Source organism: Paenibacillus hunanensis (assembly GCF_014645615.1).
GTDB classification, from domain to species: Bacteria; Bacillota; Bacilli; order Paenibacillales; family Paenibacillaceae; genus Saccharibacillus; species Saccharibacillus hunanensis.
The window spans coordinates 461,372-519,042 of sequence record NZ_BMMB01000003.1 but is presented as its reverse complement, the minus strand read 5'-3'; the positions used below and the strand labels follow the sequence as shown (position 1 = coordinate 519,042).

General features: G+C 46.3%; 50 protein-coding genes (1 of these 50 cut by a window edge). 38 read left to right on the top strand and 12 right to left on the bottom strand.

Going from position 1 to position 57,671, the window contains the following annotated elements:
* The 6 genes from IEX62_RS08435 to IEX62_RS08410 form a co-directional block, all read right to left on the bottom strand.
* On the bottom strand, nucleotides 1-293 hold the 5' portion of the coding sequence (locus tag IEX62_RS08435; RefSeq protein ID WP_188774982.1) for a cellulase family glycosylhydrolase. The gene continues 1,441 nt to the left of window position 1, outside the view; the window shows 293 of its 1,734 coding nt (coding positions 1-293); its start codon is at nucleotides 291-293; its stop codon lies beyond the left edge, outside the window.
* Between the two features lie 800 nt (nucleotides 294-1,093).
* Nucleotides 1,094-1,591, bottom strand: coding sequence for a GNAT family N-acetyltransferase (locus tag IEX62_RS08430; RefSeq protein ID WP_188774981.1), 498 nt, complete (start codon nucleotides 1,589-1,591; stop codon nucleotides 1,094-1,096).
* Between the two features lie 284 nt (nucleotides 1,592-1,875).
* A complete protein-coding gene (locus tag IEX62_RS08425; RefSeq protein ID WP_188774980.1) occupies nucleotides 1,876-2,862 on the bottom strand; it encodes a glycoside hydrolase family 5 protein in 987 nt (328 codons plus the stop codon).
* Nucleotides 2,863-3,322: 460 nt separating this feature from the next.
* Nucleotides 3,323-4,330 (bottom strand): substrate-binding domain-containing protein, encoded by a 1,008-nt coding sequence (locus IEX62_RS08420; protein WP_188774979.1) that lies wholly within the window; start codon nucleotides 4,328-4,330, stop codon nucleotides 3,323-3,325.
* 176 nt (nucleotides 4,331-4,506) lie between these two features.
* Nucleotides 4,507-5,700, bottom strand: a complete 1,194-nt coding sequence (locus IEX62_RS08415; protein ID WP_188774978.1) for a glycoside hydrolase family 130 protein — start codon at nucleotides 5,698-5,700, stop codon at nucleotides 4,507-4,509.
* A complete protein-coding gene (locus IEX62_RS08410) occupies nucleotides 5,697-6,812 on the bottom strand; it encodes an AGE family epimerase/isomerase (RefSeq protein ID WP_229685695.1) in 1,116 nt (371 codons plus the stop codon). The genes IEX62_RS08415 and IEX62_RS08410 overlap by 4 nt, the downstream gene beginning before the upstream one ends.
* A 292-nt stretch (nucleotides 6,813-7,104) precedes the next feature.
* Here IEX62_RS08410 and IEX62_RS08405 point away from each other — a divergent pair, with 292 nt between their 5' ends.
* The 8 genes from IEX62_RS08405 (at nucleotide 7,105) to IEX62_RS08370 (ending at nucleotide 15,078) form a co-directional block, all read left to right on the top strand.
* Entirely contained in the window at nucleotides 7,105-8,412 is a 1,308-nt protein-coding gene (locus IEX62_RS08405) for an ABC transporter substrate-binding protein (RefSeq protein WP_188774977.1), read from the top strand.
* A 104-nt stretch (nucleotides 8,413-8,516) separates the two neighbouring features.
* Nucleotides 8,517-9,395, top strand: coding sequence for a carbohydrate ABC transporter permease (locus IEX62_RS08400; protein ID WP_188774976.1), 879 nt, complete (start codon nucleotides 8,517-8,519; stop codon nucleotides 9,393-9,395).
* 3 nt (nucleotides 9,396-9,398) lie between these two features.
* The gene (locus tag IEX62_RS08395; RefSeq protein WP_188774975.1) at nucleotides 9,399-10,232 is read left to right on the top strand and encodes a carbohydrate ABC transporter permease; all 834 of its coding nucleotides are present in this window, start codon (nucleotides 9,399-9,401) and stop codon (nucleotides 10,230-10,232) included.
* 192 nt (nucleotides 10,233-10,424) lie between these two features.
* Nucleotides 10,425-11,459, top strand: coding sequence for a glycoside hydrolase family 130 protein (locus IEX62_RS08390; RefSeq protein WP_188774974.1), 1,035 nt, complete (start codon nucleotides 10,425-10,427; stop codon nucleotides 11,457-11,459).
* Between the two features lie 291 nt (nucleotides 11,460-11,750).
* Nucleotides 11,751-11,906: a hypothetical protein gene (locus IEX62_RS08385; RefSeq protein ID WP_188774973.1), complete on the top strand. Its 156-nt coding sequence runs from the start codon at nucleotides 11,751-11,753 to the stop codon at nucleotides 11,904-11,906.
* A 50-nt stretch (nucleotides 11,907-11,956) separates the two neighbouring features.
* Nucleotides 11,957-12,919, top strand: a complete 963-nt coding sequence (locus tag IEX62_RS08380; protein WP_188774972.1) for an acetylxylan esterase — start codon at nucleotides 11,957-11,959, stop codon at nucleotides 12,917-12,919.
* A gap of 487 nt (nucleotides 12,920-13,406) precedes the next feature.
* On the top strand, nucleotides 13,407-13,982 hold the full coding sequence (locus tag IEX62_RS08375; protein ID WP_188774971.1) for a DinB family protein: 576 nt from the start codon (nucleotides 13,407-13,409) through the stop codon (nucleotides 13,980-13,982).
* Nucleotides 13,983-14,451: 469 nt separating this feature from the next.
* A complete protein-coding gene (locus IEX62_RS08370; protein WP_188774970.1) occupies nucleotides 14,452-15,078 on the top strand; it encodes a YdcF family protein in 627 nt (208 codons plus the stop codon).
* A 112-nt stretch (nucleotides 15,079-15,190) separates the two neighbouring features.
* Here the strand turns inward: IEX62_RS08370 and IEX62_RS08365 are convergent, their stop codons facing one another.
* Nucleotides 15,191-15,778 (bottom strand): hypothetical protein, encoded by a 588-nt coding sequence (locus IEX62_RS08365; protein WP_188774969.1) that lies wholly within the window; start codon nucleotides 15,776-15,778, stop codon nucleotides 15,191-15,193.
* A gap of 618 nt (nucleotides 15,779-16,396) precedes the next feature.
* Here IEX62_RS08365 and IEX62_RS08360 point away from each other — a divergent pair.
* From IEX62_RS08360 to IEX62_RS08345, 4 genes are all read left to right on the top strand, one after another.
* Nucleotides 16,397-17,026: a hypothetical protein gene (locus tag IEX62_RS08360; protein WP_188774968.1), complete on the top strand. Its 630-nt coding sequence runs from the start codon at nucleotides 16,397-16,399 to the stop codon at nucleotides 17,024-17,026.
* A gap of 88 nt (nucleotides 17,027-17,114) precedes the next feature.
* On the top strand, nucleotides 17,115-17,855 hold the full coding sequence (locus IEX62_RS08355; RefSeq protein WP_188774967.1) for a spermidine synthase: 741 nt from the start codon (nucleotides 17,115-17,117) through the stop codon (nucleotides 17,853-17,855).
* Between the two features lie 138 nt (nucleotides 17,856-17,993).
* A complete protein-coding gene (locus tag IEX62_RS08350; RefSeq protein WP_188774966.1) occupies nucleotides 17,994-18,944 on the top strand; it encodes an AraC family transcriptional regulator in 951 nt (316 codons plus the stop codon).
* Nucleotides 18,945-19,100: 156 nt separating this feature from the next.
* On the top strand, nucleotides 19,101-20,063 hold the full coding sequence (locus tag IEX62_RS08345; protein WP_188774965.1) for an SDR family oxidoreductase: 963 nt from the start codon (nucleotides 19,101-19,103) through the stop codon (nucleotides 20,061-20,063).
* A gap of 136 nt (nucleotides 20,064-20,199) precedes the next feature.
* Here IEX62_RS08345 and metE read toward each other — a convergent pair whose 3' ends face one another.
* Nucleotides 20,200-22,488, bottom strand: coding sequence for a 5-methyltetrahydropteroyltriglutamate--homocysteine S-methyltransferase (gene metE / locus IEX62_RS08340; RefSeq protein ID WP_188774964.1), 2,289 nt, complete (start codon nucleotides 22,486-22,488; stop codon nucleotides 20,200-20,202).
* Nucleotides 22,489-22,951: 463 nt separating this feature from the next.
* Here metE and IEX62_RS08335 point away from each other — a divergent pair, with 463 nt between their 5' ends.
* The 4 genes from IEX62_RS08335 (at nucleotide 22,952) to IEX62_RS08320 (ending at nucleotide 27,445) form a co-directional block, all read left to right on the top strand.
* Entirely contained in the window at nucleotides 22,952-23,554 is a 603-nt protein-coding gene (locus tag IEX62_RS08335; RefSeq protein ID WP_188774963.1) for a hypothetical protein, read from the top strand.
* Between the two features lie 254 nt (nucleotides 23,555-23,808).
* On the top strand, nucleotides 23,809-24,702 hold the full coding sequence (locus IEX62_RS08330) for an NAD-dependent epimerase/dehydratase family protein (RefSeq protein WP_188774962.1): 894 nt from the start codon (nucleotides 23,809-23,811) through the stop codon (nucleotides 24,700-24,702).
* Nucleotides 24,703-24,905: 203 nt separating this feature from the next.
* Nucleotides 24,906-25,295 carry a hypothetical protein gene (locus IEX62_RS08325; protein ID WP_188774961.1) on the top strand — a complete coding sequence of 130 codons (390 nt, stop codon included), beginning with the start codon at nucleotides 24,906-24,908 and terminating at the stop codon, nucleotides 25,293-25,295.
* Between the two features lie 683 nt (nucleotides 25,296-25,978).
* Nucleotides 25,979-27,445, top strand: coding sequence for an aldehyde dehydrogenase family protein (locus IEX62_RS08320; RefSeq protein ID WP_188774960.1), 1,467 nt, complete (start codon nucleotides 25,979-25,981; stop codon nucleotides 27,443-27,445).
* A gap of 570 nt (nucleotides 27,446-28,015) precedes the next feature.
* Here IEX62_RS08320 and IEX62_RS08315 read toward each other — a convergent pair.
* A complete protein-coding gene (locus IEX62_RS08315) occupies nucleotides 28,016-28,369 on the bottom strand; it encodes a winged helix-turn-helix transcriptional regulator (protein WP_188774959.1) in 354 nt (117 codons plus the stop codon).
* A gap of 406 nt (nucleotides 28,370-28,775) precedes the next feature.
* Nucleotides 28,776-29,015: a hypothetical protein gene (locus IEX62_RS08310; protein ID WP_188774958.1), complete on the bottom strand. Its 240-nt coding sequence runs from the start codon at nucleotides 29,013-29,015 to the stop codon at nucleotides 28,776-28,778.
* Nucleotides 29,016-29,454: 439 nt separating this feature from the next.
* Here IEX62_RS08310 and IEX62_RS08305 point away from each other — a divergent pair, with 439 nt between their 5' ends.
* From IEX62_RS08305 to IEX62_RS08230, 16 genes are all read left to right on the top strand, one after another.
* Nucleotides 29,455-30,291: a hypothetical protein gene (locus tag IEX62_RS08305; protein WP_188774957.1), complete on the top strand. Its 837-nt coding sequence runs from the start codon at nucleotides 29,455-29,457 to the stop codon at nucleotides 30,289-30,291.
* A 214-nt stretch (nucleotides 30,292-30,505) separates the two neighbouring features.
* Nucleotides 30,506-31,312, top strand: coding sequence for an SDR family oxidoreductase (locus IEX62_RS08300; RefSeq protein ID WP_188774956.1), 807 nt, complete (start codon nucleotides 30,506-30,508; stop codon nucleotides 31,310-31,312).
* A gap of 333 nt (nucleotides 31,313-31,645) precedes the next feature.
* Nucleotides 31,646-32,017, top strand: coding sequence for a DnaJ family domain-containing protein (locus IEX62_RS08295; RefSeq protein ID WP_188774955.1), 372 nt, complete (start codon nucleotides 31,646-31,648; stop codon nucleotides 32,015-32,017).
* Nucleotides 32,018-32,133: 116 nt separating this feature from the next.
* Nucleotides 32,134-34,740 carry an ATP-dependent helicase HrpB gene (gene hrpB, locus IEX62_RS08290; protein WP_188774954.1) on the top strand — a complete coding sequence of 869 codons (2,607 nt, stop codon included), beginning with the start codon at nucleotides 32,134-32,136 and terminating at the stop codon, nucleotides 34,738-34,740.
* Nucleotides 34,741-34,948: 208 nt separating this feature from the next.
* On the top strand, nucleotides 34,949-35,128 hold the full coding sequence (locus IEX62_RS08285; RefSeq protein ID WP_188774953.1) for a hypothetical protein: 180 nt from the start codon (nucleotides 34,949-34,951) through the stop codon (nucleotides 35,126-35,128).
* A 312-nt stretch (nucleotides 35,129-35,440) separates the two neighbouring features.
* Nucleotides 35,441-35,680 carry a hypothetical protein gene (locus tag IEX62_RS08280; RefSeq protein ID WP_188774952.1) on the top strand — a complete coding sequence of 80 codons (240 nt, stop codon included), beginning with the start codon at nucleotides 35,441-35,443 and terminating at the stop codon, nucleotides 35,678-35,680.
* A gap of 51 nt (nucleotides 35,681-35,731) precedes the next feature.
* Nucleotides 35,732-36,883 (top strand): acyltransferase, encoded by a 1,152-nt coding sequence (locus tag IEX62_RS08275; protein WP_188774951.1) that lies wholly within the window; start codon nucleotides 35,732-35,734, stop codon nucleotides 36,881-36,883.
* 84 nt (nucleotides 36,884-36,967) lie between these two features.
* Complete coding sequence (locus IEX62_RS08270) at nucleotides 36,968-37,330, top strand: replication termination protein (protein ID WP_188774950.1); 363 nt, start codon at nucleotides 36,968-36,970, stop codon at nucleotides 37,328-37,330.
* A 194-nt stretch (nucleotides 37,331-37,524) separates the two neighbouring features.
* Nucleotides 37,525-38,532, top strand: a complete 1,008-nt coding sequence (locus IEX62_RS08265; protein WP_188774949.1) for a Gfo/Idh/MocA family protein — start codon at nucleotides 37,525-37,527, stop codon at nucleotides 38,530-38,532.
* Nucleotides 38,533-38,578: 46 nt separating this feature from the next.
* A complete protein-coding gene (locus IEX62_RS08260) occupies nucleotides 38,579-39,583 on the top strand; it encodes an aldose 1-epimerase (protein ID WP_188774948.1) in 1,005 nt (334 codons plus the stop codon).
* Nucleotides 39,584-40,234: 651 nt separating this feature from the next.
* The gene (locus tag IEX62_RS08255) at nucleotides 40,235-40,939 is read left to right on the top strand and encodes a metal ABC transporter ATP-binding protein (RefSeq protein WP_188774947.1); all 705 of its coding nucleotides are present in this window, start codon (nucleotides 40,235-40,237) and stop codon (nucleotides 40,937-40,939) included.
* On the top strand, nucleotides 40,885-41,805 hold the full coding sequence (locus IEX62_RS08250) for a metal ABC transporter permease (RefSeq protein ID WP_188774946.1): 921 nt from the start codon (nucleotides 40,885-40,887) through the stop codon (nucleotides 41,803-41,805). Before IEX62_RS08255 ends, IEX62_RS08250 begins: the two co-directional genes overlap by 55 nt.
* 69 nt (nucleotides 41,806-41,874) lie before the next feature.
* Nucleotides 41,875-42,912, top strand: a complete 1,038-nt coding sequence (locus IEX62_RS08245) for a metal ABC transporter substrate-binding protein (RefSeq protein WP_188774945.1) — start codon at nucleotides 41,875-41,877, stop codon at nucleotides 42,910-42,912.
* A 1,084-nt stretch (nucleotides 42,913-43,996) separates the two neighbouring features.
* Nucleotides 43,997-44,914: a TetR/AcrR family transcriptional regulator gene (locus tag IEX62_RS08240; protein WP_188774944.1), complete on the top strand. Its 918-nt coding sequence runs from the start codon at nucleotides 43,997-43,999 to the stop codon at nucleotides 44,912-44,914.
* Entirely contained in the window at nucleotides 44,907-46,412 is a 1,506-nt protein-coding gene (locus tag IEX62_RS08235) for an MDR family MFS transporter (RefSeq protein ID WP_188774943.1), read from the top strand. Before IEX62_RS08240 ends, IEX62_RS08235 begins: the two co-directional genes overlap by 8 nt.
* 165 nt (nucleotides 46,413-46,577) lie before the next feature.
* Entirely contained in the window at nucleotides 46,578-47,726 is a 1,149-nt protein-coding gene (locus IEX62_RS08230; RefSeq protein WP_188774942.1) for an NADH-dependent flavin oxidoreductase, read from the top strand.
* 295 nt (nucleotides 47,727-48,021) lie between these two features.
* On the opposite strand, the gene IEX62_RS08225 is transcribed toward IEX62_RS08230, so the two are convergent.
* Nucleotides 48,022-49,725 carry an alpha/beta fold hydrolase gene (locus IEX62_RS08225; RefSeq protein WP_229685680.1) on the bottom strand — a complete coding sequence of 568 codons (1,704 nt, stop codon included), beginning with the start codon at nucleotides 49,723-49,725 and terminating at the stop codon, nucleotides 48,022-48,024.
* Between the two features lie 294 nt (nucleotides 49,726-50,019).
* Here IEX62_RS08225 and IEX62_RS08220 point away from each other — a divergent pair, with 294 nt between their 5' ends.
* The 4 genes from IEX62_RS08220 to IEX62_RS08205 all read left to right on the top strand — a co-directional run bounded on the left by IEX62_RS08220 (nucleotide 50,020) and on the right by IEX62_RS08205 (nucleotide 54,727).
* Nucleotides 50,020-51,234: an MFS transporter gene (locus IEX62_RS08220; protein WP_188774941.1), complete on the top strand. Its 1,215-nt coding sequence runs from the start codon at nucleotides 50,020-50,022 to the stop codon at nucleotides 51,232-51,234.
* A 111-nt stretch (nucleotides 51,235-51,345) separates the two neighbouring features.
* Entirely contained in the window at nucleotides 51,346-51,792 is a 447-nt protein-coding gene (locus IEX62_RS08215; RefSeq protein ID WP_188774940.1) for a nuclear transport factor 2 family protein, read from the top strand.
* Nucleotides 51,793-52,637: 845 nt separating this feature from the next.
* Entirely contained in the window at nucleotides 52,638-54,233 is a 1,596-nt protein-coding gene (locus IEX62_RS08210) for a catalase (RefSeq protein ID WP_188774939.1), read from the top strand.
* A 338-nt stretch (nucleotides 54,234-54,571) separates the two neighbouring features.
* Nucleotides 54,572-54,727: a hypothetical protein gene (locus tag IEX62_RS08205; RefSeq protein WP_188774938.1), complete on the top strand. Its 156-nt coding sequence runs from the start codon at nucleotides 54,572-54,574 to the stop codon at nucleotides 54,725-54,727.
* A gap of 619 nt (nucleotides 54,728-55,346) precedes the next feature.
* On the opposite strand, the gene IEX62_RS08200 is transcribed toward IEX62_RS08205, so the two are convergent.
* Nucleotides 55,347-55,517, bottom strand: a complete 171-nt coding sequence (locus tag IEX62_RS08200; RefSeq protein WP_188774937.1) for a hypothetical protein — start codon at nucleotides 55,515-55,517, stop codon at nucleotides 55,347-55,349.
* Nucleotides 55,518-55,808: 291 nt separating this feature from the next.
* On the opposite strand from IEX62_RS08200, the gene IEX62_RS08195 reads away from it, so the two are divergent.
* Complete coding sequence (locus IEX62_RS08195; RefSeq protein ID WP_188775069.1) at nucleotides 55,809-56,747, top strand: ring-cleaving dioxygenase; 939 nt, start codon at nucleotides 55,809-55,811, stop codon at nucleotides 56,745-56,747.
* A gap of 198 nt (nucleotides 56,748-56,945) precedes the next feature.
* A complete protein-coding gene (locus tag IEX62_RS08190; RefSeq protein WP_188774936.1) occupies nucleotides 56,946-57,335 on the top strand; it encodes a DoxX family protein in 390 nt (129 codons plus the stop codon).
* The last annotated feature ends 336 nt before the right edge of the window (nucleotides 57,336-57,671 follow it).

Here is a 57,671-nt window from a genome sequence, read left to right as displayed (position 1 = left end):
CGAATACTTTTGTAGCCCTGCGCGGCGATTTGTTTGATCAGGGATTGCGTGACACGCGGATTGCCCCATGCCGTTTCATCTGCACCGACAGAGTCGAGTGAGTTCCCCAGATTCCAGCCCGGCTGCATTGCATCGACATAAGACTGCATGTTAGCCGCAGCAGCGACAGCAGTTTGCGGCTGATCCGTTTCTTCCACGCTCGCTGCGGAGGTGAAAGAAGCAGGAAGAAGAGAGAGTAACAGTGCGGTAGCCATAGTGAAGGAAAACCAAGCTTTGTACCTGCGTTTAGTCATCATATTCTCCTTTGGCATCGTTATTTTTAATATTGAAAGCGCTTTCTGATTTATAAAATATCATACTAATTATTTAAATAACACCTAAAAAATTACAGATAAATTCATGTGGAAATTAGTGATTTTCCATATAACATACAAATATATAATATATAGGAAATTTAATAAGGGGAATGATTTAGCAGAAATGAAGTAGGGATGAGTGAAAGGGTAGGAGATAATATGGAATGCGGAATTTTGCAGTTATGAAGGCGAGTGTGTGAGTGTATGAATGAAGTTGGATGAAGAGGGGGAAGTAGAGAAGAGAAGAGTAGAGTAAACAGATGAAGCAAGTTGAGAAGAAGTAAGTAGGGGAGACTATATAAATGATAAGAATTAGGAAGAGTAGGAGCGCTAAAAAGAGCTAAGAAGAACTACAAGAACTACAAGAACTACAAGAACTACAAGAACTACAAGAACTACAAGAACTACAAGAACTACAAGAACTACAAGAACTACAAGAACTACAAGAACTACAAGAACTACAAGGTCATTTTATACGGTAATATGTTCTGTTCCATTACACGTTCCAGCGCTTAACCATACTTGTTCACTATCCTGTATACAATCCAACACCGATATCGATTAAACGCTCAAATTGTATTTATGTACGACGGTATCGTGCCATGTGAAGCCGCATTCCTGCGCCCAGCAATACGGCATGTCACATTGGAGCTATGTCTACGATCTGTTTCAAGTCAACAATACTGTTCTTTTGGCTGCTTGCCATCATCTTGATAGGAATCTAAGACAAATGCAGATTAGAGAAACATTACCATAAGCTCCTCATCGTGATAAGCATCATCGATTTTAAGCGCACGCCAATCTTTGCCGTAGGCTTCAAAGCCGAGCGCCATGTATAGACGCTTTGCCGGCTCATTATGAGCCATCACGGACAGATAGATTTGCTCAATTCCGCCCAGCTCACGTGCTAGATCGATGGCCTGCTCAAGCAACCGACGACCGATGCCGGAGCCGCGATGCTCTGGACGTACATACATCGCTACGATGTTCGCTCGATGCTTGAGCTTGGATTTTTGCTCTGGAATGAGTGTGACTGTACCGATCAATAGCTCATCCAGCCATGCGCCAAGTGTGAATTTATCCTCTGCACTTAAACGCTTATGAAAGCGATCAATCGGCCATGCTGATTCTTCTTCATAGCTCGAAGCAAACGCTTCCGGGTATTGCTCCAGTGCTTCCAGTCGTAGCTTCCGATACGCCTCCGCATGACTGGCATCCAATAGATGGATATTCATTATAAACCTCCTTTGATCCGCAACAAAGATGGAATTCGTAAACCAATCTCTCTTATTATAGCCTGCCGATTCGGTGTTGTCTGCGTTGATTATGATCCATCATAACGAAATTCCAACACAAAGACAAAGAGCCACCGCTATTTTCAAGCGATGACTCTCGATTTGCGTCGATTTATATCGTAGCTACTGCTTTATAGGATCGATCTATTTTAAATGCTACAGCGTTCAGCAAGATCGATATATTTTGATACAACATCCCAGTTCAGCTTGATCAGGTTATCGATTTACTGGAAAATACCTGCTTTTTTGGAGGTGGCTTTGATACCGTTGGTGTCATTTACCACCGTATTACCAAACGTGGTCAGGCTACCATTTGGACCTGTCGCTAGATCGAGATAACTCAGATCACTATTGTTGCCGTACCAGGACCAGGCGAGCCAGCCTACTCCTTTTTGTTGTCCGTAACGCATGATCGCCAGCTCATCCACGTCTCCATTTGTGTGCTGTCCGCCAAATTCACCAATGATCAGTGGCAGACCTTTATTGAGTACGCCCTCCATGTTGGCTTTGACCATCGCATCGGTTCCACCTGCATACTCATACATATGGATCGAGAAAACCGTATTTTTTAACGAATCCGCTGCAAATACACTTTGTCCATAATCAACGATCGATTGTGGATATTGACCCCAGCCGGCTGCGTCAACAATCAGCGTATTTTTTATACCCGCATTACGGAGCTTTGGAATCGCCTGTTTGTAGCCATCTGCCCATGCGCTTCCATTCCATGTGCCATACCATTCGTTGGCAATATTGACGATAACGCGATCCTCTTTACCGATCAGCGCATCCTTGATGCTGATCCAGTAGTTGATTGCGGCATCGAGCGAAGCGTAATCGTCCTTGCCTGTTGCATCATGAACCTCCAGTACTGCGATCATTTTGTTCTGGTTGACGAGAGAGATGATATTTTTGACGGAGTTTACATCATCTCTGGTGTACTGCACGCCATTCGATAATACGATACGTACCGTGTTGGCGCCTGTTTTGGCAATTGCAGGGATCGCTGCATTCAGGTCATTTTTGAACCAGGTGTGGGAATGATTCACACCACGCATCACAAATGGCTTGCCTGTAGAGTCGTATAATTTGGTACCGCTTACATAAAAACCTGTAGCAGCTGAAGCTTGACCAGTCAGTCCAGCCCATCCATACATCGCTAACATAAACACTAAGGTCGACAGTATTCCCTTGCTTAATCGCTTTTTCATACATCAGCCTCCGGTTGTTGGTTTTATTTATTTTAACCTGCGGCAGCGCTGCATATGCATAGTGCAAACAGGCTGGCCAGCCATGCGCTTCGCAAGGCTAAAATCATGCTAGGGTGGTAAGAAAATTAAACTTTGAACGTGGACAATCAAAAATCCAGATTGCAAAATAGAATGAGTTCGAATTTAACCCATTTTATATAAATAAAAGAAATATTATACAGTAAAAAGCGTTGAAAAATATAGCGACTCCTCATCAAGCAGGCCGCGTTTTTAAGTTGAATGATCTTCATTTCTGGGCTTGTACAGCTTTGAGCTTTTATAATCTTTGTGCTTCTAGAATCTGTATGCTTTTAACGGATATACATGATGCTATTTTTCCATCCATTGAAACTGCACCTGCCGACTACGTTTGTAATCGGGAGGGCAGATGGTTTTTAAATAAAGATGTACGGTCTATAGCTTACAGTAATGATTGTACAGAGTTGCGATAGATGATTTTGCCTTGAACGAGTACGCGACCGAAACGGGTTTCGGGTGAGCGGATTTTTTTGATCATTGATTGGACAGCTGTAAATGCCATCTGGTGAATATCGACCTCTACGGTAGTCAGATGGGGCTCGGATAAAGTGGCATAGATATCATTATCGAACCCGACGACAGAGCAGTCTGCGGGTACGCTGTAGCCTTTAGCTTGCAGCTTTTGTAAGAGCAGGTGCGCAACCTGATCGCAGTTGCATACGAAGGCAGACGGCATCGGATCGGGCAACTCTAGCTCCAGAAAGGTGCCCTGCTCATCGCGGTCGCTTACAATCCACTGTGGCTTCAGCTCTAAACGATGCTCCAGTAACGATTTGTAGTAGCCGAGAAAGCGATCTTGAATACTACTAGTAGAGTACAGATTGCCGACATAAGCGATATCACGGTGTCCCTGACGAATCAGTGAATTGGTCAGCTCATAAGCACCGTAAAAGTTATCTGTGATGATCGCATCGATATCGGAATGCTCATCATAAAAGTCGAGAAACATTTTCGGCTGCTCAATCTGCTCGATAATCTCGATATATTCCTTGCTCACCTGACCGAGCATAATAAAGCCATCGACCTTTTGCTCATGATAGATACGAGGCAGATTAAGCTGAGCCTCGTCCTGACGACTTAAAATGTGCAGGATGCCATAATAATTATGCTGCTGGAGAGCGACTGCAATCTCCTGATACAAACGCAGGTAAAAGGTTTGTGTCGTATCGGTAAATCGCTCGGGGATGATAACGCCTACATTATACGTAAGCCCTTCACGCATCGATTTGGCAACCGAATTGATCCGGTAGCCCATCTCCCAGGCAGCAAGCTTGATCTTTTCTTTTAGCTCATCGCTCACGCCATCCTTATCGTTTAATGCCTTGGATACGGTAACACTACTAACTCCCATTTTCAGGGCAATATCGCGCATGGTGATATTTTTATTCATTTCTCATCTCCTGGGCTTGTCTAGGTTAACTGCCGTCCGCAGCCAGGCATACGTATCGCTTACTGGAATAGATCCAGAGCAGTGCGTATGCCGTTCAACGCTTGCGATAATAACAACAGTATAACGTTTCGCTATCTACTAATAAAGAGATGGCGACTTACGGTACGGCAAGCATCCTATTCAGCCGGAGCAAGAGTGGAGGCAAGTAGCTGCTCGTTACGCTCAATCAGCTCGCCCCGTTGCTTTGCACAATCAAGTGAACGCAGTGGATCAGCAGGCGTATGGAAGGCATAATCAACCAGTCGCTCAATCGTTGTCGTTGCCACATGAATCCGGGTATCACTGGATGCATAATAAATGAACACCTGACCCTGCTCGTTCACCACCGCACCATTGCAGAAAATGACATTCGACACATCGCCAACACGCTCGGCATCATAGGGAGCGATAAAATGTCCACCTGGCTTCGCGATAATCTCAGCTGGATTATCCAGACTCGTTACAAACACATACAGCACATAGCGCAAACCTGCGGCTGTATTACGCACCCCATGGGCGATATGAATCCAGCCGCGATCTGTTTTGATCGGAGCGGGGCCCTGACCATTTTTCGTTTCATAGACGGTATGATAACGGCGCTCATCAATGACCGTTTCATGATCGATAACTGGATTCGTAATATCCTCGCAGTAGCCGAACGCAATGCCGCCGCCAGAGCCGGTAGAGATGAAGCCATCCTGTGGACGAGTATAGAAGGCATATTGACCATTAACGAATTCAGGATGTAGCACGACATTGCGCTGCTGAGGGGAGGACGTCGTAATATTAGGCAGACGCTCCCATGTTTTCAGATCACGGGTACGTACCAGACCTGCCTGTGCAACTGCGCTCGACGTATCATGCGCTGGTGCTGTCGGATCTTTTTGCTCGGAGCAGTAGATGCCATAGATCCAGCCATCCTCATGCTTGACGAGTCGCATATCATACATATTCGTTTCATTTGGATCGATATCGTCCCAGACGAGCGGCTTGCCGACAAAGTGGAACCCATCGATTCCATTGTCACTCTCCGCCAGTGCAAAAAAGGATTTACGATCCAATCCTTCTGTACGCGAGACGAGAATATACTTCCCTTCATGATAAATCGCACCTGGATTCAGCGCTGCATTGACCCCAAGTCGCTCCAGAAATAACGGATTCGTCTCTTTATTCAAATCAAAGCGCCAGTGCACCGGCACATGATGGCGTGTGAGTACAGGATAACGATACCGCTCATAGATACCATTATAAAATGATGAATCCACTCCATTACTACGCTCGATCAGTTCCTTTTGTCTGGCTGCATAGACAGCATATTGCTCATGAATCATTGCTCATTCATCCTCTCTAGAAGTTCAATACAAAAGCGACTGTTATGATAAGGGCATTTCCACATGCCGGCAATCTCGCGTGTGCCGGGTTGCCCGTCATCTCCAACTGACCAGAACCACTCGCTACCCGGGCGTGAATCAATCATATAGTTACGAGTATAGCTCCATAGTCCAGCAACCTTTTCCAGAAAAGCGGGATCGCCGGTACGCTGATACGCATTGTAGAATCCAACCATCGCTTCGGCCTGTACCCACCAGATGCGTGTCGTGTCGATATGCTCCTGCTCTTGCTCGTTCATGAGTGAGCCATCCGCTTGAATAGCATATTCTGCTATGCGATTAGCCAGACCTATGACCATATCCACATAGGAGGGCTGCTCACCATCGATCACACACATCGCATCATCGATCAGCCAGCTTGCTTCAATATCATGTCCAAATGACGTGAGATCGATTAACGAATTCCAATTCCGATCGAAAAATACATTCAAACGGCGCTTCTGCTCATCATACATATGCTCTCGCAAAATAAGCAGCAGACGTTCCAATGCAGCCTTAACCTCGGCGTTCGGCCAGATTCGGTAAAGTGTCGTATAGGCTTCCAATACATGAATATGCGTATTCATCGTAATATCCGCGATCACGCCATTTTCACTGAGCATCTCATTTGGCTGCTCCTGCCAGAAGCGGTCAAATTCCTCCCGATACGCTCCGATAGTCGCATCATACCCCGTCGTTTCGATCAAATGAAACAAGGTGATCGCCTGCTCCCGTGCAGCTTCTACCGCAGTAGCACGATAGTATTCGCTGAGCGCATAAACCGCAAAAGCCTGATTGTATACATGCTTACGTGTATCCAGTGGCTGACCTGTATAATCGACCGACCAGTAGATTCCTTGATGCTGCTCATCCATCAGCGCTCCGGTTAAAAAGCGATACGCATGATGCGCATGCTCGGCAAGCTGTGGATCGCCAGTCACTCGATAAGCAGCTGCGAACGACCAGAGTAATCGCGCCGTAGCGATGCCACCCTTCGGATAGTCACGCCTATGCTCCAGCTCATAATTCACTTCTCCATAGTATCCACCATACTGCTCATCTCTGAGCTTCATCCAGAAGGGAAGGATATGCTCCAGCCATTCCTGCTTGATTTCAGCGCGTAGTTGCTCGGTTGATAGGATTGTCACTAGCACACCCTCATTCATAACTTTATCGTTTACTTTATAATCCAATATAATAACACTGTAAAAGGAATGTCAATTGAAAAATAAAGAAGCAGAACGAAAGGGATCATAAATAAAGATGCAAAATAGATATTGACTAGAAAGCGCTATCATTATAGAATCCATTTGTAACCTAATCGATTAGTTTAAATTAAGTAACAGCATAGGAAAGGGGATTAATATGAAAATGCGCAAATGGATAATCGGTGCAGTAGCCGCTGTTCTCGCCACTTCGCTCCTTAGCGGGTGCGGTAGCAGTAGCAGTAGCTCAGAAGCTGATAATGATCCAACTAAGATTGCTGGCGAGATTACAGTCATTACACAACGAACAGATATCGTAGATACGGTCTTTCAAGATTACGCCAAGGAATTTGAAAAGCTGTATCCGGATGTAAAGGTTAACTTTGAAGCATTATCGGATTACGAGGGTCAGATCAAAGTACGGATGAGCACGAAGGATTATGGAGATGTACTGCTCATTCCGACCAGTATCCCGATCAAGGACATTCCTGATTTCTTCGAGCCGCTCGGTTCCTACGATGAAATGAAGGAGAAATATACAGGCATTGAGGAACGGATGGTGGATAATCAGGTGTACGGCATCCCGGTGGCCATTACATATTCGGGAATCATTTATAACAAAGCCGTATTCAAGCAAGCAGGCATTACGACAATCCCGAAAACACCTCAGCAATTCATGACCGCCTTGCAGCAGGTGAAAGCCAAGACGCAGGCCGTGCCGCTCTATACAAATTATGCTTCTGGCTGGGCGCTGACTCAGTGGGAAGCCGATCTGACAACGGTAGCTGGCGATCCAGACTATGTGAATATTAAGCAGCCTGCGTCAAATGATAACTTTGTATCCGGTCAGCCGCATTATGATCTGTACAAAGTGATGTACGATGCTGCCAAAAATGGTCTGATCGAAAAAGACCCGACGACAACCGATTGGGAAACCTCCAAAGCCGACCTAGCAAACGGCAAGATTGCCACGATGGTGCTCGGCTCCTGGGCAATCGATCAGGTAAAAGGGCTGGCAACGAACAAGGATGACATCGGCTTTATGCCATTCCCAACCGATGCGTCCAAGGTGATTGTACCGCTCGCGGCTGACTATAATCTGGCGATTAATGTGAATAGTGAAAACAAAGCGGCTGCACGTGCATGGGTGGACTGGTTTACGAATAAGTCTAATTATGCGGTAGAGCAGGCGGGCAGCATCAGCCCGGCGAAAGGTGCAGCATTGCCTGCGATTTTGAAGGAGTACGAAAAGGATGGCGTTGAATTTAAAACGATCACGCCTGCCAAAGCTGGTGAAGAGGGACTTGTCGATAAGATCGATAAAGAAGGCGAAATCGGTCTGTGGCAGCCTGACTTCAAAAAGCGCATCATCGAAGCGGCAATCGGGAATACGAATGAATCGTACGATGACATTATGAAATCGCTGAATGAGGCATGGACAAAAGCCAGAGCAGCGGTTGCACAATAAAACGGCTACGAGCAGCGGAGCATGACGGAGAGGGCGTTCCGCCCTTTTCCGTTCTTTCCGTCTGCCTGTGCATGCACATGTGAGCCAGGCTGGAGGTCGTGAAGTTGAAATTTTCTAATCTTAGTTATGCAAACCAGCGCAAGTTTATTATCGTTGGTTTCTCGGCATTGCCGCTATTATTGCTAATTGTGTTCTCGTACTTGCCTGTAATCAATATGTTCAAATACAGCTTTACCGATTGGAATGGCTACAGCAAGCATATGGATTATATCGGCTTCAAAAATTACACCCGCATCTTCACCGAGCCAGAGTATTTTTCGGTATTTAAGGTGAGTCTGTACTATTTCTTTGCTACCTTTGTACAGATGGGCTTGGCGCTTTATTTTGCAACGATTCTTAGCTTTAGCGTTCGCTTCAAAAATCTATTCAAGGGTGTGCTGTTTTTCCCCTACATGCTGAATGGAGTCGCGATTGGCTTTATTTTCTTATTCTTTTTCCGTCCAGATGGTACGCTCGATACGCTGCTACACGCACTGGGCTTAGGTCAGTATGTACAGCTATGGCTGGGGAATCCGAATATTATTAACTATTCGCTTGCCGGAGCATCGGTATGGCGCTATATGGGCTTTAACTTTATCATTTTCCTCGGTGCGATCTCCTCGATTGACCGAGATGTGTATGAAGCGGCAGACATTGATGGAGCGAATCGCTGGCATCAGTTCCGTCATATTATTTTGCCAAGTATTCAAAAGATCGTGCAGCTGAATATCATTCTGGCAATCAGTGGTGCGATTAGTGCCTTTGATATTCCATACATTATGGTGGATGGCTCGAATGGCAGTGAAACCTTTGTTATTCAGACGATTAATCTGGCGTTCAAATACAGCAAGCTGGGACTGGCTTCGGCACTGGCAGTTGTGCTGCTATTTATCGTCATTCTCGTCACGCTTCTACAGCGCACCCTGATCAAGGAGGATCGTTAACTTATGCATACACTCAAATACTCAACGATGTCATTTCTCAAATACGCTTCCCTGATCCTCGGTGCGCTGGCTGCACTGCTGCCAATCATCGTCGTCTTTTTTGCTTCCTTCAAAACAAAGCAGGAATATGCGGCAACCAGCCCGCTAATGCCGCCAACCAACTGGTTCAACTTTAGCAATTACACGAAAGCCTTTGTCGATGGCAAAATGCTACTTGGCTTTGGCAATACCGCCTTTATTCTGGTGGTATCTATCGTTGGCGCGACCTTGCTCGGCTCGATGATTGCCTTTGTACTCAATCGTTTTAAATTCCGTGGCAGTAAGCTGATTATGGCGGCATTCCTGCTGGCAACGCTCATTCCAAGCGTAACGACACAGGTAGCGACATTTCAGATCGTCAATGCATTGGATCTGGTGAATACACGCTGGGCAGCGATTATTTTATATCTGGGAACGGATATTATCGCGGTCTATATTTTCTTGCAATTTCTTGATTCGATCTCCACTGCACTGGATGAATCCGCCATGCTAGATGGAGCATCGTATTTTACGATCTACTGGAAAATCATTCTACCTCTGCTCAAGCCAGCGATTGTAACAGTCATTATCGTGAAGGGCGTTAATATTTATAACGATTTCTATACGCCATTTCTGTACATGCCCAAATCCGGCTTACAGGTCATATCGACCGCGTTATTCAAGTTTAAAGGGCCGTATGGCTCGCAATGGGAGGTCATATGCGCTGGCATTATGATTGCGATAATTCCGACCTTGATCATTTTCTTGATTTTGCAAAAGTACATTTATAACGGCTTTACGAACGGTTCGGTCAAGTAATCGGCTGTTCCAACCTTGTTTGGACATATGGATAAGTGAGATCGACTGAAGTTGCTATAAGTAGACAAATGAGATCACCTGAAGCTGCTATTCGTTAACTTCAGCGCTACCAGCATAGGATTGAGATGACTCAACAATTATTCAACCGCTATACCAAACTCATCTTTTATAGAGACAGGAGAGAGCATCATAATGACTAATCTTACACAACGTATCCATATTATCGGTGAAGCACTACCTAATCTGCCGTGGCAAAACAAGCCGGAGGGCTATGAGTTCCCGGTCTGGCGCCATAGTGATAATCCAGTAATTAAACGCAATCCAGTCAAAGGGGTAGCCCGTATTTTCAACAGTGCGGTTGTGCCTTATGAGGGTCGATTTGTCGGTGTATTTCGCGCTGAGACGACGAATGGACGTCCGCATCTTCATCTCGGCTGGAGTGAGGATGGATTGAGCTGGCAGATTGAAGAAGAACGCATTAACTTTGTCGATGAGCAGGGCGAATCCTTTCAGCCAAATTATGCCTACGATCCGCGTGTCGTGCGTGTAGAGGATACGTACTATGTGATCTGGTGTACTGACTTTTACGGTGCTGCTATTGGCTTTGCCAGCACGAAGGACTTCCAAACGTTTACTCGTCTTGAAAATCCGTTCTTGCCGTTTAACCGCAATGGTGTGCTGTTTCCGCGCAAGATTAATGATAAATTCCTGATGCTATCGCGTCCGAGCGATAGCGGACATACTCCATTTGGCGATGTGTTTGTAAGCGAAAGCCCGGATCTGGTGCACTGGGGTAAGCACCGCCATGTGATGGCGAAGGGCGGCCAGGGCTGGTGGCAGGCTGTGAAAATCGGCGGCGGTCCGGCACCGATTGAGACGAGCGAAGGTTGGCTGATGTTCTATCACGGTGTAACGGGTACCTGCAATGGACTCGTCTATAGCATGGGCGCTGTTATTCTGGATCGTGATGAACCATCTCGCGTTAAATATCGTGCATCGACATTTGTACTCACGCCGGAAGAATGGTACGAGGAACGAGGCTTTGTAGCGAATGTTGTATTCCCATGCGCTACGCTACATGATGCAGGGACGGGTCGCATTGCTATTTACTATGGCGCCGCCGATACGTATGTGGGCGTAGCCTATACCACAGTAGAAGAGATCGTTCAGTATACGATCGATCATCATGAAGAGATTGGAGACGATAGCACGATCGGTAAGATGTGAGCGCTTGTCGTATAGCTAGTAGGAGTGAAGGGCGTACTTCCGTGAGTCATACGCCCTTCTTTTACGTTAATAGATGGATTTTTTTGTTATTTTTCGGGACTTGTTGGATTTTGCATTGACCTACGAGGACCAATAGACTATGTTCCTTTATAAGGAAATGTTTATTTCGGATTATAAAGAATCATGGCACTATATTATGAAAAAACAGCAGGGCATATAGAGCATAAACAATAATTAAAATTGTACGTAGGATGGTGTGAAACTTCATTTTGATAAAGGAGAAAACTACCGATGTTTAAAATAGTCGTGTATCCAATCATAATGATAGGGATATGGTTAGCATTACTGGGATCAAGTATTGAGAATCCGGCTCCTATTGAAAATATGCCTGAAACAGGCGGTGGTTTACCATTACCTTCAATCAGTTATGAAGGTAATTCATATTAATATAGTCAAACGATAACAGTTTTTCTTACTAGGATCGAGGAGGACGTAACATGTCAGATATGCCACTTGCACAAATGAAAGAGTATATGGGGAGCAGCCCCAAGCCTGCTGATTTTGATGAATACTGGAAACGTGCGCTGGAACAATTGGATCGTCAGCCACTCGATTATGAGCTGGTACGTGCAGACTTCCAATCCCCACTGGCAGAGTGCTTTCATCTGTACTTTACAGGAGTAGGCGGAGCACGAGTCCATGCCAAGTTTGTTCGCCCTACAGGTAGCTCAGCTGCTCAGCCAGGTCCCGGTCTGGCGATGTTCCATGGCTATACATGCGATAGTGGAGAGTGGTTCGATAAAGTTAATTACGCTGCACATGGCTTCACTGTGCTGGCACTGGACTGCCGCGGACAGGCAGGCCCTTCGCTCGATACGGTAACGGTTCAAGGTACAACTGTACGCGGTCATATCATTCGCGGTATCGACGACCCTGATCCAGATAAGCTGTATTATCGCAACGTATTTCTTGATACCGTCCAAACCGTACGTATTCTGATGAGCATGGACACCGTAGATGCAAACCGTATTGGCGTACATGGTGCTTCTCAGGGCGGCGCACTGGCTACTGCATGTGCGGCGTTAGAGCCACGCGTACGAATCGCCGTTCCCGTCTATCCATTCCTGTCCGATTACAAACGTGCATTCGAGGTGAGTCCAACTACATCTGCCTACGAAGAACTCGTCTATTACTTCCGCTTCTTCGATCCAAACCACCAGCGCGAGGACGAAATCTTCAATAAACTCGGCTACATCGACATCCAAAACCTAACTGATCGCATCCAGGCTGACGTGTTATGGGTAACTGCTCTAAGCGACATCATCTGCCCACCATCCACCCAATTCGCAGCCTATAACAAAATCAAATCAACCAAAGAACTACTTATCTACCACGAATACGGTCACGAATACCTCCCATACCTGGGCGATAAAACATTAAGCAAACTCATGACCCTATAACATCATATCATTCCCAACCTCAAAGGCAGTTCTACCACAGCTTCAATAAACCGCCCTCTGCCCGAATACACCCACGGCAGATCAGCGCACAATTGATGCTCCAGTAGAACTGCCTTTCTTGTGTCATTCCAACCTCCACCTACCCCAAGCAGTACTTAAAAAACGATCTTGACTATTATTACCTTCTCCACCTTCCCTAGAACGAATGCATAGGTTGCGAGCAACACGTAACGAAGGCAAGGAAATAAGGGGAAAGGACTCTTTTGGAGGGGCGGGAATCTTCATTCCTTCCCATTTCAAAAGATTCCCGCGGCTCCATCCGAGTCCGTCCCCTTATTCCTTGCCGGAGTGATTGCTGCGCCCCCACCCCATCTCGTTCGTCAACTATTAACATTCATGTAAACAATTATCACAAAATGGATATGGATTATTTACCAGAAGCTGGTGTACACTATGTTCATACTTTCATTTACAAGGAGGAAAGAATATGGAAAACGCCAAGTTTGGTTCGCTGTTTTTGGAAATTTCCGTCCAACGTATGTGTGAGCTATACCGCAATAAGTTTAGCGCAGCATTAGAGCAGTTGACCACCGAGCAGCTGTGGATTCAGCCCTATGACGGTGCCAATACAACAGGCGGAATTGTACTGCATGTGATCGAGCATATTCATCGTAATGTGCTTCGCCTGAACGAGCGTGAAAGTCTGTTACCTTCTGGCTTTTCCAACTACTTCCCGGATACGCATGAAACACCACAGATCATCATGCTACGATTGGACACAGAGCTAGCACTATGGCGAGAAACCGTCATGCGGCTGATGGAGAATCCAGGCATGATTCAAGACGATCATATGCACGATATTTATCATCTGGTGGAGCATACGAGCTACCATCTTGGTCAATTGCTGGATCGTACACGTGCTGCCACTGGAATTGAATTTGACTTTGCGCAAAATGGTCTGAATGAACGTAATCTGCGTAGCCAGATTGAGCATAATCGCCGCCGTCAGGAATTTATCGCACGCAAAAGTGCCATGGCGATTCTGCCAACCGAGGTTTTGTAAAGAAATATTCATTCAATAGAATGCGTAATCTATAGCAATCAGCGTCACCTCACTAACGAACAGCCGACCGCTAGCTGTTCATCACACTACGAATTATAGAAGGAATGATTATGGATATAACGGACGAGTCGAACCTACCCCTGTGTAATAGCCTTATTTTATAAAAGCCCTGGATTGCTCGAATTAGATTATGAGCAAGCTCGGGCTTTTATGTTGTTATACAGTTAGCTCTTGCTATACATACTATATTCAATGGATACATTATATGACTGAATATAGCAGCCATCCTGATATAATAGCTATTCTACCCACGATGCAGACTTATTTACTTTCGATTGCAATCAGGTCGTACATACTGGATAATAAAATAGGCTGTCATGCACCCGGTTGCGTACCATATATAGTTAACCGGGCGCTTGTCGATCCGATAGCCATAACCAATTCATGAATAAGAATGATGGAGAATAACATGTCTGAATCTAAACCAAACCAACGACGCTTATATACGAGACTCACGGTTCGCGTTGTACTCACTTTGATGATTGCCTATGTAGCCTTATTTGCCTTTTCCGCCTATACGATCTGGACATTTGGACAGAAAAATGAGGTGGCAACGACTGATGCAGCAATTGTGCTTGGTGCAGCTACCGAGCAGGATCAGCCTTCGCCTGTATTTCGCGAGCGCATCCGACATGCGATCTGGCTGTATGAGCAAGGGCTGGTAAGCAAGATTATTTTTACGGGTGGCACGGATGATCCAAGTCAGCCAACCGAAGCAGCTGTGGCACGTCAGTATGCGATAAGTCAGGGCGTAAAGGCAGACGATATTTTCACCGATACGACCTCACGCTGGACGACTGAGAATATACAGCACGCTGCACAGATTGCCGAGCAGCATCATTTGAAAACATTCACCATTGTGAGCGACCCGCTACATATGAAGCGTGCCAAGCTGATCGCCGAGACGGAAGGGCTCAAAGCTTATTCCTCGCCCACAACGACCTCGGTATACACGAGCCTGAGCACACAGATTCCATTTTTACTGCGAGAAACATGCTTATATACGGTGTATCTTGTAACGATTCCGTTCCGTTAAGGAGTATAGGCTAGTATTTATAACATCATCGATTGCAACCCAAAGCACCTGTTGTTTATCGCGACTATGAATCTTGAGGTTCTGCGATACATAGCAGGTGCTTTGTAATAGCTCACGGCTCCATGGTGTCACTATGCCATTCTAACAGTCGCTTAGCATTGTTATGATCGCTGGCTACAATCCAGACACCATTCTCATTTTGCATAATCAGCTTCCCACCCAGTGGAACCGATTCACCGCGTTTATTCAGATGAAAGTTAAATCGATAGGATAGATGGATTAACTGTTCACCACCGGAAATAGCACGTGAGCGGATCGTGATATCCTTTGGCGTGATCGAATCCTTTTCACGAATCGCTACATGAAGTGGTAATGCGAGCGTTTCATCCTTGATTGCGGATGTATAATAGTCGTTGCTGAGTAGTGGCTTGAGCTTTTGCTTGAGCGCGGCAAGCTGAGAATCATAGTCTTTGGTAGTATAGATTCCATCGATAGTGTACTGATTTTTTACATATTTGGCAGCAGCCTGCATCGCTCCCTGAAGTCTCTCTTCATCCGCCTGAGCATTGATCGCTTGCTCATTCTGCTTTGTTGTTATGGGACGACCGCTATCTTTGGCTGCCGATTCGGCCTCTGTACATCCGGCACTAATAAATGCCATACATAATAATAAGCACAAACCAGAAATCCATTGACGCATAAGCTTCTCCTCCTCAAACATGATCACGATAAGAGATCGACAGCTGATTGCCGATCCTGGAGACTGGATAACAACAATGTATATCGTTTGAATAGAGTATAGATTAGGAATCGTAGCTTTATTTATATAGAAGAAAAGTATCGGCTAGTTTATAGGCTGTATCGATCATACATCACCAGCGCGGCTGCATGTTATTTATGGGGTGCAGTACATTAGATGGAATGGTACACGGCAATGAATGGAGTGCTTGTGTAGTTTACATACCCGATTTATGGGCTTAGAAAAGGCAATTACAAAACGAATACTGAATTTTTACGAAATAATGCGCTTATAGGCTGGATGAAGATTATTTAAAGGTAAAATAAAATGCGATTTTAAGAGTGGCTATAGTGATGGTATATGATTGATAGAGGAGATAGGCAGGGTAATAGAGGCAGTAAACATACAGCGATATGAACTAATTCTGCTATGAGTGAGAATGAGCGCGTATAATTGGTTTACTTCGACACTAGTAACAGAACGAAGGTATAACAATAGATCACCGTATTACGTAGTTCAACCTCATCAGTTTTCAACTGCAATGCTACTCTATCACAGTTCAAGGGAGGACTATCATCGATGCGCTATCTTTTGCTGATCGTATGGCTTGCTTTTATCGGGTATGCGATATTTTTTACACCAGATACCGGAGGCTCTGATCCTTATTTACGCTCTTTAGTGACACTTCAATCCAAAGAGCCCTCCTTAATGGCGATGTTCTCATTACTGGGCTTATTTCCGCTAGCGTATGCCTGCCTGCTATTACGAAGTGATGATCGACGTGTGCCAGCATGGCCATTTGTGATTGGTTCCTTTGCGCTGGGCGCTTTTGCTCTATTGCCTTATTTTATATTAACCGCATCAGGTCGCTTGGCAGAGCATCGCCGAAGTGTGCGAACGGTTCCATCCATTCGCCGTAGCACGGAAGGTGCAGCCACCCATTGGATTCTACTACTTGTAACCGTAGCCGTAATCGCTTATGGATGGATTGGTGGTAATCGTGCTGCCTATGCGGAAGCATTCCAGACCTCCTCGTTCGTGCATACGATGACGATCGACTTTGTTGTGCTTACGCTACTATCCGTATATGCGATTAGCCGTGATGCACGAGTGAATCGTCAGCCAGCAGGTATCATGTGGCTGGGCTTGATTCCGGTGATCGGACTTCTATTCTATGTATGGCGTACAAGAGAGAAGGTAAGAGCGTAAAGGTGCAAAGAAATGAAAACAAGCCAATCCACACAAGAATACGATATAATGAAACACATCGTTACGTATAAAGGGAGAGACCAGGTCTGTGAAAATTCTGCATCGTCAACAGAGTGAATACGAGCAGATTGTCGTATATGAAACCGATCAGCTGTATGAGGAAAAGGGTCATTTTCGCGTGCTTCAATTTGCCAATGCGGATATACAGGGTGCGCTGGATCTTCATCAACCACAGCGGATCATATTTGAATATCCACGCGCTATTATTCATCTGCTGGAGCATAATGTGCATGAGCTCCAGCGATTATTTATTATCGGTCAGGGCATTGGCACACTGGGCAATTATTTTGCTGATCATGACGTGCAGATTGCCGAGCTTGATATAGCGGTGGCACGTCTAAGTGTGAAGTATTTTGGGTGTCAAGCTGAACCGATATTAATCGGTGATGGGCGCAGTATTCTATCCCAGCAGCCGCAGCGGCATTATGATGTGATTGTGCTGGACGCGTTCAGTCAGGCTGGAACGCCGCTGCATTTAGTTTCGCTGGAGTGTTTGCATATGATGCATAGCAAGCTACATGATGCGGGTTATCTAATTATGAATTTGATCGGACGCGGGCAAAATGATATGCGGATTCATGCGATTTATACAACATTATGCGAAGTGTTTGAGCATGTAGAATGCTTTCAATTGCCTGTAGAAAAGAATAGTGATGTGCGCAATATGATTATGATGGCGGGGCAAGCTCCGATTCGCTACCAGCTGCGGCAAATGGCAGGCTTTGCAGTGATGCAGCCGGATGTAGCCTATATTTTGTATGATGAGTAGAGCAATGACTCAAGACCGTAACTGCGTGTTGATAGCGGATTGTTATTTGGCTACTTGGTGTTGGACTCTATATCGTATCTATATACTGGTAGCCTGCCTGAATAATGAAAAAGAGGATCGTACACACGAGGAGGCTGCATGATGAATAGTGTAGATTCGCCATCCCATGCATCAAAGCTGGTGCTTGCCGAAGTCGCAGCGATTGCAGATCGCCTGAATCAGCTGGCTTTTCGTGAAGGAAGCTATGCGTCTGCGCTGGAGTGGTTGTATTTCAATCGATATTCGCAGGCAGAAGCCAACGAGCAATTGTATGCGATGAATTGGCCAATTGTTGGGATTGCTGTGCAGGGAAGCAAGCATATGCGTGTCGGTGAGCAGATATTTACATATGGTGGAGCACGACTTTTTGTAGCGCCCATATCGCTACCGATTACGTTTCAAACGATGCAGGCGAGTATAACCGAGCCTTTTCTTGGTATCGGTATCTATCTTGATCCGCAGCGAATCGCCGAACTGGTTCCCAATGTGTATCCGCAAGGCTTACCGCCGATGGACAAACGTGAGGCTGGCTATGTGATGGATGCAGATGCTGCTCTATTGAATGCCATAGGGCGTTTACTCGAATGCTTGAGTAATCCGAGTGATACGCAATTGCTGGCGCCGTTAGTTCGTGATGAGCTTTATATCCGATTGCTACGTAGCCCGGTGGGCGTGTATATAGCGGAAACGGTATTTGCGGATTCGGTCGTCCAGCGAATGACCCAGGCGATTGCCTGGCTTCGTGAGCATTATGATCAGCCATTCAAGGTACCTGAGCTAGCAAGTCGGATTCATTTGAGCGAATCCTCTTTTCGAGAACAATTTAAGGCAGTGACAGGCTTTAGTCCGCTGCAATATCAGAAAATGCTGCGTTTGCAGGAAGCACGGCGCTTGATGCTATCGGAAGGTATGGATGCAACCGGTGCCTGCCGCATGGTCGGCTATGTAAGCGATTCGCAGTTTAGTCGTGATTACAGTCGCTTATTTGGCGATGCACCGAGTCGCGATATCGCCCGTCTGAGAATAGGCAGCCGCCCGGTTGTCCGTTGAATCAGGCAAAATGATCGTCAGAACGTGTAAATATCCTCCTGCTTCTGCTTCTATACTATAAGAAACAGAGCCAGCCACTGTATGGAATATTCAGGTGGGAACTGCCTATAGCAGTGAAATGGCATAATAGAACAGAATGTATAGGAGGAATATCGTATGCGTGTACTTGTTACTGGAGCCAGCGGATTTATCGGTTCAGCTATTGTGCAGGAGTTGTTAGCGAACGGGCATGAAGTAAAGGGTCTTGTGCGCTCGTCAGAAGCCGCGGCAGCCTTGCGCCAGCAGGGAGTTGAAGCGATACAAGGCTCGATTGAAAATACCGCTGTTTTACGTGAGGCAGGACGGCAGGTGGATGGTGTGGTGCATACTGCGTTTTTCCATTCGTTCGCTCATGCAGGCTGGCGAGCGAAGCTACGTATTATGCTTGGCGGAAGCTTCAAGCATGCACCCGTACGGTTTATGAAGGCGGCGGTAGAGACCGATCAGCATGTCATCAAGACGATGGGGGAGCTATTATCATCCTCTGGTGGCTCACTAGTTATTGCAATGCCCACAATGACGATGACGGCTGAACGACAGGCTTTAGAAGCGGATGCAGCAGATATCCATTCTGTTGGCGGGCCTCGCGCTGCCTCGGAATATACTGCACTGGCCATGGCAGAGCGGGGTGTGCATACTTCGATCGTACGCCTTCCACCGATTGTATATGGGGAGGGAGATCGGGGTGGACTATTACCATCCTTGATCCAGAGTGCGCGTAAGGCTGGTAAGTCTGCTTATATTCACGATGGCAGTAATCGCTGGGCATCGGTTCATCGCTTGGATGCTGCTCGTGTGTTTCGTCTTGCTCTGGAAAAGGGGAAGGGAGCATCACGCTTTCATGCAGTAGCGAATGAGGGTATAGCTTTTCGCGAGATTGCCGGCTATATTGGAGAAGGATTGCAGGTCCCGACCCAGAGCTTAAATACAGAGCAGGCGAGTGCGCATTTTAGCTGGTTATCTTCCTTTGCAGCGACGGATAATCCGGTATCAGCTAATGCGACGATGCAAGGCTTGAACTGGCGACCGGAGCAGGCTATGCTACAGGAAGAATGGGCAAAGGGCTATTATATTCAGTAAGCTTGCCAGAGCTCATACAACGATGGAGCTATAGCCATAGATCGAATAGAAGATTAATGAACGAACCTAATGAAGCAGCAAAAAAGGGCAGCGACGATATTCGTCACTGCCCTTTTTGTAATACCGATATTATGCCTTACGCATTGACCTCAACCTCTTGACCAAGCTGACGACGAATATCGTGAGCTGCTTCAACCATCAGCTTCAGCGCCGCAACCGTCTCTGGATGCTGACGTGTCTTCAGACCGCAGTCTGGATTGATCCAGAACAGCTTCGGATCCAGAACACGCAGAGCACGCTCGATCAGCTGTACAATTTCTTCTTTGGCTGGTACACGTGGGCTATGGATATCATACACTCCAAGACCGATCCCCTTGTCATAGCCATGAACTTCAAATGAAGAGATTAGCTCGCCATGACTACGGGATGTTTCGATGGAGATCACATCAGCATCCATCGCTTTGATCGCATCGATAATGTCATGGAATTCCGAATAGCACATGTGGGTATGAATTTGTGTCGTTTCTTTCACCGCAGCTGTGGACAGACGGAACGAGCCTACAGCCCACTCCAGATATTCCTGCCACTTGGAGCGCTTCAGTGGCAAGCCCTCGCGCAGTGCGGGCTCGTCTACCTGAATCATTTCAATGCCAGCCGCTTCGAGCGCTAGAATTTCGTCGGAAATTGCGCGTGCGATCTGGTACGATACCTGACTGCGAGCGATATCGTCACGTACAAATGACCAGTTGAGGATCGTAACCGGGCCTGTCAGCATACCTTTGACTGGCTTGGAGGTCAGGGATTGCGCAAACTTCGTTTCTTTAACCGTCATTGGCTGAACAAAGCTTACGTTACCGTAAATAACCGGAGGTTTTACGCAACGAGAGCCGTACGATTGTACCCAGCCGTTTTTCGTAAAAGCAAATCCATCCAGCTGCTCACCGAAAAATTCAACCATATCGGTACGCTCGAATTCGCCATGCACGAGCACGTCAATCCCAAGCTCTTCCTGGATATCGATCCATTCACGGATTTCATTTTCGATAAATTGCTCATATTGCTGCTGTGTCCATTCACCTGTACGCCACAGGCGACGAGCACGACGAACTTCAACCGTTTGTGGGAAGCTACCGATCGTTGTCGTTGGCAATACAGGCAGCTGCCATTTCTGCTCATGGATGCTGCGACGCTCCTCGAATGGAACATTACGTGTAGCCGAATGATCTGTATGCGGCTCCTGTGCTGTACGCCATGCGGACGAAGCTAGACTGGAAACGGCTTTACGGCTGTGCTCCAGCTCTTCCTGTACCGCTGCGCCACCTGCATTGGCAGCACGTGTCAGCAGTGCCAGCTCGCCTAGCTTCTCGTCTGCAAAAGCAAGTGCATCACGCAGAACAGGCTCCAGCGCTGTTTCGTGCTTCGTTGTTACCGGAACAAGCTGTAGACTGCATGACGGTTGAAGCAGAATGCGATCACGCGATACTGTTTGAGCGATCACATTAATCAGACCGAGCTTTTCCTCCAGATTGGAACGCCAGATGTTACGTCCATCGATCAGACCAACACCGATCACTTTATCTTCCGGGAAGCCCCAGTCATCCAGTGAGTTCAGGTTTTGCTCCAGACCGTATACGAAGTCGAGACCGATACCCTGTACAGGTAGATCGATCAGCTTACCGAAGCCGTCAACACCTTCAAAATAGGTTTGGACGATCAGATTGCTTGTACCAGAGGCTTCATTCAGCTTCGTATACGCCTGATGCACAAGCTCCCATTCTTCTGCGGATACATCCAGAGCGAGTGAAGGCTCATCAATCTGAATCCAGCTTGCACCGGCTTCGTTCAGCTCTTTGATCACCTGTGCATATAATGGAACGAGCTTATCAAGCCATGCTGCCAGCTCGTTGCTTTCATAGCCTCTGGACAGCTTCAGGAATGTATAAGGGCCTACCAATACCGGTTTACCTTCGATACCGAGTTCCTTTTTCGCTTCCAGATATAATTTGAGCACACGATTTTCAGTCAATTGTGGAGTCAGACCGTTCAGCTCAGGTACGATATAATGATAGTTCGTGTTGAACCATTTGACCATCGCACCTGCTGCTGCATCCTTCGTTCCACGAGCGATGCCAAAATATTGCTCCAGTGTAACCTCTCCGCCCGTATAACCAAAGCGAGCAGGGACAAGACCGAACGTTACCGCAGTATCCAGTACATGATCATAATAGGAGAAGTCTCCGACTGGAATCAGGTCGATGCCTGCTTGCTGTTGCTTACGCAGATGATCAAGACGTAGCTCCTTCATCGTTGCCTGGAAAGTTTCTTTATCTGTTTTACCGCTCCAGTAGCTTTCCAGTGTCTTCTTCCATTCACGCTGTTCGCCGAGGCGAGGATATCCGAGGTTACTGCTGAGAACTCTTGGCATATTCATTTCCTCCTAAGTTTTGGACTGCGATGCAATCGCTTGAGTTGTTTATCATATTACATGATCTGTCGGGAATGTGGTTATACGTTTTGGCTATACCATTTAATGGTATTGAGCTATAACAAGCGAAATATTTTGCGGAAATGCTGTAGCTACGCGCTTTATCAGGTATAGACCATAGCTAATCTACTATTCCGATGTGATCAATTGCTATTGTTGGTGTGATATAGCTTCATTTGGGAAAATAGATGGGGAATGGTAAGATAATAGGGTTCATGCCCCTGCGATAGCTTTTCGTAGATCGCATGCTATAGCGATAGGATATAGCAGAGGTCGGATCAAACGATACGGATACCCGATGATTACGGCTGTTGCTGTATCCAGATTGCGCTGCATTTACATAGAAAAGACAGCAATAGCAAGGCATTTATCGTAGAGAGCAGAGAAGTAAAGGAGGAACCTTATGAGTTTTATGTATTTTTTTCTGGGCTTTTTAAGCCAGTGGGTGCTTGGCTTGGTGACGTCAGCATTTACTACTTCAGGTCTTGCCGAGCCGTGGGTGGATCAGATTCCATCATTGATCGGCTACATACTACACTTTATCGGTTTTACGAAGCTAAAGCCTCTCCATGATGTATTTGGTAAAGGAAGCATCAGTGCGCTGGTCATGGTTTTGCTCACGATTGCGCAGATGCTGATTCCTATTGACAGTGCTCTGACCAGTCAGCCGTGGTGGGGAAGTGTGCTCACCGTTATCGTCATTTTGGCGGAAATGTTCATGATCTATTATTTGTGTAAAGGGATTGGCGAGCTAGCGGCAGCTCAGCAGCTTCCAAAGCTAAAAGAGATTGCAACACGTCGCTGGCGGTTATTCATTTATTGTCAGGTGACGATTGCGCTTGCATTGCTAACAAGTACCCTCGCGAATCCAGCGGAGCCTAATGCCTGGGCAGTGGTTGCGGGTGTATTCAGTATTGTATATATCGTGCTGAATCTGATCGTTTATATATTGTTGCTGACCTTAACCTGGCGAGCGCATAAAGAATTGTCACTCTATTCCTCATGAGTGGAAGGGCAACTAGAAACATCGGATGCGAATCACGTAGGCTAAGATAAGAGCGAGTAGAGCTGAACTAGTAGGTAGTATAGACAATCCACTGAACAGCGCTCCAGCCTTACGGCTCATCTGTATAAGTGTATGTATGCAATAAGTATACGTATGAAAGTATCGTAGTCGCAGCGAAATATCTCCATCTGTAGTTTCGTCAAAGTAAATGAAAACTTCATTCAAGCGTCATCCAACTGGGAGGTTGAAATGTTATGGCAAAAGTACTCGTAATCGGTGGCACACGCTTTTTTGGGAAAAATCTGGTTGAACTATTGCTCCATCGCGGTAATGACGTAACCCTACTCACACGCGGTCAGACGAATGATCCTTTTGGCGACAATATTCAGCGACTCGTCGCCGATCGCACGGACGAGTCGGCCTTACAGCAGGCAATCGGCGATCAGCGATATGATATCGTATATGATAATATCTGCTACACGCCGCGGGAAGCGCTCGCTGCCTGTCGCATTTTCAGCGGGAAAACCGAGCGCTATATCGTGACTTCATCGCTCTCTGTCTATTCTTTTGGCAGCGAGCCACTGCGTGAGTCGGATGTAGATACCGCTCATATGGCGATCAATCATGATGCTGATGCCACGTTTGACTATGCAGAGGGTAAGCGTCAGGTAGAGGCGGTATTTTTACAGCAAAACGATTTTTCGGCGGCAGCGGTTCGTTTTCCAATTGTGCTCGGCCCGAATGATTATACAAAAAGACTGCATTTTCATGTAGGACGTGTATTGCGCGGTCAGACGATTGTAATTCCTAATCCCGATGCTAAAATGAACTTTATCCACGAAGAAGAAGCCGCGCGTTTTCTGTACTGGCTCGGTGTGGATAGCGAGCTAACAGGCCCGGTAAATGCGCGTTCAGAAGAAGAAATTACGCTGGTGGCACTGATGAATGAGATTGAGCGTCAAACAGGCTGCCGAGCAGTGGTCAAAAGTAAAGGCGAGGAAAGCGATCAATCGCCATTCGGTGTACCGGATTCGTGGATTATGGATACTTCGCTGGCTTTTCATGAGGGGTTCCGCTTTTATCGCTTGTCCGAGTGGCTACCTGAGCTAATCAGCTACGTCGCCGCAGAAGAAAAGGGCGAGCAGTAATCGCTGGGATCGCTTCTGTAAAGGCTTTGATAAATTCCACAAATGCCTTCGTAGTTTCTGCAAATATGGATGAATACAGCGAATAATCAATACAGTTGATAAATAAGTGTCATGGCTGTACATCACCAATCAACACGAATAAAATAACGAGTCTAAACGAATAAGTATGCAATCAAGTATGCAAAGAGAAAGAAGGCAAGAGCATGAATAAGCCGAAAATTCATAATGATCTGTTCGCGGCAGATGTACCCCTGGTAGATGGCATTATTGAACATATCGTTTTGCTGCCTGATCAGGCTAAGGTGCATTTCCGCACAGAGCAGGGCGAGCAAGCTACATTTACATTTGAGCAGACGGTAGGAGTGTGGGATCGTCGTTCCGTAGGGCAGGAGATCGGAGGATTGTCCACGCTCCCGGTAGCGCTGGCTAATCTGTATATCCGTGAATTGCTGCATAATGATGTAGAATTTGGCGAGCTGGATCAACAGACGCTGGATCGTATATCTGTATATTCATTCACCAATAGCTGGAGTGAAATGCCGATTCTGGAGATTGCTGCTACCGAGATGCTAGTTCAGCGCGGCGGTGTATAAATTGATCGAAGCTATAACGATATAGCCAAATCATACAAAAAAGCAGGCTCTTTATTGAACAGTACCTTATGAGATAGATACTTTGAAAAAAGTTCATCTTGTAGGGTGCTGTTTATTATAAAGTCTGCTTTTTTTATTTTGCATAAGTAACAAGCTTTTACATAAGCAAGTCCTCTTTTACATGAATAAGTCTTCTATAGTCCAGATTGATAATACACCATGTTTTATTTCTTTCTTGATCAAACAATTTATTTACTTCTTTTCACACATTCATATCATCGAGTTGTGAGTTATGAGTTGTGAGTTGTGAGTTGTGAGTTGTGAGTTGTGAGTTATGAGTTATGGTCCATGGGTTATGAACTATCAACTATGAGCTACAAGTTACGAATTATGCGCTGCGAGTTATAAACTATAAGCAATAGGAGCAATAGGAGCAATATGCGCATTGAAATAAGTTATGACTGCTAGCCCTAAGCCTCATCACAAGCTTACAAACCACCTCTCTCCAAGCTTGATATAGCCGTAAAAATCACAATTCCACCTCCCCCTCAAGCTACCTAATTAGCTACTAAAAATTAGTCATCTACTAAAAAATAGAATGTTTGTTTTTACTACAATCCGGTTAAAGGATACCCAGACGCCTTGTTAGGTGCAAAGAGCTCAACTTAGAGGAGGAAAACAACATGACACTCGTACAATCGAAATTTGCAAAATGGAGTAAGCAATATATTGCAGGTGAATGGGTGGAAGGTACCTCAGATAAAACAGTGAAAAATGTGAATCCATATAGCGGTAAATTGCTTGTCGAAATGAAAGCATCCAGCGAAGACGATCTGGATCGCGCTTATCGAACTGCGGAAAAAGCAGGCAAAGAGTGGGCGAAAACTCCACTTGCTACTCGCGCACAGGTAATGTATAAGGCAGTGGCGCAGCTGGATGAGCGAAAAGATGAAGTGATTGAGCTGCTGATCGCTGAGTCAGGCAGCACACGCATTAAGGCAGAGCGCGAATGGGCGGCTGCACGACGCGTAGTGGAGGAATCCGCTTCCTTCCCATACCGCATGAAGGGCGAGATTATCGGCTCCGATATTCCGGGCAAAGAAAATCGCGTCGTACGCGAGCCGAAGGGCGTTATCGGTATGATTGGCCCGTGGAACTTCCCGTTGCATCTGTGTCTTCGTTCTGTAGCACCAGCACTTGCACTCGGGAATGGTGTGGTGATCAAGCCAGCATCGGATACACCGATTACAGCAGGGCTACTAATCGCAGATATTTTTGAAAAGGCAGGTCTGCCAAAAGGTGTACTCAGTGTCGTAAGTGGTAGTGGTAGCGAGATCGGCGATGCTTTTGTGAAGCATCCGACACCGAAGCTTGTATCCTTTACAGGTTCGACAGAGGTAGGCCGTGGTATCGGTAAGCTGGCTGGTGAGCATCTGAAGGATGTAGCGCTAGAGCTGGGTGGTAACAATGCGATGATCGTGCTCGACGATGCCGATCTGGATCGTGCAGTTGAAGCAGCTGTGTTCGGCAAGTTTTTCCATCAGGGTCAAATCTGTATGGCACTTAACCGGATTATTATTGATGAATCGATCTATGATGCTTTTACAGAAAAATTCGTTGCTACTGTGAAAAAGCTACCTTATGGCGATCCATCGCTCAAAGAAACCGTCGTTGGCCCGCTCATCCATGAGAAAGAAGTAGAGCGTCTGCTGGAGGTTGTAGAAAAAGCGCAACAGGCAGGAGCGAAGCTACAATATGGCGGTAAGGCAGAGGGCAATGTGCTACAGCCTACGGTACTGAGTGAAGTGAAGCCAGATAGCGATGCTGCTCAAAATGAGCTATTTGGCCCGGTTGCACTGCTCATTCGTGCGAAGGACGAGCAGGATGCCATCCGTATTATGAATAATAGCGACTATGGTCTGAGTGGTTCGGTCTTTACAACGAATCTGGAGCGTGGCTATGATGTCGCCCAGCAGATGGAGACAGGCATGATCCACGTCAACGATCAGTCGGTGAACGATGAGGCGCATGTCATGTTCGGTGGCGAAAAGGCATCAGGTGTAGGTCGATTTGGCGGAGAATGGGCGATTGATAAGTTCACGCGCACTCGCTGGATCAGCATCCAGAAGCCGTATCGTGAATTTTTCTAAGTCGATATTTGCGCAAATGCACAGCCTGAGTTGCACCATAAATGGGACTAGAGTCAGTGAAAGAAGCTATAAAATCAGGACTCCTATTAATGCAGAAAACACCTAGAAAATGGTTTGAGCCTGCGCGAAAAAGGTTATTAAAGAATACCGGAAAATGAACGACATCGCGTTTGTTCACACTGCCGGAATCAAGAGTTTGGCGACAGAATAAAGGAGTGAGCGGGCATGTCAATCGATCGTTTTATTTTAGAAAAATTAAGAAATGCTGACCAGCACACTCGTACGAATCTACTGCGATTGTTCATCATTCGTATTCGTCGAGCGGAGAAGGTAGAAGCCGGCAGATCCCGACAACCCGTGAGCCACTAATCGCACTCTCTATGACCTTACAACTAGATCATGCCTTCATCGAACGAATATCGGAATCCTGCCATATTGCTGTGTAGGTCTACGATAAGTCCTACAGCAATAGCAAATCAATAGAATGGCTACTATTCACCCAGCCATAGCAAATAACCGGCTTCCTCACGGAAACCGGTTATTTGTTGTACATCGACATATAATAGTTCATCACTTGGCAAGCTCGCTATATGCCTCTTCTTTGCAAGCAGAAGCAGGCTCTACCCAATCCTGGGACCAATCCTGAATGCCACGGATGACACTTTCAAGCGCAAGACCCTTCGGAGTCAATTCATATTCAATACGTACGGGAGTCTCTGGATAAACATGACGAACGACCATACCTTCATGTTCAAGATCCTTGAGGCGCTCTGATAACAGGCGACCGCTTACAGGCAATGACGACTGAATCGAACAAAAGCGCTGTGGACCATTGAGCAGTTGATAAATAATCAGACCGTTCCAGCGTTTACTTAAAATTTGCATCCCTTTTTCAAATCGGGGACAAAGCATTGAAGTATCCATCTATATCACCTCTTTTGTAGGTCTATTATAACACACAATATACATTTGATACAGACTAACCTTTTTGATATGAGATAACTTTTTATATATCTCTTTTAAAAAGCTATCCAATTACTTAAAGTTAATTTGTGTTCAATTCATTTTTATTCAAAATAGTTAACACCACGTTTACTTACACTTTAATAATTTGACATAAAAATACCGAACTCCTGCAATCGTTAAAAAATTGCAGAAATTCGGTCAAATGATCGTTATGTAGTAGGTGCTGCTACAGATGGAACGATTAAAGCTGTATAGCATATTAGGGTCTCCAAAAACAGAAAGGGCCGTGTGCGGAATATAATTCCGTGTTCCAGGCCCGTCTATGCAACCAAATATTTTGCTATGTTATATCTCTCTGTGTGGCTCAATAGAGCGAAAGTGCTAATGTGTCACTCTCACGATAAGTATGCAAAATTGCTTCCGAGCCGATAACCTCAATACTGATAACCGTATCCAGGCAGTTTTTGATCATTTTTTTGCCGTTTGTAATTTTATTCTCAAGGGTTCTGCGCAGTAGTCTTAAAAGCTTGGATACTGGCTGTGTATTATCGGCGTTAAAGTAAACAGGAACGATTTTGTCCTCTAACAGAATTGTCGTCTTCACTATTAATCACCTCATTGTATGATAGATAAATTCAAAGTTAGAAGTTAGGCGGTTGAAACTTGCTTGTGTTGCGTTCGGGGTAGTTGTTCATATCCGCTAACTTGAGTTTATTGTAATCACCTTTCCTTAAAGAAAACTTAAAAGAACCTGATATTCACCTAAAACCTCGCGCGATTCGTAAGCCTGGGACACAAAATATTCAAAACCACGGCAGGCTTTATAACTTCAACTCTGCATCTAGCCGGTATAAAATATTTATCACACTGCTGTGTTAACAATGTACTGTACAAATATTTGAAAATAATTGACAAATTTAAGTCTATAGTGCTACATTTAAATGGGAAATAAGAACCATATAAATAAAGAAAATGAACATGAATACCCTTTTATATAGATATAAAAGCTCACATGTCAATATTGAAGGGAGAAGACCCGCCATATGTTTGCTCTTGACTCTTTTAACAGTAGGAAGCTGACCTTAAACGAAAAAGAGCTTTTTTTTCTGGCTGGTATGATGGGCTTTAACCGGGTAGCAGGAATCCGTAATCCTTTTCCTAATGATCGGATGGAGGAATGGATTAATGGATGGAAGCAGGTCGGAGTGTCATTGCTGCAAAAAGGCTATATTAGCGGAGAAGCGCTGGAGCAGCTTCTGGCTCATCCGCCGTATGGTCAGGCAAGCTCGGATCGAAATGTAGTATACAAGCGTGGTTGCTGCCTGCGTTACAGTCATGTTCTTGAATCGAGCCAGCTTGCTGTCAATGTACATTATTATTTGAATGATGATGGGATTTTTGAAATTTCCCTGGCGGAAGGAATGTCAGGGCAATATGAATTAACACGACTTGGTGCACTTCGGCAATCGTGCGATCAGGTGTTGAATCAGCTTGAATTAAATAGTTATTCAGCAGCTGATATGCCAGCGTTAACGTTTCCGCGGCAATGGTTTGATGAGCATGTGCATTTGCGGGATTTGTTTTATTTGCCAGAGCTGACGAGTGAACTATTCGCAATGACAGGCGACGAAGAGGGAGCGAATCTGTTTGCCGGTGTGATTGCGGACAATCGTCTGTATGCCGAGCTGCAATTTTCCCATCTGGAGTCTTCTGGCTGGCAACGGCAGGGTGCTGTACTACTGGCTGATCGTACTACCAATTGGATTGTGCGCCAGATGAGCCGTCAGGAAGAAGAATGGGTCATCGCTGTACCGCTCGACAAAGAACATTTTCATACTATTTTGCTGGATTGGATTGATCAATCGGATGCCGTTAGATGAGCTGATTATTTCGGCTAACGGGGCTTCGAGGTGAGAAAGCCAGCCATAGAACCGGATTGCCATGAGCAGTCCGGTTTTTTTGGTAGGCGATCAGGCGTTTCAAGAACGATAAATATACATTAATATGATTTCATAACAGGATCTTTTGGGTAATTCCTGTAGCAAGATACCTGGCATTTTGTCTACACTAATTATTCTGAGGGAGTGAATGAATATGGAATCGACCACACAGCCACAGCGTTTTACAGGTCAAGTCGCTCTGGTCACGGGAGCCGGTTCGGGAATTGGACGCGCAACTGCGCTCAAGTTTGCCGAGCAGGGTGCGCGTGTTATCATTTGTGATCTGTCTCCTGAACGCATTCACGAGACGGAGGCAGAGATTAACGAGAAGTATCCCGATGCTGCAAAAGCATTTGTGACGAACATTGCCGATGAGGAGCAGGTCAAGCAGGCGGTTCAAGAGGGTGCAGCTCATTTTGGTGGCTTGCATGTTGTATTTGCGAATGCAGGTATTAATGGAGCGGTAGCACCCATTGATGAGATTAGCTATGAAGACTGGCAGCGTACGATCAATACGAATCTGGGCGGTACATTTTTAACGATCAAGTATTCCCTACCTTATCTAAGAGAACAGGGTAGTGGAAGCATTGTGATCACCAGCTCGATTAATGGGAATACGACCTTTGCAAGCTTTGGGATGTCGGCTTATAGTGCGTCCAAGGCAGGTCAGGTTGCCTTTGCAAAAATGGCAGCGCTAGAGCTAGCTCGCTCGAAAATTCGCGTGAATGTCATCTGCCCGGGCGCTATTTCGACCAATATCGATCAAAGCACAGAGCGCAACGAATCCGTGGAGAAAATCGCGATTCCAATGGAATTTCCACAGGGAAGACAGCCGCTGGCAGGTCAATCCGGTAGCGTAGAAAATGTAGCTGATCTGGTCACCTTTCTATCTTCGTCCGAGGCCTCTCATATTACAGGTGCACAAATTACGATTGATGGTGCAGAGTCGCTATTGTGTTAATCGCTGTATGCAATCAAGCGGCTATGAATGATGTAGCTTCGGCTATACCATACATATGCTGAGTATGCTGTATACTTAACGACTGAATACGCTTACAATTCATGTTGGAAATACGATAGCTGCTTATCCCGCCATCCATGTTACGCATTGGAAGGCTGGGTGAGCAGCTATTTTACTGGTATACTAAAGTTAACTAATAAGAAGTGAATGAATAAGAGGAATTAGCACGAGAACAATGCGTATCCTCAACCAAATATGTACAATGATCGATAATCCAACAGGGACACTACGGAATCGACACTAGCAAACTAGATCATAAAGAGGTGAATCGGAATGCTATCATGGCTGGCTGATCAGATGATTGAAGAGGCAATGAAGCGTGGTGAATTTGATGATTTGCCGGGGAAGGGCAAACCGCTGGAGCTGGAAGACCTTTCTCATGTGCCCGAGGAGCTACGCTCTGCCTATAAGCTGATGAAAAATGCGAATATTATGCCAGAGGAGCTAACACTTAGACAGGAAATGCTCACATTAAGTGATCTGATTGCAGCCTGTCAGCAGGATGAAGAACGGCTGCGTCTGCGCAACAAGCTGGATGAAAAAACATTACGGCTGAATATGCTGACTGCACAGAAGGATTGGAGTAGCAATTCCGCCTACAATAGATACGAAAGTAAAATTCGGCAACGACTGACAGGCTGGTAAATGAGGCGCTAGCGGCATTTATCAAATTTACACGGGAAGGGACATGTTTTTTGACGGATCAAAACAAGAAGTATACAGATCAACATCAAGATGATAAAGAGCGGGAGCCATATCGTGTGAAGCACGAATTACATCCAAGCCCTGTAGCTTCAGCATTACCTGTAGATGAATTGATTCCTGCATTGAAGCAGCATTTACAGGAGACAGGTGCGGCAGTTCTGATTGCTGAGCCGGGAGCAGGCAAGACGACGCGTATTCCGCTGGCATTGCTGGAGGAGGCGTGGCTAGCTGGTCGCCGTATTGTGATGCTAGAGCCGCGAAGACTGGCAGCGATCTCGGCAGCGCGCTATATGGCGGCAACACTTGGCGAAAAGGTAGGGCAGACGGTGGGCTATCGGGTAGCGCTGGATACACGGGTTAGTGCTGCGACACGAATCGAGGTGGTCACGGAAGGCGTGCTGACGCGGATGCTACAGCATGACCCATCGCTGGAGCAAGTTGGATTGGTTCTATTTGACGAGTTCCACGAGCGTAATCTGAATGCGGATCTGGGGCTTGCTTTCACGCTGGAAAGCAGGTCTCTTTTGCGTGAGGATCTAAGGGTGCTGGTCATGTCGGCTACAATGGAGCCTCAGCCTGTAGCGCAGTTATTAGGTGATGTACCTGTGCTTCGCAGTGGGGGACGCAGCTATCCGGTAGAAACATATTATGAAGCAGGTGAATCTGCCTATACGCTATATCGCAAGCCGGGAGCGCGTATGGAGCCTAAGATCGTCCATGTGATTCACAGGGCACTCCAGGAGCAGGAAGGAGAATTACTTGTCTTTTTGCCAGGAATGCGTGAAATTCGGTCTGTGCAAAACGAATTACTTCGTAGTGGACAACAGTTGCCAGCAGAAGTGGAGGTCGTTATTTTGCATGGCGGCTTGAAGGCAGAGCAGCAGGATGAAGCGGTACGACCGCGTGGTGATGGTACGCGCCGGATTATTTTATCGACTTCACTCGCAGAATCCAGTGTAACGATACAAGGGGTATCGATCGTTATCGATAGCGGATTGATGCGGACGCGTGTATTTTCGCCGACAACGGGGATGGAGCGGATGGAAACGCGGCAGATATCCGTTGATGCAGCCGATCAGCGCCGTGGGCGTGCAGGCAGACAACAGCCGGGTGTATGCTATCGCCTGTGGAGCGCTGAAGAGCATCGTATATTACCTGCCGAGCGCCGACCCGAAATGCTACAAAGCGATCTATCGCCGCTAGCTCTGGAGGTTGCTGCCTGGGGAAGTGATGTAGCGGAGATGGCGTGGCTTACACCTCCGCCTGAAGCGGCTTATCGAGAAGGACAGCTATTGCTTCAGCAGCTGGATGCGATCGACGAACAGCTGCGTATCACGACACATGGACGAAATATGACAGTTATCGGTGCGCATCCAAGGCTTGCCCACATGATGATCAAGGCGGGCGAGCTAGAGCTTATTCAAGAGGCATGTGATCTGGCAGCCTTGTTGCAGGAGCGAGATATTTTACCGCCTGCTGCTGGTATCGAGCTAGCGGAGCGTGTACGTGCATTATATGGAAGAAGTAAGCATCGTGTAGAGACGAATGCAGTAGAGCGGATTAAGGAATGGAGCCAGCGATTTGCACGTCAATGGCGTGAGCTAGAGCGTATGGAAGAGGCTACAGATAAGCAGTCATCGATCTCAGTTAAAAAGTCAGCTTCGTTATCTGCATCCGACGGCTGGATTGGTGCTCTGTTATCACTCGCTTATCCCGACCGGATCGGGCAAAATCGTGGAGATGGGCGATTTTTATTACGGATGGGGCGAGGTGCACTTTTGCCGAATGGATATGGCGGCATCCATCTGCTTGCAGGTACGCCGTATATTGTGGCGGCTGAGCTGGAGGATGTAGGCACCGATAGCCGTATTCTGTTAGCAGCTACGCTAGAAGAAGACATGTTAAAGCAGCTTCATGCCAATCATATCTCGGATCGCACCGAGGTTACTTATGATGGAGACAAAGAAGCGATTCGTGCTCAGAGGGTACAACGACTGGGTGCGATTGTACTGCGAGCGGTAAATGATACTGCACCGTCTGCTGAGGCAATTCGAAGTGCATTGATTGTAGCTCTGCAAGGTCATACACGCGGCCTGGATTGGTTCAATTGGACAAAGCCAGCTACCCAGCTACGCGAGCGTATGGGGTTGATGCATAGGTTACAGCCAGAGCATTATCCCGCGATGAATGATGCAGCTCTCCTGTCCCATACGGAGAATTGGCTGCTGCCTTATATGGGCGACATCCGGCGATTATCTGATCTGCGCCGTTTATCTATGACTGAGCTGCTACTCGGTATGCTGGATTGGCAGCAGCGGCAGGAGATGGAGCAGATAGCACCTACGCATATTACCGTACCGAGCGGTTCGCGGATTCCGATTGATTATAGCAATCCAGCGCAGCCATTTATCGCGGTTCGATTACAGGAAATGTTCGGTTGTACGTCTACCCCTCTGCTCGGTGGACGCATTCCGCTGACGATTCAATTGCTTTCTCCTGCCAGTCGCCCGGTGCAGGTGACTCGCGATCTGGCAAGCTTCTGGGCGAATACTTATTTTGAAGTGAAAAAGGATCTAAAAGGCAGATATCCCAAGCATTACTGGCCGGATGATCCATTGCAGGCGCAGGCAACGAATCGAGTGAAGCCAAGGCAAAATGGATAGAGGATGGAATAGGATAGATGTGCATTGGGATAAGGTTCATTCCCATATTGTTGCTCGATATTAAGTATATTATTAAATTAGGTAGAATACGTCATGGATGAGTTCGACTGTCGCTTTTCGTTTAACAGGATGCCTATACGGGTAATAAAGAAGAAGCCGGATAATCACGGCATGTAGATGAGTGAATTTGCGACAGGAGGCTATCAACATGACGAATAAAGACGAACAACATGTAAATAAGGATAATCAGCCGCATAATCATCGTACCGAGGATGATCCGAAACATTCGGAAACACGCAAGGATGTCAAGCCAAAGGACACCAATGAGGACAGCCAAGGCTCAGACAACAAAATCACTTCCTATTCGAATGGTGGATACGGCGTATAAGCCGCAGCACCAGCCACTATAATATACAAGTAGATATGGATGAGCGTACTCTATTGGTGAGATCAAGGCGCATGACATCCCGCTATATGAAGGAAAAGGATGACTTTTCCATAGTATAGCTTTTGCAGACCCATTCTCGGACGTGTTGTTTCCGAGGATGGGTCTTTCGTCATTATCTGGCAAGGTTCGACCTCGATTCTAGTGAATAATTATGGATTCGGTTATAAATGCCCTATCCGTTTCATGGAATTGACGTTATACTGACAGTGAAAGGCTGAGTGCCGTTCAAACTAAAATGGGGAGGTAATTCTGATGCAAGCAATGATGTCAACTGGCATGACGGACAATTATCAGAAACCAGGTCAGACGTCAGGCTCGATGAAAGAGAAAAAGAAATCGCGCCGTCAATGGATGAAAAAGCTTCGCAATGAACTTCGTATGCCAGGCGCAGCACCACAATCACCAAGTCCAATTCCTGCTCCCAAAATGCCTGTTCCGCAATCGGCTTCTGAGCCAGATTGGAGCACGCAGGGCGCTCTCATTTGTAAATAATGCCAGAGCACAGCAGTACGATTGGAATCGGAAGGATGACAGAAAAGAAGAATGAGTTCAAAACAAAGACTTGGCGAAATCGAGATTTTGCGTGGCATGGCCTTTGCCGCCGTTGTGCTACAGCATTCGATCGCTCATTATTCCGTTGCTCCAGAAATAGCAATGGCAGATGGCGCGAGGCTCACACTTTTGCTAATAGCGGCCAAATTTGCGGTACCGGCCTTTATTTTCATTACGGGGCTGGTGCTTTTTTATAACTACGATGGCGAGCTAGCGTATGGCTCGTTTATTCGCAAGCGCTTTAAGGATATCGTTGTGCCTTATCTCGTATGGACATTATTTTATACGATCCTGGCAGGCACGTTTGCAATGAAGCCGATACCGGAATCGATTCTGACTACGCTACGGTATATATTTACAGGCAAGTCGAGCTATCATCTATGGTATATCGTGATGATTATTCCGATGTATTTGCTCTTTCCGTGGTTGCGTAAGCTTGTACGACGGATATCTGGGGCGTTCAAAGGAAATGGACGACGCGCGGTCGTTATTATCATTGGGTTAACTGCTGCTTATGAGCTATTACTGATGCTACTTCCCTGGCTAATGCGAGCCTTTCAAGCGTGGCATATTCCGGTGCTCACTCCTTATTTTACAACGTATGCAGATCGGAATATTATTTATTATCTGTATTATTTTGTGCTTGGTGCACTTGCTGGTCTACATATTAAGGTTTTCCTGGATGTTTTGCAGCGGATCAAATGGATCGTGCTGCTCGTATGCGGGATTTTTGCCGTGTATTATACAGGTGTAGTACTGGGAGATTTCCCGGTAGACGCAGGCTTTGGACGTCGCTTCATGTCGCTCGTGCTGCTGCAACCGTGGATGGCACTGTTTCTTGTGGCACTCGTGCTGCTTGTGTATCAGGTGGCACTTCGCATCGATCGTACGGCTAGTGAACGGACGAAGCAGCTATGGACAACGTTGAGTCGGTATTCGTATGGCGGATATCTGGCACATGCCTATATGCTGCGTCTTGCCTATATGCTGGACGACTGGCTGTTTAGTGGCTGGAATGTGACGATACGAATGACTATTGTCTGGCTGGTAGCACTTGTCATGTCGATTCTATTGACTTATCTGCTGTCGCGTCTTCGCTTTGGCGTCTGGGTGACTGGCATTCCATATCGAAAAGCCCGTTAGGGCTTTTTTTGTTGTTCAAAACGGTGAAAATTTCATATAATAGAGAAGGATTTCATTTGCCTTAATGCGAAAGGAGTGAGCAGGATGGCATTTATGATCGCACAGCGAGCATTTATTAAGCTGTATTTGATTACAATGGTCGAGGAGCATCGTGGTTACGGCTACGAGATGCTGGAGAGCATGAAGGAACGATTTAAGGATTTTGGATATTCGCCACCACAGAGTGAGATTTATCGTGCCCTGCATGAGCTGGTGCATGATGGTATTTTTTATCGGACAAAGCAGCTCAAGGGTAATGATCCGAAGGTTGATTTTCAGGAAATTGTTATTTATCATTTTACAGATGATGGGCCTGAAAAGGCGAAGCTGTATAAAAAGCAGGTGAAGACCGATCTGGATCGTTGCATCGGCATGCTCACACGGGCAGAAGCTGATAATTACAGGTAAAAGGGTCGGATACGAGCCGGATGAGTATCTTCATTGTTAGGGCGGTAGGAATGGAAACGCAAATAGCTGACCATCCTCGCCCTGACGATGTGGCGACGGTATGACAGGAATACGATAGGTAGAGCACCACCATATTGCGTGAAGGAACACGATCTGACATCCTCTCAACGATAAAGTGAAGGGAGAGTGCAATCATGACAGAGCGTAAATTACGTTGGGGAATTATTAGCACTGCGGAGATTGCTGTAAGCGTCATCATCCCATCGATTCGGGAATCATCACGCAATGAGGTGCTGGCGATCTCCAGTCGTCATATCGAGCAGGCTGAGGAGGTTGCAGAGCGCTGTCATATTCCTCGTTTCTACGGTAGCTATGAGGAAATGCTGGCTGATCCCGATATTGATGCAGTCTACATTCCATTGCCCAATCATTTGCACAAGGAATGGACGATCAAGTCAGCCCAGGCAGGCAAGCATGTATTATGTGAAAAACCCGCTGCTCTTGATGCTGCCGATGCTGCTGAGATGGTAGATATGTGTCGTAAGCAGGGTGTGGTATTTGCCGAGGGCTTCATGTATCGATATCATCCTAAGCATGCTCGTGTCCGTGAAATTATTCATTCCGGTGAGATAGGTATGCTGCGCAGTATGCATGGCCGCTTCACCTCCAACAATGCAGATGATCTAGAAAATGTGCGCTATCGCCGCGAGATGGGCGGTGGCTCACTGTATGATCTTGGTGTGTATCCGGTGTCGGCTGCACGGATGTATTTTGGTGCAGAGCCGACAGCGGTTACGGTGCATGCGATGTTTTCCGCCAAGCATGATCATGTCGATATGATGGCTTCTGGTCTGCTGGAATTTCCAAATAGCCGCTCGGCTACATTTGAGTGTGGCATGTGGGCCTATCCCAGCTGTGCATTAGAAATTATCGGGACAAAGGGACGGATTAAGCTCCCTTATGCGTTTCGACGTGATGATAGCCAGGATGAGCCACAAATTACGATTTATACCGATGAGGGCAAGCGTGAAGAGCATATCGAGCTTGCCAATCATTTTGCCCTGCAGGTGGATGCCTTTGCAGCAGCGGTGCTGGATGGAACACCATTGCCTTACAGTCCCGAGGATGCGATCCGCAATACTCGCGTGATTGCTGCCTGTCTGGAATCTGCGCGTAAGGGCGAGAAGATTCGCATTGTATGATTTTGTTAGCTAACACTACATTAGGATAGGGAAAAGGGGAATTATAATGTCCAATCATGCCAGTGCTTTTGAACAATCGTATCAGAGCGAGCCAGCAGTATGGCTTCGCTATCAGCAGCTTGAAGCTGTTGTACTGCCAGGTGTAGGTGCCAATCTGATCGCTTATCGTGATCATGCGAACGGCTATCATTTTCTGCGTGAGCCGCAGGAGGGCGAGATGGATGAATTCCGTGCTAGCCCGGGTACACATGGTATTCCGGTACTCTTCCCGCCAAACCGTTATGAGGATGGTACATTCATATGGAATGGACGCACATATAATTTTCCAATTAATGAGCCGGCTACAAACAATCATCTGCATGGTTTCCTGCATACGATTGTGTGGGATGTGGATTATTATGAGGCTAATGAAAAAGAAAGTCGTGTTGCGCTGAGCGTAACGATCGATGAGTCGCATCCGGTGTATAGCTACTGGCCGCATTCGTTCACAGCGCGCCTTGTGTACACATTATCAGAGCGCGGCTTGCAGCAGCAGGTTAGCGTGCAAAATCTGGGTAATGATCCGATGCCGATGATGCTGGCATTCCATACGGCGCTGAATGCGCCATTTGCTCCAGACAGTTCAGCGGACGATATGAGCTTCAAGGCGACCTTTGGTGGGCGTCGTGCGATGAGTGAGCGTATGCTGCCAACTGGACAATTCCAGCCACTGTCGGACTGGGAAGAGCAGTTGAAAACAACAGGTGCGAATCCCTATACCGAAGCGATGGATAATCACTATACCGCAGAGCCACAAAATGGTCGTAATATCGCGGAGCTGGCGGATCAACGTCTTGGTGTGAAGCTTGTCTATGATGCCGGTACTGGTTATAAGCACTGGATGATCTGGAACTGTGAAGCATCCGGTACATTCCTCTGCCCTGAGCCGCAAACGAATCTGGTGAATGCGCCAAATGTCGATTTGCCGGATGAGGAGAAGGGCTTTATTAGTCTACAGCAGGGCGAGATCTGGGAGGAGACTTCCCGTCTGTATCTGGTGAATCATCTGTAATCGATATGATAAAAGAGGAATCTCCCTGTGAGGTTCCTTTTTTTATGATGTTCTCTTGGTTAGGCCTGGTTTCTGAGTTTCGAGAGTAAGGTTAGTTTGCGTTTCAAGGTTATTTGGTTCTAGTTATACATATAGCAAGTCTATAAGTCGTGAATGTAGGGGCTTTATATACATAAATCGTGTGCACAAAGAGAATATAAGGGGATTTAATTTTCATACTGCTACATGATCATGTAAAAGCAAGTTAGATGAAGACAGAATAGATGGTTATGTACTTTATATAGAAGAAACATATGTATTGTCGTTCCTCTGAATGTAGAAATAGTCATACACTAGCTCATCCAAGCGTAATTCTAGTCACGATCTGATCACATCATCGGTATAATGGCTAAATCGTAATTATTTTGTTTAAACTCTTGACAATGCTAACACGGCAGGAGTAAAGTAAATCAGGTGATATTCGTAATACTTACGAAGAAAAGAAAAACGACCGGAATATCGATGGAAATTATCATTGTAGCTATTTGCTATCTCGGTAGTTCTTTAAGGAAAAAGGAAGCAGAAACTCCCGATATCATCCATATCAATCGAATCGATATTATAATAAATAATAGTTTCTAAACGCAAAACAAGGTGAAAGGAGTGCTTTACGTGTTACTGGCTTCTATGCAGGATGTAGTATTTGGCTATGATCGTGAACCGGTGGTGAATCGGTTATCGATGGACATATACAGCAATGAATTTATGGCATTAAGCGGGCCTAATGGTGCCGCCAAGACGACCTCACTCAAGCTATTGCTCGGTATTTTGAAGCCGTGGAGTGGGCGTGTACAGATTAATCGTAATGAAAAAGGAGGCAAGCCGATCATTGGCTATGTGCCTCAGCAGGTTGCCTCGTTTAATAGTGGCTTTCCCAGCACGGTGTATGAGCTAGTTCGTTCGGGCTGTTCGATGCGACTCGGATTATTCAAGCGCTTCGGAAATAAGCAAGCAGCACTGGTGCAAAGCTCGCTGGAAGCAGTCGGCATGTGGGAGCTTCGTGATCGTAAAATTGGCGAGCTGTCCGGTGGACAGAAACAACGTGTGTGTATCGCACGCGCACTGGCACAGGAGCCGGATGTATTAATTTTGGATGAACCGACAACCGGAATGGATCTGGAAAGTCGTAAAGGATTTTATGAACTGATGCGTCACCATGTGAAGGCGCACGGACGAACTGTCGTGATGGTCACCCACGGTCTGGAAGAAGCAGAGCCGTATCTGGATCGCACGATTCGTCTGGAACGAGAGGAGGGCGGAGGATGGGCATGTTTGACTACGAGTTCATGCAGCGTGCATTTTGGGCCGGAGGCATGATCGCGATTATTGCTCCTTTGCTTGGAGTATATCTCGTCCTGCGCAGACAGGTACTGATGGCAGATACGCTGTCTCACGTATCGCTGGCAGGGGTGGCGATTGGTGCGATTGCTGGCATTAATCCGTCTGTTGGTGGATTTCTAGTTGCTGTGCTGGGCGCACTCGTTATAGAACGATTACGGCAAAATTTCCGTGGATACGGTGAAGTATCGATTGCGGTTATTATGACGGGCGGTCTGGCGCTTGCACTGGTACTGATGAGTATGGATTCTGGACTGAATCGTAGCTTCAGCTCGTATCTATTTGGCTCGATTGTAGCCGTGAGTACAGAGCAGCTATGGATTATTGGCGCAGTATTCGTCATCGTACTCGCATTCTGGGTGACGATGCGTCGTCCGCTTTACAATATTACCTTTGATGAAGAAACCGCACAGATTGGTGGTACGCATGTACGCTGGCTGTCGCAGACATTTTCCGTATTAACGGGCATGACGGTTGCAGCAGCGATGCCGATCGTCGGTGTATTGCTCGTATCGGCGCTGATGGCATTGCCAGCAGCATTATCGCTTCGGTTTGCACGAGGCTTTGCTTCTGCACTGATTATGGCGGTATTGATCGGTTTGACTGGCATGTTCGGCGGTCTGACCACTTCCTATTATGTGAACACACCTCCGGGTGCTACTGTCGCTCTACTGTTGCTTGCATTTCTGCTGATCGGATTAGGCATTCAGCGTATTTTGAACCGTATGCGCCGGGGCAATGATATGCTGGAAGGCCCTGATCTGGATAGTCGTCGTTTCTGGCAGCGCCAGAGCGGTAATGCACAGAAGAGCAAAGTGCAAACTGAGGTTCTTCATAAAAACTAAATATAGGGGCAGGTCGTTCGCACGGCTTGCCTTCACTATTCTATGGAGTGGGAAGGAGAACACATATTCATGAGAAACAATGGGAACAAACGCAATTGGTTGATGATGCCTGCGGCAGCTCTACTAAGTCTGGGGGTCGTACTTGCTGGCTGTGGGAATAACGGTAGCAATGGGGCAGCGAGCAACAGTACAGCAGGTTCGGAAACATCCGGTACATCCAAGCTTCATATTATTACGAGCTTTTACCCGATGGAGGAATTCACATCAAAGGTTGCGGGTGATCTCGCTGATGTTGAGGTTCTGATCCCACCAGGTACAGAGCCACATGATTGGGAACCTACTCCACAGGATATCGCCAAAATGACCGAAGCTAATATGATCGTCTATAATGGCGCAGGCATGGAAGGCTGGATCGATCAGGTGAAAGATTCACTTGGTAGCAATGGCCCGGTACTCGTCGAAGCAAGTAAAGGTGTACAGATTCTCGAAGGTACCGAGGAAGAGGATCATGAGCATGAAGGTGAAGCTGGAGATCACAGTGAAGAATCGGCAGATCATAGCGAGGAAGGTCATGATCATGGTGCATTCGACCCTCACGTATGGTTGTCACCAAAGCAAGCCCAAACCGAAGTGAAAAACATTGAAGCCGCATTGTTACAGCTCGATCCAACCCATGCTGATCAATATAAACAAAATGCAGATGCATATATCAAGGAACTGACGCAATTGGACAACGACTATAAAACCGGTCTATCCAGTGCCAAACGCAAAGACTTTATTACTCAACACGCTGCGTTCGCCTACATGGCACGCGATTATGGCTTAACACAGGTGCCGATCAGCGGACTATCACCAGAACAAGAGCCAACCGCTGCACAAATGGCTAAAGTCGTCGATTTTGCCAAACAGCATAATGTAAAAACGATTTTCTTCGAAACCCTGGTATCACCCAAAATCGCTGAAACGATCGCCAATGAAGTCGGCGCCAAAACAGCCGTCCTCAACCCGCTCGAAGGCTTAACCGATGACCAGGTGAAAGCGGGCGAGAACTATATTACGGTGATGCGTGAAAACCTGAAGGGTCTGGAGCAAGCGCTGAACGAATAATATACGACTGATTGTATCATGTAACCTTTAAATCTATACATGATACAATCCACATCCACTTCACTATTCAGCAAATAAATATCCAACAAAAAATCGGCAAGCTCTCACCAGAGAACTTGCCGGTTTTTTGCTATTCCCAATCATCTACACATACATACAGCAAACCCATCACTAAATCCCTATCAATCACCAACACGCCAAACAAAATTACATTCAATCCTACTTCCACCTACCAAGACACACCAGAACCAATTTCATAAACTAACCACAAAGCCAGACAAAAATGCTATTCAAAGGCTCACCCCGCCCATACTATCTTTTGATTTCGGTTTACACATGCTCATTCCAATATGGGGCAGAGATAATGAGTGCCATTTCCAAGTTTCAAGTTCTGACTTTAAGCTGTAAGTTTAAAGTGCTAAGTTCTACCTCCTTAAACGCTATATGTTATAAAAGAACTCTATATTAACAAAGAACAAAGCTTAATTAATGCATGTAATGAGAACAGCAATGAGACATAATCAATAGGTGTAATGAGAACAGCAATCATGTTGCATACGTTCAAGTTCCTCCACGTATGCTGCAAGCAGCACAGAACGGAGGGAAGGAAATAAGGGGAAAGGACGACTTTTGAGCACGGGAATCTACATTACCTCCCATTTCGTAGATTCCTGTGCGAGACGGGAGTCCGTTCCCTTATTCCTTGCCGCAAGTGGTGTACGCCCAAGCATACACCTAGCTTAACCGCTCCAACTCCCAAGCCAATCCCCTCCACAATCATTCCATCAAACACTTAAAACACTCCCCAAATAGCAAAAATCAACCTAAAACAGCTCAGCAACACAAACCCAGCACATTCAAAATCCACTAAACTCAATCCCACCAATTAAGCATCGCCCAAAGCTCCGTGAAAGCTCTAAAATCAAAAAATACTGAAAAATTTACATAAACCCCGTTTGACTTTCCAAATAACGAGGTATAAAATAGTAAGTAAGAACTGACGGGTTCTCACAGTACCGTCAGGTTTTATTTTGAAGGGGTATACACAAACACATAAAAACAACCTTGTAGGAGATGCATCTGTATGGGAGACGATCGTAAGAAAGCAGTGTTAAAGGCTGGTGGGCAATTATTTGCAGAAAAAGGCTACTTTGCGACTACCGTGCAGGATATTGCGGAGCAGTGTAATATGTCCAAGGCATCCATTTATAAAATGTTCGAGTCCAAAGAGGACATTCTGCTGCAAATCATTCGTACATTGCATGAGGAAATTGTAGGCTCTACCAGCTCACTTCATTTTGATGATGATGTGTCTCTGCGCGATCAGCTGATGCATAAAATATCCGTACAGCTGCAATCCTTTGTCGTGAAGCATGATTTCTTTGTAAATTTGAATCAAAATATGCCTATGGAGCTTGGCTCGCAGATTCGTCAGGTCATGCTCGATTTTAAGCGGATGATGCTGAATTGGCAAAAGGAAGAGCTGCTGCTCGCATATGGCACTCGGATTGAACCGATTGTATGGGATCTATCGGTATGCATGCAGGCGATATCTAGAGAGATGATTGTACTTACTCGTCTGGATCGTAAGCTTCCTATTACAGAGAAGCATATTGATCGTGTCGCCGAATTAATTGTTGATGCAATTGAAGGAATGATCGAAAAGCGTCTTGGACGCACGCCGGTGATTAATGAGGAAGCAGCAGAGCGTATGAAGCTGTACGAGCCTGATTCCAGTCGGCGGTACTTTGGAGAGAGTGAATGGCGTAAAAGTGTGCGCGAGCTGCTACAGGCGATTCGCAAGCACAGTCCAGAAGTCGTTCAATCGGATCTGGTCGCAGCTGTGGAACGGCTGGACGCCGAACGTAGAAAAAAAGTTCCGCAAACGTTCATGATGGATGCATTAATCTCCTATCTGAAGCAACGTGAAGAACTTCAGGCCGAGGTTGCCTACTTACAACATGTTTATTTTGCAAATTGGGAGGACGAGAAACATGGCTAATACAACGGCTAATCCAGTAGAAGAGCCAAGGCCTAAAGTGAATATTAAGGTCATTGTCGGAATTATGCTGGCAGGTGCATTTGTAGCGATTCTCAACCAGACGCTACTCGTTACTGCCCTGCCCCATATTATGAGAGATTTGAAGATCGACGCAACTGCGGCGCAGTGGCTGACTACGATTTTTATGCTGGTGAACGGGATTATGATTCCGATCACGGCTTACTTAATTGATAAATTTAATACAAGAGCGTTATTTATTACATCGATTGGACTGTTTGCACTCGGTACGCTAATTGCAGCGATCTCGCCAACCTTTGGCGTACTGCTTGTAGGTCGCGTGATCCAGGCAGCGGGTGCTGGTATCGTTATGCCGCTCATGCAGACAGTATTCCTGGTTATTTTCCCAAAAGAAAGTCGCGGGGCAGCGATGGGGATGATCGGTCTGGTCATTTCATTTGCACCAGCGATTGGTCCAACCTTATCAGGCTGGGTTGTAGATACATTTTCATGGCGTGACCTGTTCTACATTATCCTGCCTATTGCGCTCATTGACCTTGTGATTGCGATCTTTGCCTTGAAAAATGTCGGCAAGCTGCGTGATCCGAAGCTGGATATGATCTCTGTCGTCTTATCGACAATCGGTTTTGGTGGATTGTTGTACGGATTTAGTACCGCCTCTAAAGGCTGGAATGATCCAACTGTGCTGATTACAATCGCGATTGGTGCGGTCAGCTTGATTCTATTTGTACGCAGACAGTTCAAGCTGGAGCAACCGCTACTGGAGTTTCGCGTCTTTAAAGATCGACTGTTTACGATTTCGATGATTATTACCGTGATTGTATTTACTGCGATGATCGGTGCATCGACCTTGCTACCGCTGTATATTCAAAATGCACGTCATCTGTCTGCTGTACAATCCGGTCTGATCGTATTGCCGGGAGCGATTCTAATGGGGATTATGTCGCCGATCACCGGTCGTATTTTCGATAAAATCGGTGCGAAAACGCTAGGTGTTACAGGTCTAGCCTTACTGCTGATCGGTACTGTGCCATTTACGATGCTGAGTGATCAGACACCTGTATGGCTGATTATGGTTATGTTTGCCATGCGTATGCTGGGCTTGTCGATGGTCATGATGCCAGTAACGACAGCAGGTCTGAATCAGCTACCAACCCATCTGCTATCGCACGCAACTGCGATGAATAATACGCTTCGTCAGGTAGGGGGCTCCATCGGTACAGCTGTACTAATCACGGTATTTACCAATGCCTCGGCTTCTGCCGCAATGTCAGGTAAGCCAGCTGATCTGTCGATGATTCATGGTACTAATATGGCATTTATGGTTGCATCGATTCTGTCAGCAGCTGCGCTCGTCATGATCTTCTTCTTAAAAGAACCACCGCGTCGAGATCGTCAATCGGGCACCGCAGAAGCTACGAAGAATGAGGGTAAACGTAATTCGTCCTCACAACAAGCAAAACCGGTATCGCAATCCTGATACCGGTTTTATTTCTGAAAGTAAGATTGTAAGTAAAATTGGATACAAGAAAAACTTGCACAATACTAAATTGTTTACTATACTATACTCTGTTACTTATAATAATAATCTGGCAAATGATCAGATCGTACATTAACCTCACTATAGAGATAGGAGAGATTAACCATGAATCCAAAATATCAAGCTTTGTTTCAGCCTTTCAAGCTGAATGATGGTATTGAACTGAAAAACCGCCTTGTACTGGCGCCGATGACTCACTCTTCCTCCAATCCGGATGAAACAGTATCCGATGCCGAGCTCGAATATTATGAAAGCCGTACAGCAGGTGTAGGTCTGTCGATCACAGCTGTTGCTCATGTGACTCCAAATGGTAAAGGCTTTGCGAACCAATTCCGCGCAGTAGGTGCGGAGTTTACACCTGGCTTAACTCGTCTGGCAGACACACTGAAAAAGAACGGCTCCAAAGCAGTATTGCAAATTTTCCATGCGGGTCGTCTGTCTCCACCTGAGCTGGTTGACGGTGATGTCGTTGCACCAAGCGCGGTACCAAGCGAGCGCGGTGATGGCGGTCAAGGCCCAACACCTCGTGAGCTGACAGGTCAAGAAATCGAGAACATTATCAAAGATTTCGGTACAGCAACAGCGAATGCAATTGCTGCTGGCTTTGACGGCGTGGAGATTCACGGTGCGAACGGTTATCTGATCCAGCAATTCTTCTCCCCACATTCCAACCGTCGTGAAGACAAGTGGGGCGGCGATGTGAATGCACGTCTGGCATTCCCACTGGCTGTTGTGGATGAAGTACAACGTGTTGTTAAAGAGCAAGCGAAAGGCCCATTCATCGTTGGCTATCGCTTCTCCCCGGAAGAACCAGAGACACCAGGAATCACAATGGCAGATACACTGGTGCTGATCGATGCACTGGCTGAGAAAAACCTGAGCTATCTGCACGTATCGCTGATGGAGTACAATTCTGTACCTCGTCGTGGTGTAGAAGATACACGTTCCCGTCTGACGATCATTCAAGAGCGTGTAGGTAACAAAGTACCGGTCATCGGTGTAGGTTCGGTGAAAACACCGGATGATGCAGCCGCTGTACTGGAAACAGGCGCACCACTCGTTGCACTCGGTCGTCAGCTGATTGTTGATCCAAACTGGGTCGAAAAAGTAGAATCCGGTCGCGAGAATGAGATTCTGTACACACTAAGCAAAAATGATCAAAAATCACTCGTTCTGCCTGATCCACTGTGGAATATGGTTATTAATATTCCAGGCTGGTTCCCTGTTGTGGAAGCGCAGGAAGCGAATAAATAAAATAAGCTTTATACATCGAATAGCCCTGCATGTGCGAACGCATGCAGGGCTATTTATGTGATGGTTGACGGTATAGATGGAGTTGTTTAGGGTAAAGTGGTGTCCTTTTTTGTGTAGTAGCATGTGTTTGGTATAACGCTACCTTGGCACATAGCACGTTATGCCTACTGTAGCTGTAGCCTTGTCTTTCACAGCGTCATGTATCATTTATGTTGCACTATGCTTAGGTAGTATTACATTCACAGCGATATGTCATGCTATGTGCTCGTAAGCGTTTGGGCGCTACTACGCCATATCATTCCGAATACGTCTGACCATTCGCATCTACATAGACGGACTTGATTAATGTACGCTTGTACGGCTTGCCAGCTGCGGTCACGCCACTAATATCGGTAGTGATCACGTAACTGGATGGTTCACCTGTAGCTGGTGTTGGGACACTTGTCTCCATTTCGCCGGCGATCAGCGAGCGCTGGGAGGTGGTCGGTGAAGCGATTCGTTTGCCCTCTCCGTCATAATAGTTGACGGTATATTGGGCTGTTGTCTGTTCTGAACGTAGCCCCTCGGTTTCTAGCTTCATATCAAGCGTACCACTAGAGAGCGATGTGTGTAGACTTGCGTTGCTAGTATTAGAGGCATATACAGCAGTCATCAAGTACGCACCAGAGCCATCGTTTACACCGCGTACCTGCCAGTTGCCTGCAACAGGCTGATCGAGACGAGCAATCTGGTGATAGGCACCCTTGAAAATATCATCGTCTTTCGCACTTTCGACGCGTACTTGCTGACGCTTACCATCTGGAGCGATAATCTGTAATTCCTTCAGCGGCTTGTTGCTAATCCAATCGAGCGTGATGGATTGTACGCCATCCTCTACCGTTAATGCTTCGCTTGCGGTACCGTTCGTTTGACCGCCGCGCACATACAGATGCCCGTTGGGCAATGCGGCATCAGCAGATGCATTATTGCTGGGGTTGCCCGGCGTACCTGTGTTCGCATCGGTCTGTGGGGAGGTAGGTGTAGCTCCATACACATTGCCTGTCACGGTAGAATCACGATACACATCCGTGCTGACGGCTGCCGCAGTCAAGCGAGATGAGGACGACACTGCTGGTGCGGCGCTCGCGGCTGCTCCGGTTACGGTACCAATATACGATTTGAACAGATCGAATGTATAGGAGCCTGTGCGCACGGTGGCATGATTCCACGGGCCTGTACGAATCAGTGTAGCGCCGGGTAGCTGTGCGCTTGCCGTTGTAACGACACCATCATTGCTACCAAATACAGATAGATACGCACCGCCAAATGTATACGAGGTTTTGCCAGAGCCAGACCATTTGTCACCGCCCATCGTATAAAAGGGCACCTTGTTCACATCCGGGTCCTTATCCATTTCTGAGCGAAAATACTGCATATAAGATGTTTGCAAGGAGCTTGTACCCGGGCTTTGGGAGCCAACAAGATCAGCAAGCCAGCCCGCCCAGCTACTATAGGCAAGGTCTGCCAGCTCGGAGCCATGATGCGGTGTACTCAGCGTAATCACGCGACTTACATAAGGATAGGCATTGTAGCGCACCAGTGCAGCCTGTGTATCCACACCGCCTTTACTATGGGCGATAATGACGATTTTTTTGCCGCCATAGCGCTGACTGATCTCTTTGATTTTGGCAGCAAGCAGCTCGCCATCTTTCCACATGTCTTCTGGTGTGCCGGTAATGTCATACATGTTAATAAATGCAGTCTGATAACCATTATTGTAGGCATACTGGTACATATCATTGTCCTCGTACCATATTTTTGCCTGACTGGTCAGTCCATGCACGAATAGCAGAACAGGCTTATCCGGGGAAAGATTCGGCGGTGTCTGTCCTGCTGACCATGCCCCCGGCGAAGCTGCTACCGTGGGATTAGCTGCTGCCATATCAGCGTGATTCGGAAGGAGAGGGAATGCCATACTAATCGCAAGAACCCCCGCCAGCCATTTGTTTCGTACCATCATTATTGTCCTCCTCGACTATGTAATATATGGGAAAAATCAATCCTCAATCAATGTATAGTACGTGTATTAAATGAGTTACTTAAATTTGTGATCGCTATGTTTAACTGTACAAAATGAACATTAAAATTTTAATTGCTTAGCATCTGCATAAATGTGAGGTATTTTTTATCGTTTTGGGTATAATAGAGGTCGTGACTACATATATGACGACAGGCAAGTTGCGTACGGGCTGGATTAAGAATGGCAAAGTATGTAACAAAAAGTACAAACCTGTCAAGAAAAAGGGGTTATGGGATGAATAATATGGAACTACTGCGTAATCCAAAGCAGCGCAAGCTGTTATTTAGCGCAGGTTTCAGCTGGATGTTCGATGCGATGGAGGTAGGGATGATCTCCTTTATCGCGGCAGCGCTGGCGAAGAGCTGGGAGCTTAGCCCGCAGCAGATCGGTTATTTGACGAGTATTAACTCGGTCGGGATGGCAGTGGGTGCCATTGCGGCGGGTTATCTGGCAGATCGCTATGGACGGAAGTCGATCCTGCTCTGGACGCTATTAATTTTCTCTATTGCTAGTGGATTATCTGCGCTGGCAACGGGCTTTGGCGTATTACTGTTGCTACGCTTTGTTGCCGGATTTGGTCTGGGTGGCGAATTGCCGGTAGCTTCTACGCTAGTATCCGAATCGGTATCGGTGAAAGATCGCGGACGTGCGGTCGTGCTGCTGGAGAGCTTCTGGGCATTTGGCTGGATCATTTCCGCAGTGGTCGCGTACTTCGTTATTGCGCGTTATGGCTGGCAATGGGGCTTTGTGATCGGTGCGGTGCCTGCCTTGTATGCACTCTATCTGCGTCGCGCTATTGAGGATTCACCGCGTTATTTGAACAGAAAAGCGTCTGATCGTGTCTCGTTCCTACAGGGGCTAAAGGACATCTGGAGCAGTGAGCATCGCCGTGCCACGGTGATGGCGTGGATTCTGTGGTTCACCGTGGTCTTTTCCTATTATGGTATGTTCCTGTGGCTGCCATCTGTGATGGGCTTGAAGGGCTTTACGCTGATCAAAAGCTTTGAATACGTGCTGATCATGACGCTGGCACAGCTGCCAGGCTACTTTACAGCGGCATATTTTATTGAGAAATTCGGTCGTAAATTCGTACTGGTGTTGTATCTGCTGCTTACCGCAGTAAGTGCAATCTGGTTCGGCTTTGCCACAAGTGAGCTGTCACTCATTCTAGCAGGTATTTGTCTGTCCTTCTTCAATCTGGGAGCATGGGGCGGTTTGTACGCTTATACACCAGAGCTGTATCCAACGCGTGTACGCTCAACCGGAACAGGCATGGCCGCAGGCTTCGGGCGAATTGGCGGTGTGATCGCGCCATTCCTCGTTGGTATGCTCGTCGGTAATGGAGTAGCGGTAAGCAGCATCTTTATTATGTTCTTCATCGCCATCGTTATCGGCGCTGCTGCTGTCTTGTTTCTTGGCAAAGAAACCAAAGGAATCGAATTGGATTAATCCATTGTTATCTGCATAGGGGCTGCTCGTTATCGCTTAAAGGTTGGCGATCTAGCGAGCAGCCTGTATGATAGTTATGGGGTTAACACATATAGAAAGAGGGATTCACATATGAATACAGACTTTTTGACAGGTACAGAACGTTTACTGGCTTACGAGGAGATTCGGATGGTCAAGTCCCGCTATTGTCGCTTCATCGATACAAAGGATTGGGAAGGGCTCAAAACCGTATTCGCTCCAGACGCTGTAGCCGACTTCAGCACAGAGGGCAATCCAATCCCCATTTTAGAGGGACGCGACACAATCGTCAAAGTCTTCCAGGACCTCGTCGATCCCGCCGTAACCGTACACCAGGTACATAGCGCCGACATCGAATTCATCTCCGCCACCGAAGCCAAAGTACTATCCCCAATGGAGGACCTGGTTACCTTCCCCGAGGGCAATCCGAATAAGTCTTTCCATGGATATGGCTACTATCACGAAACCTTCGTCAAACTGAACGATAAATGGTACATTCGCCATACAAGCTTACAACGGCTACGTCTAGATATTTTATAAAAAAGTAAATTCAAGCGTCCATACATCTATGTATTAATAAACTCGTAAACTCGCAAAACCATAAACCATAAAACCATAAAACCTCAAACTTACTCTAGAAGCACATGCAGCTGTACTTCAACGTAAACGATGCAAAGCGAGTTTACAACCTTACTGCTCCCCCCACCCACCACATTGCAGCATGAATTGCACCATGCACGTTGTCACTCCAACACACATCACTCATGCTGCAAATCGCACAGAACGCAGGCAAGGAAATAAGGGAAAAGGACGGCTTACCGTGTTAGTGCTTTCCTAACACGAGGTTCAATGAAGAGTGATTTTTGCGAAAGCAAAATATCTTACCTTTTCCGAGGGGCGGGAATCTACAATTCATTCCTAAACCGTAGATTCCCGCGGCTCCACCCGAGTCCGTTCCCTTATTCCTTGCCGAAGTGGTGCCCCTCCAAGCACAATTCCTATGTATGCCCAACCCATCCCCCATTTCATCTGCCATTTCACCCAATCTTCATTCACAAATTGGACAAAAATAAGAAATCATTCACTTTTCCACTGGAAATTGTTTTATAATGAATTCATGCAGGTAAAAAAAGGTAATGTAACCGCTTGATCTGTCACAATTGTTACTGGATCGGCTAGTGTATGAACACATCAGCCTGTAACCATAATGGCAAAAGCGGCTACACTGCCAGCAATGGAAGTACTACTGTCTTATACCAGGCGACTTCCTATCTGTACTGGTTCCACCAGATCAAGTCGGCGGCAGAAATGTTGCCTTGTTTTCCGTGTCACTATGTATGCAGGGTTTCAGCAAACTTATACTTTCTTGAAAGGCGGAAGATTTTATGGCAGATGAGAACAAAAAGCAACCGCAATCGAATGATCAAGAAGAAATAACGCTGACGAATCGACAGGGGCATCCTGTCACAGACAACCAGAATGTGAGAACGGTAGGCAACCGTGGGCCGATTACCATGGAGAATTACAATTTCCTTGAGAAAATCACTCATTTTGACCGTGAACGTGTGCCTGAGCGTGTGGTGCATGCTCGTGGAGCAGGTGCGCATGGCGTATTTGAAGCGTATGGCACGGTTGGGGATGAACCGATATCCAAATATACACGCGCGAAGCTGTTTCAGGAAAAGGGCAAGCAGACACCGGTATTTGTGCGCTTTTCAACGGTTGTTCATGGTGGACATTCTCCGGAAACGTTACGCGATCCGCGCGGCTTTGCGACCAAATTTTATACCGAGGATGGTAACTGGGATCTGGTTGGTAACAATCTGAAAATTTTCTTTATTCGTGATCCGCTCAAATTCCCAGATATGGTGCATGCGTTCAAGCCAGATCCGATTACGAATGTACAGGATATGGAGCGTTTCTTCGACTTTATCGGTAACAGCCCGGAATCTACACATATGATCACGTTCCTGTTCTCGCCGTGGGGCATTCCTGCCAACTATCGGGAGATGCAGGGCTCGGGTGTGAACACATACAAATGGGTGAATGAAGCAGGTGAGGCGGTATTGATCAAATACCACTGGGAGCCGCTGCAAGGCATCCGCAATCTGTTGCAGGATGAGGCGAACCAGATTCAATCACTCGACTTCAACCATGCAACGATTGATCTGTACGATGCAATCGAGAATGGCAATTATCCAGAATGGGAATTGTGTGTCCAGATCATGGAGGACAATTACCATCCTGAGCTGGATTTCGATCCGCTTGATCCGACGAAGCTGTGGCCAGAGGATCAATTCCCATTTATGAAGGTGGGTAAAATGATCCTAAATCGCAATCCAGAGGATTATTTTAATGAAGTAGAGCAAGTCGCATTCGGTACAGGTGTACTGGTGGATGGGCTGGATTTCTCGGATGATAAGCTGTTGCAAGGACGTACCTTCTCGTATTCTGATACGCAGCGTCATCGTGTTGGCTCCAACTACCAGCAGCTGCCGATCAATGCACCGCATAGCCGTGTCGCAACGAATCATTCCGGTGGACAGATGCGCTATCATAGTGACCGTGCACCCGGACAAAATCCGCATGTGAACTACGAGCCATCCTCACTCGGTGGTCTGAAGGAAGCGCCAAAGGCAGGCAAGGATCACGAGCCAGAATACTATGATGCACGTCTGATGCGCGAGAAGATCGACCGCCCGAATGACTTTGCTCAGGCAGGGGAGACGTATCGCAACTTCGAGGATTGGGAACGCGATGAGCTGGTGAAAAACCTCGGCGCGAACCTTGCCCAGTGTAACGAGGATATCCGTAGTCTGGTGCTTGGCAATATTAAGCAGGCAGATGAAGAGTATCATCGTCGCGTACAGGAGGAGCTGGACAAGGTGCTGGCTGATCCGAGTATGGGCAAGCCACTGCATCGTGCTCACGCTGCTGCGAAGAAAGCAGAAGATAAGGGGCATGACGCGAAGCCGTATTAAGAGAGGCGAGCGTTAAGACGCTGTTTTCATTCGAGCCTTGTTAGGGTAGACAGATGGCTACGGTAATAAGCCTCCGCTCGGTTCTAATGTCTGATATGTGAATAGATACGATAGATGTGTAGCTACAAAAGACCAATTGCCTTTATGGAAATTGGTCTTTTTGTTGAGTGTATAGGTTAAAGTAGTGCGAAGCCTGCTGTTTAACTGAATCCGCAATTCGTTTAAATATACATAGAAGTGATTCTTGCGAGGAAATGAACGATAATAACAGTTTTAATTTATTGTCTAAAGTAATTAAACGATGATGTAAAGTCATTCTAACAAAGGCGGCGATTTCGATGAAAATTATTATTACACAAGAAGAAGCAGTTCAAAAGGGCGTCTGGAACGATGTGATGAACATGTTCGGTGTACAGAACGAAGACGAGACGTATCCGCAGGAGCAGTTCATTTTGACAGAGGAGCAGGCGAAGCAGTTGAAGTTGATTTCTTGATGTGTTTATATCCATGTAAAAGGAGCCTTCTACAAAGAGGGCTCCTTTTTGTAAGCTATACTATTCTTAAATCTATGATCGAGACGACTTCGCATATTGAATCGTGAAGAACAGAATAATAAAAGCAATGCAGTAATTCAAAGGATTCTTGAAAATGCTCATATCTAGAGCAATTTGCAAAAGAATCCATAAAATAAAAATCACACTGAGTAGAAAAATGTTCGTTTTAGTATATACATTACTCATAATCTAGCCTCCTACTCATTTTTAAAAGCAAGATGCCGTGGCTCCAGTTAAGCCACCCCAACAACACCTACAATAGTTGCGACGATACCCTAACATAGCCATAAAACAGTGTAAACCCTATTAAAGCCTTCTTTCGAAAATAAAGCATATGTACTACGACATAAGATTTTAAATCGACATGTTAAGACAGTCATTGATCATAACGGCTACTCATTTAGTCTTAGGCTATTTTATTCGCCCGATCCTTATATCGAATAAACAAAAAGACAGTACCGATCATAATGATCGATACTGTCTACTATAGGAGTAATCATAATGCTGTGATGAATCGACATGCCGTTCATCGCAGGATATGAATTACCAATCTACTAAATTACTTATCGGAATCTTTTTTGTCCTTATCTTCATCGCCTGCTGCAACTGGAGATGGCTTCGCTACCCAATCGTCAGCCTGTGTTTCTGGATTGGCACCTTGTTCCTTTTTATGCTTCTCCATCAATGTATCCTCAGAATTCGGGTTTTCCATTTTGTTATCCTCTGCCATGTTAATCTCCTCCTTATGTTGTCCTCAGCTATGTTGTAGTGACTCTTCATTACATTACCCTTTTGAGCAGAATGAAAACATGGCACTTTAGCTTGTTCTACATATCGATCAAAAGAATAGATAAAGGGGGTTGACATTTATCTTAAAGCAAAGTAATATTGTCTCATAGTCAAATATCTTTAAATTAAGATTTATTAAATAAGACGAAAATATTATCTGCAAAACGATCATTCAATAGATGATCGATCCTTATAAACACTCAAAATAAACCACTCAAAGGGGACGACGATGATGAGCAAACAAACAATGGGTATTCACCACATTACAGCAATTGTAGGGCATCCACAGGAAAACGTTGATTTTTATGCAGGTGTACTTGGACTGCGTCTGGTCAAACAAACCGTTAACTTCGATGATCCAGGTACATACCATCTGTACTTTGGTAACGAAGGCGGCAAACCAGGTACGATTATTACTTTTTTCCCATGGGCAGGTGCTCGGCAGGGTGTGATCGGAGATGGACAGGTTGGCGTGACCGCGTATGTTGTGCCACAAGGAACGCTCGATTTCTGGGCGAAACGGTTGGAGCAATTCGGTATTACGTATCATACCAACATGCGCTTTGGTGAAACGTCTCTGGCATTTGATGATCCGCACGGGCTGCATCTGGAAATCGTCGCCCGTGGTGCAGCTGATCCGAACGGCTGGAGCTTTGGCGGTGTGAGTGCTGATATGGCGATCAAGGGCTTTGGAGGCGCGACATTGTATTCCTCGCAGCCTGCACAGACCGCTCATCTGTTAGAGCAGATCATGGGATTAGAGCGTATCGGTCAGGAAGGCGACTATACTCGTTATCATTCACAGGCAGAGATCGGCAATGTGATCGATCTGAAAATGACTGCTGGCGTGCGTGGTGAAATGGGTGTCGGTACCGTGCATCATATCGCATGGCGTGCAGTTGACGATAGCGATCAGCTGGAATGGCAGGAATATGTAGGCAATCAAGGCTATGGTGTCACCGCAGTACGTGATCGCAATTACTTTAACGCGATTTACTTTAGAGAGCATGGCGAAATTCTGTTCGAAATCGCTACTGATCCTCCAGGCTTTGCTCATGATGAATCGTATGAAACAATGGGGCAAAATCTGATGCTGCCAGAGCAATACGAGCAGTATCGTGCCAAATTACAGCAGGTGCTGCTGCCATTTGAAGTGCGTGAGCTGGATTAATCCTTTCGATTAATAAAGGAAAGAGATGATGACGATGCTGAGATTGGAGTTCAAGCGATAGCTATAGACAGAAGAAGTGAGACAGTCAATCGTACAATTACCAATGTAACCATCATGTACAATGTGTTATTCAGGATGTAGTTAAACTACATCACATCAAAAATATACAATCATAACTTATAAAAGGAGTGTTTTAAAATGGAAGATTTCGGTTTATTGCTTATTCGTTTAATGATCGGTGTCGTATTTGTCTTTTACGGTACACAGAAATTGTTCGGCTGGTTCGGTGGGTATGGCATCAAAGGAACAGGCGGTTGGTTTGAATCGATCGGTATCAAGCCCGGTCATGTTGCAGCCACACTTAGCGGTATCGCTGAGCTGCTGAGTGGTATTCTATTCGTGCTCGGTCTGTGGTTACCGCTGGCTGCTGTACTCGTTGTTGTAGTCATGCTAGGCGCTATCGCTAAAGTTCACGGGCCAAAAGGCTTTGCTAATGGTGGCGGCGGCTTTGAATACAATCTATTCCTGATCGTCGTAGCGATCGGTCTGGCATTGATCGGTCCTGGCGCCTGGGCATTACATTTCTAAGCTGGGGGCTTCAAGCTTCTGATCGTATGTATCTACACATGATTATATAAACAAACACCAATCAAACAAATACAAGTGTAAACAATCATCAACACACAAGCTAAGCTAACATCAATCACTAGAAGATAGCTCTAGCCATAGCACTAAAAAAGTAACGCAATTACAAAACCATCACACTTTATCTCAAGGCTCTATCAGCTGCAAGCTATTCACTGCGCAGCTGGTGGGGTCTTTTTAGATTGAAACAGGTTTTTACGTCTATTTGAGTTTATTTTATTCTGTTTAAGCGTTACCAATTTTAAATATATTTTTGTTTATTTCCGAATTTTATATTTT

Coding starts and splice junctions, on each gene's coding strand:
- metE (WP_188774964.1), bottom strand. CDS start 22,488: ATGCCAAGAGTTCTCAGCAGTAACCTCGGATATCCTCGCCTCGGCGAA.
- IEX62_RS08220 (WP_188774941.1), top strand. CDS start 50,020: ATGAATAATATGGAACTACTGCGTAATCCAAAGCAGCGCAAGCTGTTA.
- IEX62_RS08375 (WP_188774971.1), top strand. CDS start 13,407: ATGGAAAACGCCAAGTTTGGTTCGCTGTTTTTGGAAATTTCCGTCCAA.
- IEX62_RS08325 (WP_188774961.1), top strand. CDS start 24,906: ATGAATAAGCCGAAAATTCATAATGATCTGTTCGCGGCAGATGTACCC.
- IEX62_RS08205 (WP_188774938.1), top strand. CDS start 54,572: ATGAAAATTATTATTACACAAGAAGAAGCAGTTCAAAAGGGCGTCTGG.
- IEX62_RS08425 (WP_188774980.1), bottom strand. CDS start 2,862: ATGAAAAAGCGATTAAGCAAGGGAATACTGTCGACCTTAGTGTTTATG.
- IEX62_RS08420 (WP_188774979.1), bottom strand. CDS start 4,330: ATGAATAAAAATATCACCATGCGCGATATTGCCCTGAAAATGGGAGTT.
- IEX62_RS08280 (WP_188774952.1), top strand. CDS start 35,441: ATGCAAGCAATGATGTCAACTGGCATGACGGACAATTATCAGAAACCA.
- IEX62_RS08330 (WP_188774962.1), top strand. CDS start 23,809: ATGGCAAAAGTACTCGTAATCGGTGGCACACGCTTTTTTGGGAAAAAT.
- IEX62_RS08345 (WP_188774965.1), top strand. CDS start 19,101: ATGCGTGTACTTGTTACTGGAGCCAGCGGATTTATCGGTTCAGCTATT.
- IEX62_RS08365 (WP_188774969.1), bottom strand. CDS start 15,778: ATGCGTCAATGGATTTCTGGTTTGTGCTTATTATTATGTATGGCATTT.
- IEX62_RS08335 (WP_188774963.1), top strand. CDS start 22,952: ATGAGTTTTATGTATTTTTTTCTGGGCTTTTTAAGCCAGTGGGTGCTT.
- IEX62_RS08395 (WP_188774975.1), top strand. CDS start 9,399: ATGCATACACTCAAATACTCAACGATGTCATTTCTCAAATACGCTTCC.
- IEX62_RS08390 (WP_188774974.1), top strand. CDS start 10,425: ATGACTAATCTTACACAACGTATCCATATTATCGGTGAAGCACTACCT.
- IEX62_RS08295 (WP_188774955.1), top strand. CDS start 31,646: ATGCTATCATGGCTGGCTGATCAGATGATTGAAGAGGCAATGAAGCGT.
- IEX62_RS08245 (WP_188774945.1), top strand. CDS start 41,875: ATGAGAAACAATGGGAACAAACGCAATTGGTTGATGATGCCTGCGGCA.
- IEX62_RS08315 (WP_188774959.1), bottom strand. CDS start 28,369: ATGGATACTTCAATGCTTTGTCCCCGATTTGAAAAAGGGATGCAAATT.
- IEX62_RS08190 (WP_188774936.1), top strand. CDS start 56,946: ATGGAAGATTTCGGTTTATTGCTTATTCGTTTAATGATCGGTGTCGTA.
- IEX62_RS08300 (WP_188774956.1), top strand. CDS start 30,506: ATGGAATCGACCACACAGCCACAGCGTTTTACAGGTCAAGTCGCTCTG.
- IEX62_RS08210 (WP_188774939.1), top strand. CDS start 52,638: ATGGCAGATGAGAACAAAAAGCAACCGCAATCGAATGATCAAGAAGAA.
- IEX62_RS08350 (WP_188774966.1), top strand. CDS start 17,994: ATGATGAATAGTGTAGATTCGCCATCCCATGCATCAAAGCTGGTGCTT.
- IEX62_RS08215 (WP_188774940.1), top strand. CDS start 51,346: ATGAATACAGACTTTTTGACAGGTACAGAACGTTTACTGGCTTACGAG.
- IEX62_RS08380 (WP_188774972.1), top strand. CDS start 11,957: ATGTCAGATATGCCACTTGCACAAATGAAAGAGTATATGGGGAGCAGC.
- IEX62_RS08430 (WP_188774981.1), bottom strand. CDS start 1,591: ATGAATATCCATCTATTGGATGCCAGTCATGCGGAGGCGTATCGGAAG.
- IEX62_RS08230 (WP_188774942.1), top strand. CDS start 46,578: ATGAATCCAAAATATCAAGCTTTGTTTCAGCCTTTCAAGCTGAATGAT.
- IEX62_RS08260 (WP_188774948.1), top strand. CDS start 38,579: ATGTCCAATCATGCCAGTGCTTTTGAACAATCGTATCAGAGCGAGCCA.
- IEX62_RS08305 (WP_188774957.1), top strand. CDS start 29,455: ATGTTTGCTCTTGACTCTTTTAACAGTAGGAAGCTGACCTTAAACGAA.
- IEX62_RS08405 (WP_188774977.1), top strand. CDS start 7,105: ATGAAAATGCGCAAATGGATAATCGGTGCAGTAGCCGCTGTTCTCGCC.
- IEX62_RS08275 (WP_188774951.1), top strand. CDS start 35,732: ATGAGTTCAAAACAAAGACTTGGCGAAATCGAGATTTTGCGTGGCATG.
- IEX62_RS08385 (WP_188774973.1), top strand. CDS start 11,751: ATGTTTAAAATAGTCGTGTATCCAATCATAATGATAGGGATATGGTTA.
- IEX62_RS08360 (WP_188774968.1), top strand. CDS start 16,397: ATGCGCTATCTTTTGCTGATCGTATGGCTTGCTTTTATCGGGTATGCG.
- IEX62_RS08415 (WP_188774978.1), bottom strand. CDS start 5,700: ATGATTCATGAGCAATATGCTGTCTATGCAGCCAGACAAAAGGAACTG.
- IEX62_RS08270 (WP_188774950.1), top strand. CDS start 36,968: ATGGCATTTATGATCGCACAGCGAGCATTTATTAAGCTGTATTTGATT.
- IEX62_RS08370 (WP_188774970.1), top strand. CDS start 14,452: ATGTCTGAATCTAAACCAAACCAACGACGCTTATATACGAGACTCACG.
- IEX62_RS08320 (WP_188774960.1), top strand. CDS start 25,979: ATGACACTCGTACAATCGAAATTTGCAAAATGGAGTAAGCAATATATT.
- IEX62_RS08200 (WP_188774937.1), bottom strand. CDS start 55,517: ATGGCAGAGGATAACAAAATGGAAAACCCGAATTCTGAGGATACATTG.
- IEX62_RS08225 (WP_229685680.1), bottom strand. CDS start 49,725: ATGATGGTACGAAACAAATGGCTGGCGGGGGTTCTTGCGATTAGTATG.
- IEX62_RS08265 (WP_188774949.1), top strand. CDS start 37,525: ATGACAGAGCGTAAATTACGTTGGGGAATTATTAGCACTGCGGAGATT.
- IEX62_RS08285 (WP_188774953.1), top strand. CDS start 34,949: ATGACGAATAAAGACGAACAACATGTAAATAAGGATAATCAGCCGCAT.
- IEX62_RS08240 (WP_188774944.1), top strand. CDS start 43,997: ATGGGAGACGATCGTAAGAAAGCAGTGTTAAAGGCTGGTGGGCAATTA.
- IEX62_RS08195 (WP_188775069.1), top strand. CDS start 55,809: ATGAGCAAACAAACAATGGGTATTCACCACATTACAGCAATTGTAGGG.
- IEX62_RS08250 (WP_188774946.1), top strand. CDS start 40,885: ATGGGCATGTTTGACTACGAGTTCATGCAGCGTGCATTTTGGGCCGGA.
- IEX62_RS08410 (WP_229685695.1), bottom strand. CDS start 6,812: ATGAAGCTCAGAGATGAGCAGTATGGTGGATACTATGGAGAAGTGAAT.
- IEX62_RS08235 (WP_188774943.1), top strand. CDS start 44,907: ATGGCTAATACAACGGCTAATCCAGTAGAAGAGCCAAGGCCTAAAGTG.